We start from the raw sequence: 57671 nt of genomic DNA, 5'->3' as shown, positions 1-57671 counted from the left end.
ACCCCCGACCGCAGACCGCCTTCGACAAGGGAAGCCGAGAGCCTCACCCATGACCGAACAGTCCTCCGTCGCCCGCGCGTTCGTCGACCGTCCGACCCCGATCACCGCCGCCACCGTGCAGCAGAAGCCCTCGGGGATGCCGTTCCAGCGGTACGTACCCTTCGGCACCGTCGACCTGCCGGACCGCACCTGGCCGAGCAAGGTCATCACGCAGGCCCCCCGCTGGCTGTCCACCGACCTGCGGGACGGCAACCAGGCGCTGATCGACCCGATGTCGCCGGCCCGCAAGCGCAAGATGTTCGACCTGCTGGTGGGGATGGGCTACAAGGAGATCGAGGTCGGCTTCCCCTCCTCCGGTGCCACCGACTTCAACTTCGTCCGCTCGCTGATCGACGAGGGCGCGATCCCGGAGGACGTCACCATCTCGGTGCTGACCCAGGCCCGCGAGGACCTGATCGAGCGCACCGTGGAGTCGCTGAAGGGCGCGCCGCGGGCCACCGTGCACCTGTACAACGCGACTTCGCCGCTGTTCCGCCGGGTGGTGTTCCGGGCGAGCAAGGAGGAGATCAAGGCCATCGCGGTGGACGGCACCCGGCTGGTGATGGAGTACGCCGAGAAGATCCTGGGCGACGGGACGGTCTTCGGCTACGAGTACTCGCCGGAGATCTTCATCGACACCGAGCTGGACTACGCGCTGGAGGTCTGCGAGGCGGTGATGGACGTCTGGCAGCCGGGCGAGGGCCGCGAGATCATCCTGAACCTGCCGACCACCGTCGAGCGCTCCACCCCGAACGTCTACGCCGACAAGATCGAGTGGATGTCGCGGAACCTGTCGCGCCGCGAGTTCGTCTGCCTGTCCACCCACCCGCACAACGACCGCGGCACCGGCGTGGCCTCGGCCGAACTGGCCGTGATGGCCGGCGCCGACCGGGTCGAGGGCTGCCTGTTCGGGCAGGGCGAGCGCACCGGCAACCTGGACCTGGTCAACGTCGGGATGAACCTGTTCTCGCAGGGCGTCGACCCGATGATCGACTTTTCCGACATCGACGAGATCCGCCGCACCGCCGAGTACTGCAACCAGATGCCGGTCGCCGAGCGCCACCCCTACGCGGGCGACCTGGTCTTCACCTCCTTCTCCGGCTCGCACCAGGACGCGATCAAGAAGGGCTTCGACGCCCTGGAGGCCGACGCGGCCGCCGCCGGCGTTCCGGTCTCCGAGTACACCTGGGGCGTGCCCTACCTGCCGATCGACCCGAAGGACGTCGGCCGCAGCTACGAGGCGGTCATCCGGGTCAACTCGCAGTCCGGCAAGGGCGGCATCGCCTACGTGCTGAAGAACGACCACAAGCTGGACCTGCCGCGCCGGATGCAGATCGAGTTCTCCCGGATCATCCAGGCCAAGACCGACGCCGAGGGCGGCGAGGTCACCCCCGCCGACATCTGGGCGGTCTTCCAGGACGAGTACCTGCCGACCCCGGCCAACCCGTGGGGCCGGATCTCGCTGAGCGGCTCCCGCAGCCTGACCACCGAGGACGGCCGCGACGCGCTGAGCACCGAGGCGGTCGTCGACGGCACCCCCGTCACCCTGACCGGCACCGGCAACGGCCCGGTCTCCGCGTTCGTCAACGCGCTGGCCTCGATCGGCGTGGACGTCCGCGTGCTGGACTACGCCGAGCACGCGCTGAGCGAGGGCGGCGACGCACAGGCCGCCGCGTACGTCGAGTGCGCCGTCGGCGACAAGGTGCTGTGGGGCGTCGGCATCGACTCCAACACCGTGCTGGCCTCGCTGAAGGCCCTGGTCAGCGCCGTCAACCGGTCGGCCCAGCGGGACTGACCCCGCCCCGGCACCCGCACCGCTCCGAGGGGACCCGCCACCGGCGGGTCCCCTCCGCGGCTTCCCGACGGATCTCCCTTCCCACCGGCGCGAATTGACGGGGCGTCAGGAGGGGGCCGGCCCGGCGGGCGAACGTCCGGGCGGCGCCGTCGATCACGTGTGGCCCCGGTCACAAATTTTCCCCTCGGCACCCGTTCAGGGTGCTGACACGAGCCGGTAACCGTGGCAACATCGACGAACCGGAACCGGGGTCGGTGGGACGACTCCGGCGTCCGGTCGCGTGACCTGCCCATTGATGTGCAGGCCGCCTGCCATGTCTGGGGAGTGGCGCCGTGACAGGGTTGTGGGGTGTTCGCCCTCGGTGGCGGACGGATGTCCTCGGTGAATTCTTCTGCCCGGGCTGTGGTGGAGACCGCAACTACCGCCGGCAGCACGGCCGGCGGTGGCTGCGGTTGCTCGGGACGCCGGTGCTGCCGCTCGGCGGCGTGGCCCGCAGCGTCCAGTGCACCTCCTGCCGCGGCCGCTACGGGACCGACGCCCTGGACCAGTTGACCTCGGTCCGGCTCGGCGGGATGCTCCGCGACGCCCAGTACACCATCGCCCTGGCCGCGCTCGCCGCCGGCGGCACCACCGGGCGCGGCGGGCGGGAGGCCGCCTGCGCGGTGATCAAGGAAGCCGGGTTCGAGGACTGCGGCGAGGCCCAGGTGCTGGCCGCGCTGGCCGCGCTCTCCGGACACGGCGGCGGCGAACCGCTCGACGTGGACGTCGAGGGCGGCGGACTCACCGTCGAACTGCACGCCGCGCTCGAACCGCTCGCCCCGCACCTCGCCGTCCAGGGCCGCGAACGCCTGCTCACCCTCGGCGCCATGGTCGCCCTCGCCGACGGCCGCTACCTCCCGCAGGAGCGGGCCGCGCTTGCCGTGATCGGTCGCTGCCTGCGCCTCACCGCCCCGCAGGTGGACCGGCTGCTGGAAGCGGCCACCCGCGCCCCGCACTGACCGCCCGGCGCTGACCGCCCGCACTGACCGTTCGTCCTCCGCACCACCCACGACTCGTCCTCCGCACCACCCACGAGCCGGGCCCGAACTCCCCCCTCCCGGGCCCGCCGTGTCCCGCACCGCACGGGTGAAAGCCCCACAACCCCGGTGCGGGTTCACGGCTGCGCGCCGCACTGCCGGGGCCCTCGGCCGGCCGGGCTGTCGGCGGGGTGCGGGACAATGGGTTCCACCATGAGTCTCTTCCGCGACGACGGCATCGTGCTGCGCACCCAGAAGCTCGGCGAGGCCGACCGGATCATCACCTTCCTCACCCGCCAGCACGGCCAGGTCCGGGCGGTGGCCCGGGGGGTGCGCCGGACCAAGTCGAAGTTCGGCGCCCGCCTCGAACCGTTCTCGCACGTCGACATCCAGTTCTTCAGCCGCGGCAGCGAACTGGTCGGCCGCACCCTGCCGCTGTGCACCCAGGTGGAGACGATCGCCCCCTACGGCGCCCGGATCGTCGACGACTACACCCGCTACACCGCCGGCACCGCGATGCTGGAGACCGCCGAGCGCTTCGCCGAGAACGAGGGCCAGCCCGCCGTCCAGCAGTACCTGCTGCTGGTCGGCGCCCTGCGCACGCTGGCCGCCGGCACCCACCAGGCGCACCTGGTGCTGGACGCCTTCCTGCTGCGTTCGCTCGCCGTCAACGGCTACGGCGCGAGCTTCACCGACTGCGCCCGCTGCGGACTGCCCGGCCCCAACCGGTTCTTCTCGCTCCAGGCCGGCGGCGTGCTGTGCGGCGACTGCCGGGTGCCGGGAAGTGCCGTACCCTCCCCTGAGACACTGGTACTGCTCGGCGCGCTGCTCTCCGGAGACTGGCAGACCGCCGACGGCTGCGAGCCGCGGTACTGGCGCGAGGGCAGCGGGCTGGTGGCCGCCTACCTGCAGTGGCACCTGGAGCGGGGTATCCGCTCGATGAGATACGTGGAGAAGTGAGCATGGTCGCGCGACGGCTGTTCGGTAGCAAGCGGACGTACGAGTCCCCGGCCCCGCACCCGAGCGGTGCCAAGCCGCCGAAGATCCCGTCCGAACTGGTCCCCAACCACGTCGCCTGCGTCATGGACGGCAACGGCCGCTGGGCCAAGGAGCGCGGCCTGCCCCGCACCGAGGGCCACAAGGTCGGCGAGGCCGTCGTCCTCGACGTGCTGCGCGGCTGCCTGGAGATCGGCGTCAAGAACCTCTCGCTGTACGCGTTCTCCACCGAGAACTGGAAGCGCTCCCCGGAAGAGGTGAAGTTCCTGATGAACTTCAACCGGGACGTGATCCGCCGCCGCCGCGACGAGATGGACGCCCTGGGCATCCGGATCCGCTGGGTCGGCCGGATGCCGCGGATGTGGAAGAGCGTGGTCCAGGAGCTCCAGGTCGCCCAGGAGCAGACCAAGAACAACGACGCCATGACGCTGTACTTCTGCGTCAACTACGGCGGCCGGGCCGAGATCGCCGACGCCGCGCTGGCCATCGCCCGCGACGTCGCCGCCGGGAAGCTCAACCCGGAGAAGGTCAACGAGAAGCTGTTCGCCAAGTACCTGTACTACCCCGACATGCCGGACGTCGACCTGTTCCTGCGCCCCAGCGGCGAGCAGCGCACCTCCAACTTCCTCGCCTGGCAGTCCGCCTACGCCGAACTCGTCTTCCAGGACGTGCTCTGGCCGGACTTCGACCGCCGCGACCTGTGGCGCGCCTGCGAGCAGTACGCCCGCCGCGACCGCCGCTTCGGCGGTGCGCTCCCCAACGAGGTCGGCGTCGAGGTCGGCGCCGAGGTCCCGCCGCAGCGCTGACCGGCCGGGCGGGTCTGCGGTGCCGGTCGGGCGCGGGTGCGTGTGCGGGTGGGCGCGGACGAGCCAGGCACGCGGGCCGGGCGCGCAGGCCGGGCGCGCGGGCGGGTGGGCGCGCGGGCTGGCTTGGCTGCGGAGAGTACGGGCGAGGGCCCGGATCGGACTGCTCCGATCCGGGCCCTCGCTGCCGTCCGGGCCGGGTGGCGGTGCTCGCCGCCCGGCCGGGGCGGTGCCTACTCCTGCTGCTGCTTGGCGGCGCATTCTCCGCAGGTGCCGAAGATCTCCAGGGTGTGCGCGATGTCGCTGAACCCGTGTTCGGCGGCGACCGCGTTGGCCCAGCGTTCCACCGCCGGGCCCTCGACCTCGACGGTCGCCCCGCAGTGCCGGCACACCAGGTGGTGGTGGTGCCCGCTGCTGCACCGCCGGTAGACCGCCTCGCCCTCGGCGGTGCGCAGCACGTCCACCTCGCCGGCCTCGGCGAGGGACTGCAGCGTGCGGTAGACGGTGGTCAGACCCACCGAGTCGCCCCGGTGCTTGAGCATGTCGTGCAGTTCCTGCGCGCTGCGGAAATCCTCAATCTCGTCCAGGACCGCCGAGACGGCGGTGCGCTGCCGAGTCGATCGCGCGCGCGGCGACGGGCCTGCGGTGGTCACCGTGGGTCCTCCTGCTGATCGGGTGGTTTCGCACATCATTGTGCCAGCCCCCGACTTGACAGCGACTCCCCCGACAGCGGTGCATCGATCGTCGCCCCTGCCGGTGCCCGGACCGGCCCCGTCCCCTCCAGGACTGCGGCCGGGCCTCCCGCGGTTCCCGGACCGCCGGAGGAATCCTCAGCGGTGGCGGTGGCGGTGGCGGTGGCGGTGGCGGTGGCGGTGGCGGTGGCGGTGCCGGCATGGGCGGGGCCGGGCAGGACCACGTCGCAGACCGCCGGGCCGTGCTCGGTGGAGGCCCGGTGCCGTCGCCGGGCCAGTGGTGCGGCGATCGCGCTGAACAGCGCGAAGGTGAGGATGGCCAGGAACACGATGGTCGGGCCGGACGGCAGGTCGACCTGGTAGGAGGTGCCGACACCGAGCAGCGCCGTCACCACGCCGACGCCGATCGCGGTGGCCTGGGTGGCCGCGAAGGAACGGGTCAGCTGCTGGGCGGCCGCCACCGGGACCACCATCAGCGCGCTCACCAGCAGCAGGCCGACCACCCGCATGGCGACGGTCACGGTGACCGCGGCCATCACCGCGAGCAGCAGGTTCAGCACCCGGACCGGCAGGCCCGTCACCCGGGCGAACTCCTCGTCCTGGCACACCGCGAACAGCTGGCGGCGCAGGCCCACGGTGACCGCGATGACCACGGCCGCGAGCAGGCCGATCACCACCAGGTCACCGGGGGAGACGAACAGGATGGAGCCCCACAGGTAGCTCTCCAGGCTGCCCGCGCCGGACTGGCTGCTCATCGAGACCAGCAGTTTGCCGCCGGCCATGCCGCCGTAGAAGAGCATCGCCAGGGCGATGTCGCCGCGCTGGTTGCCGCGGGCCCGGACCAGCTCCATCACGACGGCGCCGAGCACGCAGACCAGCACCGCCGTCCACATCGGGTTGGCCTGGAACAGGAAGCCCAGGCCGACGCCGGTCAGCGCGACGTGCCCGATGCCGTCGCCCATCAGCGCCTGTCGGCGCTGCACCAGGTAGATGCCGATCGAGGGCGCGGTGACGCCGACCAGCACGGCGGCGAGGAACGCCCGCTGCATGAAGTCGGGTTGGAACATCTCGATCATGCCAGTAGCCCCTGGGTGGTGCGGTGGTGGTCGTCGGCGTGCGGGTGGACGTGGTCGTGGCCGGGCAGCGCGTGCTGGCCGACGCTCCGGGGCGGCGGTCCGTCGTGCGCCACGCAGCCGTCGCGGAGCACCACGGCGCGGTCGATCAGCGGCTCCAGCGGCCCGAGTTCGTGCAGCACCAGCAGTACCGCGCAGCCGCGCTCCACCTCGTTGCGGAGGATGTCGGCGAGCACCTGCTGGCTGTCGACGTCGACGCCGGCCATCGGCTCGTCCATGATCAGCAGGTCGGGCACGCCGACCAGCGCGCGGGCGATCAGCACCCGCTGGTGCTGGCCGCCGGACAGGTGGGCCACCCCGTCACCGGCCCGGTCCAGCATGCCGACGGCGGTCAGCGCCCGGTCCACCGCGGCCCGGTCCTTGCGGCGGAACGGCAGCAGCCCGTGCTGCGGCAGCCGCCCGGTGGAGACCACCTCGCGGACCGTGGCGGGCACCCCGCCCGCCGCGGTGGTGCGCTGCGGCACGTACCCGATCCGGTGCCAGTCGCGGAACTTGCGGTACGGCCGGCCGAACAGCTCCAGGCTGCCCCCGTCCAGTGGCACCGAACCGATCACGCTCTTCACGGTGGTGGACTTGCCGGACCCGTTGGCGCCCAGCAGGGCGACCACCTCGCCCGGCCGGACGGTGAGGTCGACGCCGCGCAGCACCGGCCGCCCCCCGACGCTGGCGACCGCTCCCCGCAGCCCGACGACCGCCGCCCCGGTGTCGCTCCCGGTGCGTCCGCCGGAGATCCTGCGGGTCTTCTCGTCGGTGTGTTCGCCGGTGCTCTGGTCGGTGTTCTCGTCGGTGTCCCGGCCGGTGTTCCGGTCGGCGCCCCCGGCGGCGGCCGGGTACGGCCGGTCGGAGTCTGTCGTGGGAATGACAGCGCTCATGGTGGTTCCTCGCTCTGCTCTCGCCGCTCGCCCAGGTCCGCTCAGCTGGCGCCGAGCGCGGCCCGCAGGTTGGTCAGGTTCTGCCGCATGACGGAGAAGTAGTCGTTGCGGTCCGGCTCCTTGATCCCCTCCAGGGGGTCGAGCACGGCGGTCTTGAGGCCCAGGTCGGCGGCCACGGTCTCGGCCAGCTTGGGGCTGACCAGGGCTTCGAAGAAGACGGTGGTCGCGCCGTTGTCCTTGGCGGCGCGCTGGATCGCGGCCATCCGGGACGGGGTGGGCTCGGCCTCCGGGTCGACCCCGTTGATGGCGACCTGCTCCAGCCCGTAGTGGTCGGCGAGGTAGCCGAAGGCGGCGTGGCTGGTGACGAAGGTGTGGGTGGTGGTGTTCGCCAGGCCGTCCTTGAACTCCTGGTCCAGGGAGTTCAGCCGGGTCACCAGGTCGTCGGTGTTGCGCCGGTAGTCGTCGGCGTTGGCAGGGTCGATCTCCGCGAACTCGGCGCCCACGCTGCGGGCCACCGCCGCGTACCGGGCCGGGTCCAGCCAGATGTGCGGGTCGCCGGTCACGCCGCTGTGCTCGTGCCCGCTCTCGCCGCCGGGCGTCTCGGTTTCGCCCTCCCCGCCCTCGTCGAGGTGGTGGTCCACCAGGGGGGAGGCGGCGGTCGCGTCCACCACGTGCTTGAGGTGGGACTGCGCGACGGCCTTGTCCACGGTCGGCTGCAGGCCCTTCAGGTACACCACCGCGTCGGCCCGCTGGACGGCCGCGACCTGCTTGGCCGTCAGTTCCAGGTCGTGCGGCTCCACGCCCGGGGCCGTCAGGTCGGTGATCTTGACGTGCTCCCCGCCTATCTGCCGGGCCAGGAACTCCATCGGGTAGAAGGAGGCCACCACGTCCAGCTTTCCACCGTCCTTGCCCGCCGCGCTGCTGACACCGCCGCAGCCGGAGAGCAGCAGTGATCCGGCGAGGGCGGTGGCGGCGAGGGCTATCGAAGGGGACGGGCGACGAATCTTCATGACAACCATTCTCATCTTATCTGGAAATGATTGTCAACTTGCATTGGGTGGACCCGTCCCGTACCGCGTACCGCGGGCGCCCTCGTCGCCTCCCGTGTCGACCGGGCGCCGCGCCTTCACCGCGCGACCTCCAACACGCCGGAGAACGCACGGCTGTTCACTCCCGGTACAGCCACCCGGCGGCCCGTCCGTGCCACTATCGAGTTGAACCCCGCCCCCGCATCCCCGGTACCCTGAGTTATTCGGGCGCGCGCAACCAGCCGCGCCCTGACCGTGCCGTCGTACTGAAGAGAGCACTGTGGCCGCCGACAAGATCGACACGATCGTCAGCCTGAGCAAGCGCCGTGGCTTCGTCTACCCCTGCAGCGAGATCTACGGCGGTACGCGTGCCGCCTGGGACTACGGTCCGCTGGGAGTCGAGCTCAAGGAGAACATCAAGCGCCAGTGGTGGCGCGCGATGGTCACCGCTCGGGAGGACGTCGTCGGTATCGACTCCTCGGTGATCCTCGCCCGCGAGGTCTGGGAGGCCTCCGGCCACGTTGCGACCTTCAACGACCCGCTGACCGAGTGCCTCTCCTGTCACAAGCGCTTCCGCGCCGACCACCTGGAAGAGGCCTACGAGGCCAAGCACGGCAAGCTCCCGGCCAACGGCCTGGCCGACCTCAACTGCCCGAACTGCGGCAACAAGGGCGCCTTCACGGAGCCCAAGGAGTTCTCGGGCATGCTGAAGACGCACCTCGGCGTCACCGAGGACGCGGCCGGCCTGGCCTACCTCCGCCCGGAGACCGCGCAGGGCATCTTCACCAACTTCCGCGCCGTCCAGACCACCGCGCGCAAGAAGCCGCCGTTCGGCATCGCCCAGGTCGGCAAGAGCTTCCGCAACGAGATCACCCCCGGCAACTTCATCTTCCGCACCCGCGAGTTCGAGCAGATGGAGATGGAGTTCTTCGTCAAGCCGGGCGAGGACGAGACCTGGCACGAGTACTGGCTCGAGCAGCGCTGGAACTGGTACGTCGACCTCGGCCTGCGGACCGAGAACATGCGCTTCTTCGAGCACCCCAAGGAGAAGCTGTCCCACTACGCCAAGCGCACGGTGGACATCGAGTACCGCTTCAACTTCGGCGGCAGCGAGTTCTCCGAGCTGGAGGGCGTGGCCAACCGCACCGACTACGACCTGACGGTGCACAGCGAGCACTCCGGCCAGGACCTCAAGTACTTCGACCAGGACGCGAACGAGCGGTACTTCCCGTACGTCATCGAGCCCGCGGCCGGCCTCAACCGCGCCATGCTGGCCTTCCTGCTCGACGCCTACTTCGAGGACGAGGCGCCGAACGCCAAGGGCGTCATGGAGAAGCGCGTCGGCATGCGGCTCGACCCGCGGCTGGCCCCGGTCAAGGTCGCGGTGCTCCCGCTGTCCCGCAACGCCGATCTCTCGCCGAAGGCCCGCGGCCTCGCCGCCGACCTGCGCTCCGCCTGGAACGTCGAGTTCGACGACGCCGGGGCGATCGGCAAGCGCTACCGCCGCCAGGACGAGATCGGTACCCCGTTCTGCGTCACCGTCGACTTCGACACCCTCGAGGACAACGCGGTGACCGTCCGCGAGCGTGACACCATGGCGCAGGAGCGCGTGTCGCTCGACCAGGTGAAGTCCTACCTGGGCGCCCGCCTGATCGGCTGCTGACACCGAGCGCCGCAAGCGGGAACGCAGTTCTTCGTCCGGCCGGTGGGCCGCCCCTTTCCGGGGGCGTCCCGCCGGCCGTTCGGCGTTCCGTGCCTGTACGGGCAACTACCTTGCGAGGCATGCCTGTTCGTGAGGTGGGGATGGGAACGCGGGGTCTTGCGAAGGCCCGCTCAGCGGCGCTGGCGGGACTTCGACCGCGGCCGGGGCGCCGGCTCGGTCGGCAGACCCGCGGTACGCAGGGCGGCGAACGCGCTGCGGGCCCGGCTCTCCTCCAGGTCGTCGGCGGCGAACAGCAGCGCGTCGTACAGCTCCGCCGAACCCTGGATCGCGGCCGCGAACTGTCCGACGTCACTCGCCGAACGCAGTCGCACCAACTCGCCGATCAGCGCGGTCGCCGACTCCTCGTCCAGCGTGGTGGCGATCGCCGCGACCTCCTTGAGCGGTCGTCCCGCCGCCTGGCGCAGGAGGTGGCGGGCGTCGTCGGAGCGCCCGGATGCCCGCAAGTGCCCGGTCAGTTCGGCGAGTTCACCGGCAGGGGCGGAGGCCCGCTCCCACAGCAGGGTCTGCCCGTCGGCCGACTGCCCCGACTGCTCCAGGGCCGCGAGCAGCGCCGGAAGGGCCTGGGCGCTCACCGACCACAGGGTGTGGAACAGGTCCGCGGCCTCGTCCACCAGCCCTTCCTGGCGCAGTTCCGCCAGGGCGGCCGCTGCGTGTTCCGGGGAGCCGGAGGCCACCGACCGGGCCAGGTAGGTGGAGGAACCGGCCGGTCCTTGGGCTCGCAGCAGCGTGGCCAGCCCGGCCAGGTCGGACGGCGTGATCATCAGTGCCACCTGCGCCACGATGGCGGCGGACTCGTGCACTGCTCCCTGCCGATGCAGGTCGGTGATCCGTTGGGCGAGGGCAACCAGCTCGGCGCCCGTCCGGGCGCGCGGCCCGTTCTCTGATGCGGTCGCCTTTGGGCCGGTCTCTGAGCCCTGGACCGCGGTGCTGTTGCTGCCGGGTGCGGTGCCCGCTCCGCTGTTCCCGGTCGTGTTGCGCCCTGCGCGCGGGCGGACTGCGCTGTCGGCCGGGGCATCGTCAAGTCCCTTGCCCGGCGCGCTTGCTCTGGCCCATGAGGTGCCGGTGGGTTCTTCCGCTCGGACGCTAGGCCCGCCATTGCGGGTGGCGGTGTCGTGTTCGCCGGCGCCAGGGCGGTGCTGGGCGGCGTTGGTGTGCTCCTCGCTCCTCCGGGCTGCGCGCAGAGGACGACCGACCCGGAAGCGGGCGCCGCGCAGCGGCGGGGTGTCGGTGGCCGGAATAGTGGGCGGAGCGGTGGTGGCGGTCGGGTCGGTCGGTTCATGGGCGGGGCCCGACCCGGGGCCTCCGCCGAAGCGGGCCCCGGTCGGGAACGAGCGCTGCGGAGGCACCAGGGGAGAGGCTGGTCCGGCAGGGCCCGGTGCCCAGAAGTCCTGGGCGGAGGTTTCCGGGCTGCGGCCCGGTGCGGGGGAGGGGGCGGAGCGGCCGGCCAGCCGCCCGGCCAACTGTCGGTCCTCGGCTGCCAGGAGGCGGTCGCTCAGTTCGAGGCAGCGGGCGCCGAGTCCTTCGCGGAGGGTCTGTGCCTGGGCGAGCTGTCGCACCAGTTCGGGATCGGGCTGCTGGGGCGGTCGGCCGTACGCGGGCGCGTGATCGGGTTCATGGCCGGCCCGGACGGCCTCGGCGAGTCTGCGCTCGCGCTGCGCGGCGAACTGCCGCGCTCTCAGGAGTTCGTCCAGCTCTGCTCTGAGCATCTGGACATCGACCGAATCCGGCCCCGAATTGCGTACGGTCATCGCGCCCCGCCCGACCTCTCCATGGAGGCCACCCGACTGGCCTCCGAACACAACGACTGGTGGCCATCCTGGCGCTGCCATACGGCGGCCACGTTACGGGAGCAAGTCTTAACCTTTTCGGGCTGGAGATGCGAGTGGCCGGTGTGGCGCGGGAGGCCGGTGCAACTCGTGAATTTCGGCCAACTTCGGTTCGAATCAACCAACTTGCCGGGAGAATGCGCAACTCCCTCACTAACTTCCATAGTTGATGGGTCGTCAGCTCGCCAGGCGTGACCGTGCCTCCATCAGCGCGAAACCGAGCAGGTTCAACCCCCGCCACCGGTCGGGGGACCCGGCCCGTTCGTCGTCCGCCGCGAGCCCGATGCCCCAGATCCGGTCGAGCGGGCTGGCCTCCACCAGGACACGGCCGCCGGTGCGGAGCAGGTACGTGCGGAGCTGTTCGTCCTGTTCGAACTTCGCGGTGCTGCCAGTCACCACCAGTTCGAAACGGTGCGCCACCCACCGGTCCTCATCGAACCCCTTGACCAGGCGTCCCAAATTCTTCGCCTCCGCGGGCGTCCGTGCCCGGAGGATCTTCGGGACGACCTCCTCGTCCTCGAACAGCCGGGCCTTCCCGGCCATCATCCAGTGTTCGGCGGTGCGGTACTGGACCCCGTCGACGGTGAACGGGGAGGGCCACCACTGGCTGAGCGCGCCGGACCCGATCTGCCCGTCCCGCTGCGGCTGGTGGCCCCAGAAGTGCAGGTACTTCGGGCGCGCCCCGGACGAGACCGCGGCCGTCAACTGCTCGAGGGTGCGCACCTCGCTCGGAGAGCTGGTCGGGTTCGTCGTCATGCCCTCATCCTCGCACCGGCCCAGCCCGCCGGACCTGCCATTTTTCCTGCGGCCACCTGCTGCGATACCCGCCCGCCACCGAAAGCGCAGCCGCCGTTCCGGCCCTCCTTCGCCCGCCCCATGCTGTGCCTGCGTTCCCAGACACGGGGCGGAGTGCCTGCCGACCACACCCCGCACCGGCGGCCAGCGCGGCACCCGGGGCGGGAGCCGATAGCCGGAGCGGGGTCGATGGGCGGCAGGGCAAATCGCACTGTGAAGATGTCAAGGAACGGAAGATGCGGGTGGGAAGGGCGTGTTCACATCGACGGCAGCTCGGGCTGCGAGGTCATCGACAGGGCGGAGCGGCTCCTTTCAACCCGAGACCGGGTCGTCGTCCAGGCGTACCCGGGGCCCGGAGGGCTGCCGGATCCTCCTGGTGCTGGGACGTCCTGCTGCGGGAGTGTGCCAGTACGGCGCTCAACCTCCCGGCGTGGAGCGACGGGTCGAGCCGGCCGCGTTCTGGCGGAGCTTCCGGGAGCGCAACTCCCGGAAGCAGGTCGGGCGCGCTGTGGCGGGCTGCCGCAGCCCGGGATTGCGCCGTGAGGAGGCGGCCGCCGCTCTCGGGGCGGCGGATGCTGCCCGGCGCGCCCGGCCGGGGCAGGCCCGGGGCCGGGATCCGGCGTTCGGTACCCGGTCGTTCGACCGCGCCGGGTGGTCAGGGCGGCGGATCCCGGCGGCCGTCGCGGCCGGGAGCGTACTGATGGAACGCCCTGTCGCCGTGGCGGCCGGGCCACCGCCCGGCCCGCTTCCGGTCGCGGTCACCCGCAACCGGCTCGACATCCCGGTGTACATCCGGTCCGCCGGAGACGCGGAAACGATCCCCGTGGATCGCGCCGTCAGCTGGATGGTCTGCACTGACACTCCTTTCCTGAGGAACCCGGTGGGCGGGCCGCCCACCGGTACCGGGGCCACGGCACACGGCCGGAAGGCCCCGAGCATCCGAAACACCTGGAACCTGCGCCACTGCCCGGCCACCGGCACCGGGCCGCCGCCCACGCCGACTGGCCCGTCGCTGACGGACCCCGCGCAAACGGCCCCCGGTCGGGCCGCCGCCGACCAGCACGCGGCGGCCAGCGGTAGCTCCGCGCACCCCGCCATCAGCAGGGCGACCAGCAATTCGGAGCCGTCGGCAGCCGTCGCCAGGTCGCACCCGGCGTCGGTGACCAGCAGGGCGCCCGCCAACCCGGCCGGCCAGAACGGGCTCCGGCCCTGCCGCAGGCACGCGGCGGCAGCCGACAGGGCCGCCGACTCGACCAGGTCGAGCACCGCCCACGGGCGGCCGCCGGGCAGCACGGCCAGCAGCGCCGACCAGGGCAGCAGGACCAGCCCGCAGCCCAGGAACAGCACCTCCGCCCGCAGCCACCCGGCCCGTCGGACCGCACGGGCGGACCGCCCCGCGACGACGATGCCACCGCCGGCCCGGGAGAGCCCGGGAGCGAGCGCGCTCATGCGACCCTCCCCGACTCCTGGTGCTCCACGCCGCAGCACGCCGCCGACAACTGCGCCCAGCGGAATCCCCCGGTGGCGGAGGCGAACCAGAACCGGCCCACCACCCGTACGGTCGCGGCATCGGTGGCCCGCCGCCGCAGCCCGCCGGTGAGGAAACGCACTGGTGGGGGAGCCCCGCAGGGTGGCAGCCGGCCCCAGGCGCACACGACAGGTCCTTCCCCCGGGGCTCCGGCCCGGCCGAGCCGGGCTCCGCGCAATCCGGCGCCGCCGAGCGAGGACTCGACCACGACATCGAGCAGCTCGCCGTGCTCGTAGACCTCCATGGCCGGTCGGCGGCCCGCCCGCAGCCGCACCGACCACGGGCCGACCTCGGCGACCTTCCCCAACTCGTCTTCCGTGCAGGGCAGTTCGTGATCGACATCGGAGAACTGGGGGACCGCCGCCCGGGCGGGAGCGAGCGGGCCACGGACACAACGCATCAGGTTCGTATTCGTCATGCCGTCAAGAATCCTTCGGCGGAAGGATCTTGTCGGTAGCGCGCGGTTCCGTCTTTGGGGTGTAGCCAGCTACACCCCAAAGACGGAGGCCCACGCCATGGAAGCCGAGATCGGACGGCCTCTACGCTGATCCGCATGTTCCAGTCGAAGATCGACACGCCCCCGCGCCGGGCGGCCGGAGCCACCACGGCCCGGGCCGTCGAGGCCCGGGCCACCACGGTTCGTGCCGCCGTGTCCGCGCGCACGCCGTGGTCCGCGGGCACGCGGCGGGATTCGCTCTTCCTGGCTGCCGGCCTTCCGTTCGGCCTGCCCTGCATGATCGTCCTCAACCTCCCGGGCGGTGCCCTGCTGCCGGGGCTGGCCCTGCTCGTGGTCCTCTTCGACCTGCTGACGGTCGCCCAGCGCAGCCGGGTCCGCGCCCTGCGCGGGCTGGAGATCCCGGGCCGGGTCCCGCCGGGCGCGCCGTGGCTGGTCCGGCTCCTCGCGGGGCTGACGTGGCGCCAGGCCACCCACCACCTGCTGGTGGCCCCGTTGCAGACCATGTGCGCCGCCCTGGTGCTCGGCCTCTGGGGAACGTCGGCCGTGCTGCTGGGATTCTTCGGCTGGGTGTGGCTGCTGCCGCCCGACAACCCGCTGCAGGCCGGGCCGGGCTGGGCCGTCACGGGCACCGCCGCGACCATCGGCGGCCTGTTCCTGCTCGCCGCCACGCCCTGGCTGGTCGCCCTGCTCGCCGCTGTCGACCTGTGGGCGGTCCGGGCCCTGCTCGGCCCCAACCGGGCGGAGGTGCTGGAGCGCCGCGTCGAGCACCTGGCCCGGAGCCGGGTCGACGTGGTGGACGCGGCCGACGCCGAACGGCGCCGCATCGAAAGGGACTTGCACGACGGCGCCCAGCAGCGCCTGGTCTCGCTGGCGATGAACCTGGGCCTGGCCCGGCGCACCCTCAAGCACCTCCCGCCCGAGGCCATGGAGGTGATCGTCGCCGCGCACGAGGAGGCCCAGGCCGCCATCAAGGAACTGCACGACCTGGTCCGCGGCCTGCACCCGGCGGTGCTGGAGGACCGAGGGCTCGACGCGGCGCTCTCCGGCATCGCCGCCCGCAGCCCCGTCCCCGTGCACCTCACGGTCGACCTGCCGGGCCGCATAGCGCCCACCGTGGAGGCGGTCGCCTACTTCACGGTCTCCGAGGCGCTGGCCAACGCCGCCAAGCACTCCCGGGCCTCCCGGGTCGACCTCGCCCTGCGCCGGGTGGCCGACCGGCTGCGCATCACCATCACCGACGACGGCATCGGCGGGGCGGACGCCGGCCGCGGCAGCGGCCTCGCCGGCCTGCGCAAACGCGCCGCCTCGGTCGACGGATCGTTCGCCATCACCAGCCCCCGCGGGGGCCCGACCACCATCACCATGGAGCTGCCATGCGAGCTGTGATCGCCGAGGACTCGGTCCTCCTGAGGATCGGCATCGTCAAGGTGCTGGAGAGCGAGGGCTACGAGGTCGCCGCCGCGGTGGGGGACGCCGAGACGCTGCTCGCCGCCGTCGAGGAGCACCGCCCGCAGATCGTCGTCGCGGACGTCCGGATGCCCCCGGGTTTCACGGACGAGGGCGTCCGGGCCGCGCTGATGATCCGCCAGCAGTGGCCCGACACCGCCGTCGTCCTGCTCTCCCAGTTCGTCGAGGAGCGTTACGCGGCGGACTTGCTGGCCAAGAACACCAGCGGCGTCGGCTACCTGCTCAAACAGCGGGTGGCGAACGTGGACGAGTTCGTGGAGGCACTGCAGCGGGTGGCCGGGGGCGGCACCGCCCTCGACCCCGAGGTGGTCGCCCAGCTGCTGCTGCGCCGCGACCGCGATCCGCTGCACCGGCTGACGCCCCGCGAGCGGGACGTGCTGGCGCTGATGGCCGAGGGCCGCTCGAACACCGCGATCGCCGAATCCCTGGTGGTCAGCGACAGCGCCGTCTCCAAGCACATCAACTCCATCCTCACCAAGCTCGACCTGCCACCCGCCGAGGACACCCACCGGCGGGTGCTCGCGGTGCTGCGCTTCCTGGAGGTCAGCCAATGACGCGACCCGCCCCGCCGGAGCCGCCGACGGTTCCCGAGCCGGGCCGACTCGCCCGTCGGCTGCCGGTCCCGGGGCCGCCGGGCCCGCCCGCCGAACCGAGCCCCGGCGAGCGCCGGGCCTGGCGGCTCATCGGCGTGCTCGCCCTGGCCTGCGTGCTCCTGGCAGGCGTCGCCGTCACGGGGGCGTCCCTCATCCAGCGGGACACCGCCCGGGAGCGGACGTACTTCGAGGCGATCGGCCAGCTCGACATCGACTCTGGCCCGGCCCACGTCACCGTCCGGGCCGGCGGCACCGATCGGGTGGTGCTGGTCGAACAGCTCGGCTGGGCCCTGCGCAGACCCGCGGTCAACGTACGGATCGCCGCGGGCCGGATGTCGATCTCCGTCGACTGCCCGGAGGCCCGGTTCACGGGCGGCTGCCCGGTCTCCCTGGCCGTCCAGGTCCCGCCGTCGACCGCGGTCCACGCCCGCAACGGCTCCGGGCAGACGGAGATCGAAGGCGTGGCGGGCAGCGTCTCGGCGGAGACCGGCAGCGGCCAGGTCCAGCTGACCAGGATCAGCGGGCCGATCTGGGCGAAGAGCGGATCCGGGCAGATCATCGGTACGGGGCTGAGCGCGCCCGAGGCCCAGCTGTCCGCCGCCTCCGGACAGGTCACCCTGCAGTACGACCGCCCACCGGACTTGGTCGCCACCCGCCTCGCCTCGGGAAACCTGCTCCTGCAACTGCCGGACGACCGCAGCCGGTACCGGATCGACCTCAGCAGCGACGGCGGCAGTCAGACGATCGACCGGTCCCTCCAGGACCTCGACTCGCCACGGCTGCTCGACGTCGTCTCCGCCTCCGGCACCGTCACCATCAACCGGGCCGGAAAGCCCTGACCACCCCAGGCCGAGCCACCCCGGGCCCGGCCACCCCGGGCCGGGCCGCCGCGGTCCTGGCCGCCCCGGCCGCCCCCGCCCGACGGCCGTCACAGCCGTGTCACCCGCTGCCCGGCCGCCCCGGCCCGGCGGGTTCCGCGGGTGGGAGAGAATGGAGAGTCCGGAAGCCCGCCGTTGGGGCCCTACCCGTATGAGGATCCGCCGCGCATGACCACCACGCCCGACACCGCCCAGGCCACCCCGGCAGCACCCGGCACCCCGGAGTTCGCCCCGTTGAACATCGGGCCGATGCAGGTCTGGCCCCCGGTGGTGCTGGCGCCGATGGCCGGCATCACCAACGCCCCCTTCCGCACCCTGTGCCGGGAGCAGAGCGGCGGCCGCGGCCTGTACGTCTCCGAGATGATCACCACCCGTGCCCTGGTCGAGCGCAACGCCAAGACCATGCAGCTGATCAGGTTCGACCCGAGCGAGAAGCCGCGCTCGATCCAGCTGTACGGGGTGGACCCGGAGACCGTCGGCAAGGCGGCCCGGATGATCTCCGCGGAGGGCCTCGCCGACCACATCGACCTCAACTTCGGCTGCCCCGTCCCCAAGGTGACCCGCAAGGGCGGCGGCTCTGCGCTGCCGTACAAGCGCAACCTGCTGCGCGACATCCTGCGCCAGGCGGTCTCCAACGCGGGCGGCCTGCCCGTCACCATGAAGATGCGCAAGGGCATCGACGACGGCCACCTGACCTATCTGGACGCCGGACGGATCGGGGCGGAGGAGGGCGTCTCCGCGATCGCCCTGCACGGCCGCACCGCGGCCCAGCACTACGGCGGCACGGCGGACTGGTCGGCCATCGCCCGGCTCCGCGAGTCCGTCCCGGCCGACGTCCCGGTACTCGGCAACGGAGACATCTGGTCCGCGGACGACGCGGTGCGGATGATGCGCGAGACCGGGTGCGACGGCGTGGTCGTCGGCCGCGGCTGCCTGGGCCGGCCCTGGCTGTTCAAGGACCTGGTGTCGATCTTCGAGGGCGACGTCGACTACGCCCGCCCCACCTTCGGGTACGTGGCCCGCGCGATGGTGCGGCACGCCCAGCTGCTGGGGGAGTGGCTCGGTGACGAGGCCCGCGGCGTCATCGACTTCCGCAAGCACGTCGCCTGGTACACCAAGGGCTTCTCGGTCGGCTCCGAGCTGCGGGTGAAGCTCGCCGGCTCCAGCTCGCTGGCCGAGCTGACCGAGACGCTCGCCCTGGTCGACCAGGAGCAGAGCTGGCCGATCGGCGCCGACGGTCCGCGCGGCCGGACCAGCGGCAACAACCGGGTGGTCCTGCCCGAAGGCTGGTTGGACGATCCGTACGAGTGCGCCCGGCTGAGCGAAGACGCCGAATCGGACACCTCTGGCGGATGATCTGTACTAACTGGTGAGGTCGGCCCCGGTTCGAGCCTGGCCGGGGCGTCCCAGCTCGATTGTCCAAGCTGGACAACAGGGCTCCTTGAAGGCGAAATCTAGCAACATGGAGTGACCAAAGCGTCAACGGAAAGCGACGCTCGGCGTAGGTTTCCTCGGCCCGTCAGCTGAGATGCGCTCGTGATGCTGGCCACATATCGTGGCGAGTGACAGTCAGTCAGTCGACTTCGCCAAGGTGTACAAGTCCGGATCGCTTCCCGAACGGGCCCTCCGGTGGATCGCCGCCGCTGGCTGCAGGAAATCAAGCCGGGGAAACGTGGCGGACCGAATGCCGTCACCGTGTGTCCGGTTCGTGTGAGCTGGACGTGGCCTTGTGTTCAATTCTTGAACAATGGCTAGCGTCATCCGGACGATTTCAGCAACGCAGGCAAACGCCCGCCCGGGCATTAGATCTGCTGGCCAATCGCCTGCTCCGCGACTCGGACGGGCTCTTCACGCCCCTAGACGGCCTTCGAAATGGGTATGTTCTCCGGCGTCAGGGCAACCGTGTGCGAGGAGAGCGACCCGTGACGGCGCAGCAGAAGTTTGTTTACTCCTTCACCGAAGGAAACAAGGACCTCAAGGATCTTCTCGGCGGAAAGGGTGCGAACCTCGCCGAGATGACCAACCTGGGTCTCCCCGTCCCTCCAGGGTTCACCATCACCACCGACGCCTGCAAGGTCTTCCTGGAGACCGGCACCGAACCGGGCTCGCTGAACGAGGAGATCACCGGCCACCTGGCCGCCCTCGAGCAGCAGATGGGCAAGCAGCTCGGCCAGGCCGACAACCCCTTGCTGGTCTCGGTGCGTTCCGGCGCCAAGTTCTCGATGCCCGGAATGATGGACACCGTCCTGAACATCGGCCTCTCCGACGTCTCGGTGACCGGGCTCGCCGCCCAGTCCGGCAACGAGCGCTTCGCCTGGGACTCGTACCGCCGCCTGGTGCAGATGTTCGGCAAGACCGTGCTGGGCGTCGACGGCGAGCTCTTCGAGGAGGCGCTGGACGAGGCCAAGCACGCCAAGGGCACCGCCAACGACCTCGACCTCACCGCCGAGGACCTGCGGACGCTGGTCGCCACCTTCAAGGCGATCGTGCTGCGGGAGACCGGCCGGGAGTTCCCGCAGGACCCGCGCGAGCAGCTGGACCTGGCGATCCACGCGGTCTTCCACTCCTGGAACGGCGACCGGGCCCGCCTGTACCGCCGGCAGGAGCGCATCCCGAACGACCTGGGCACCGCGGTCAACGTCTGCACCATGGTGTTCGGCAACCTCGGCGAGGACTCGGGCACCGGTGTCGCCTTCACCCGCGACCCCTCCACCGGCACCCAGGGCGTCTACGGCGACTACCTGCAGAACGCCCAGGGCGAGGACGTGGTGGCGGGCATCCGCAACACCCTCCAGCTGGCCGACCTGGAGCAACTCGACAAGAAGTCGTACGACGAGCTGATGTCCATCATGCAGACCCTGGAGAACCACTACCGGGACCTGTGCGACATCGAGTTCACCATCGAGCGCGGCAAGCTCTGGATGCTGCAGACCCGGGTCGGCAAGCGCACCGCCGCCGCCGCGTTCCGGATCGCCGTCCAGCTGGTCGACCAGGGCCTGATCGACCTGGACGAGGCGCTGCACCGGGTCACCGGCGGCCAGCTCGCCCAGCTGATGTTCCCGCGCTTCGCACCCACCTCCGAGACCAAGCCGGTCGCGTACGGCATCGCGGCCTCGCCCGGCGCGGCGGTCGGCAAGGTGGTCTTCGACTCGTACACCGCGGTGAAGTGGTCGCGCTCCGGCGAGCAGGTCATCCTGGTCCGCCGCGAGACCAACCCGGACGACCTCGAAGGCATGATCGCCGCCGAGGGCATCCTCACCTCGCGCGGCGGCAAGACCTCGCACGCGGCCGTGGTGGCCCGCGGCATGGGCAAGACCTGCGTCTGCGGCGCCGAGGAGCTCGAGGTCGACACCAAGAACCGCAAGTTCACCACCGCCGACGGCCAGGTCGTCCACGAGGGCGACGTGGTCTCCATCGACGGCGCCAACGGCAAGGTGTACCTGGGCGAGGTCCCGGTGCTGCCGTCCCCGGTGGTCGAGTACTTCGAGGGCACCATCCACGCTGGCGCCGACGTCCAGGGCGGGCTGGTCCAGGCCGTGCACCGGCTGATGGCGCACGCCGACGGCCGCCGCCGCCTCGCGGTGCGCGCCAACGCCGACAACGCCGAGGACGCGAACCGCGCCCGCCGGTACGGCGCCCAGGGCATCGGCCTGTGCCGCACCGAGCACATGTTCCTCGGCGAGGAGCGCCGCAAGGAGGTCGAGCACCTGATCCTGGCGGACAACGACAAGGACCGCGAGGCCGCGCTCTCCAGCCTGCTGCCGCTGCAGAAGGGCGACTTCCTGGAGCTGTTCCAGTCGATGGACGGGCTCCCGGTGACGGTCCGGCTGCTCGACCCGCCGCTGCACGAGTTCCTGCCCGACATCACCGAACTGTCGGTGCGCGTCGCCCTCGCCGAGGCCCGCAAGGACCCGAACGAGAACGACCTGCGGCTGCTCCAGGCCGTCCACCGGCTGCACGAGGCCAACCCGATGCTCGGCCTGCGCGGCGTGCGCCTCGGCCTGGTCATCCCCGGCCTGTTCGGCATGCAGGTCCGGGCGATCGCCGAGGCCGCGGCCGAGCGCAAGCTGGCCGGCGGAGACCCGCGCCCCGAGGTGATGATCCCGCTGGTCGGCACCGTGCAGGAGCTGGAGCTGGTCCGCGACGAGTGCGAGCGGGTGCTCGCCGAGGTCGCCGCCTCCACCGGCGTCAGCCTGGACATCAAGCTCGGCACCATGATCGAGCTGCCGCGCGCCGCCGTGACGGCCGGTCAGATCGCCGAGGCCGCCGACTTCTTCTCCTTCGGCACCAACGACCTGACCCAGACCGTGTGGGGCTTCTCCCGCGACGACGTCGAGGCGTCCTTCTTCACCTCCTACCTGGAGAAGGGCATCTTCGGGGTCAGCCCGTTCGAGACCATCGACCGCGACGGCGTCGGCGCCCTGGTCAAGAACGCCGCCCAGGCCGGCCGGGCCACCCGCCCCGACCTCAAGCTCGGCGTCTGCGGCGAGCACGGCGGCGACCCGGAGTCGGTGCACTTCTTCCACGAGGTGGGGCTGGACTACGTATCCTGCTCTCCCTTCCGGATTCCGGTGGCGCGCCTGGAGGCAGGCCGCGCCGCCATCGAGACGGCGGGAAGCGACTCGCGCTGACACGAAGCAGCGCGGTTCACTGACCGCACCCCTCCGAAGGGGAGGGGCGTACGGCGGAGCTCGGCGCAGGAGAGCCGCCGTACGGAGCAGCCGGGGCGGGAACGGACAACGGCGTCCGTCCCCGCCCTGGCGGCGTTTCCCGGCACGACCGCCGATTGCCGACGCCGATCGCCGGCCGTCCCTCGCCCGCCACCGTCCGCCCGCCGGGTGCGTGCCGTACCGCCGTCCGGGTGAGCCGGTGCGGCAGGCTGAGGGCATGAACAGCCGAAACCGCCTGATCAGCCTCGTCGCCGTGGTCCTCCTCGGCATCGCCGCCGGCGTCGCCGTCCTGCTGAACGGCGGGAACCACCCGGGCGGCGCGAGCAGCGCGCCGTCCCCGTCCGGCGCGTCCGCCACTGCCGGCCGCGGCGCCGCGAGCGCGCCCAAGCCCTCGGCCCCGGCCAAGTCGCCCTCGGCCCAGGGCAGCTGGGTGCCCACCAGCTCGGCGCTGGCCGACGTCTGCCGCAGCAAGCTGCCCGCGCAGGCCCTCGACACGCTCGGCCTGATTGCCCGCGGCGGCCCCTACCCGTACCGCTCCGACGGCATCGTCTTCGAGAACCGGGAGAGTCGGCTGCCCCGCCAGGGCAGCGGCTACTACCACGAGTTCACCGTGGTCACGCCGGGGTCGGACGACCGCGGGACCAGGCGGATCGTCACCGGCGGCGTCGGCGAGCAGTACTGGACGGCCGACCACTACGCGACCTTCCAGGAGATCGATCCGCGCTGCTGAGCACCCCGCTGACGGTCCGTCGGGAAATTACTTTCCCACCTGGAAAGTATGTGCCAGAGTGGTAGCACTTGATCCGGCAGCGGGCCGGATCCGACGGCATGTCCGCTCGGGGGATCCGATGGTTGACGACAAGCAGCACGCGCACGAGCAGTCCGAGGGGCTCACGCCCGCGGAGGCACTGGCGCTCGCCGAGCGCGCGCAGGCCGCCGCCCGGCGCCCGGCGCCGATGCCCTGGTGGTACGGCCCCGGGGTGGGCGCGGCCCTCGCGGTCTACTGCGCGGCGATCGGGCAGAGCTTCCAGCGGCAGGCGCAGTGGCTGATACCGCTGTGCGCGGCCGGCCTGGTGGCGGTGCTGGCGGCGATAGTGCGGGTGGCCATGCGTTCCAGCGGCGTCGCCGCGCGGCTGGAGAAGGTCAAGGTCCCGCCGAACGTCCTGCGGGCGCTCGGCCTGACGATCCTGGCCGCGGTGCTGGCCTGGCTCGTCACCTGGCTGGCCACCGACGACCAGGGGTGGGCCATGGCCGCTGCCGGCGTGGTCGCGGGCCTGGCCGTCTGGGGTGTCATCACGATGGCCAATCGAGAGGTCAAGGAGCAGAGCATGAGCAGCGAGCGGTGAACGGGCTCGACCCGATACTCCACCAGCCCACCAGGCTCACCGTCCTGGCCTTCCTCAGCGGATGCCAGGAAGCCGAGTTCTCCGTCGTCCGCGACTACTGCCAGGTCTCGGACTCGGTGCTCAGCAAGACCGCGGCGGGTCTGGAGACGGCCGGCTACCTGCGGGCCCGCAAGGGCTACGTCGGCAAGCGGCCCCGTACCTGGATCTCCGCGACGGCGCAGGGCCGTGCCGTGCTGGCCGCGCACCTCGGGGCGCTCCAGCAGATGGCCGCCGCCGCGGAGGCGGCCGGCTCCGCGTCCGCACCGGATGGGAGCACGGACGGGGACGGGGCCGGGGCCGGAGGCTGAGCCGGGGCGGAGGGTGGAGCGGGCCGACGCAGTGTCAGCAGGATCACACCCAGGAGCGGAGGTGGGCCGAACCCCCGTGCTGTCCGCGCTCCTTGACAACTCGACAGAGTGCCGAGAAACCCCGGAGGAGAACCGGCCCGGGGCGGGTGCGCGATATCGCCGACGTCGCGCACCCGCCCCGGGCCGGGACGAGCAAGACCGGAACGGACCGGTCGGCCGGCTCAGGCGGCCGGCATCAGGGAGTCACCGGTCATCGGATCGGCGACCAGGGGGCTGCCGTGTCTAAGGCACTCCTGGTTGAGCGGCGCCGGGTCCGGCGCGCTGGGCGAGGTCGCGGCGGCGATCCGCAGCTCGATGATGTCCCGGACGGCGGGCCACTCCTCGTCCAGGATCGAGTAGAACGCGGTGGACCGGACCACCCCGTCCAGACCGCGCGAGTGCGCCCGGCGGACGCCCTCGGAGGTGGCGCCCAGCCGCTCGATGGCGACCCGGGAGCGGGTGTTGCGGGCGTCGGCCCGCAGCGAGATCCGCTGCACCCGCCACACCTCGAAGGCGTGCCGCAGCATCAGCAGCTTCGCCTCCGTGTTGATGCCGGTGCCCTGCGCCCGCGGGGACAGCCAGGTGTTCCCGATCTCCGCGGCGTCCGGCACCGCCTCCAGCGGGTCGCCGTGCGGGACGCCCGGCGCGGGCGGCCAGACCAGCGGGCCCTGCCAGTAGTCGAGTTCCAGGAACCGGGTCGAGCCCACCACCCGGTTGTCGGCGGTGCTCACCGTGGCGAACGGCATCGACCGGCCCGCCGCCCGATCGGCGAGGGCACGCGCGATGTACTCCCGGGCGGCTTCCAGGCCGTGCGGAACGGGGGTGAAGGCGTAGGTCGTACGGTCCTCGGAGCCGGCCACGGCCAGGGCCGCGGCGTGGTGCTCGGCGAGGGGCTCCAGCCGCACGGTGCGGCCGTAGAGGGTGACGGGTACGGGCACGGATCCTTCGGTCCTTCGGCGGTCGTCGGGGCCCGCGCACCGGGTTCGCGGTGAACGGGCAGTGGTCGTATCGCCCCGGCCCCGGGGGAACGGCCGCCCGGGGGCGCTACGCCAGAGGCTCGGGCGTGCGGAGGGACGGCAGCCCGGAGGCGGGCAGCGCGGTGCCGGTACGGACACGGGTCGACGGACCGATCCGGCGGGATGAGCGACGGGACAGTGTGCGTCCGCGAGATGGCCGAGAGAGAAACGAGATCACGAAGCGAAGCAGGCGGCCAGGTGAAGGCAAGGTGCGCGTTGGATGGCTGGCATCGCAACGGACCGGGGCGTGGCCCACGACGTGACAGACGGCGTGGCGCGACGACGCGACGATGCGAGGCAGCGAGAGGACGATACCCGCCCGGAGGCGGTGCGTCACTTCGCGGCGCGCCAGCGGGGGCGTACGGCTCCCCCCGGCACGCCGGGGCGCTCCGCCGCCCGGCCGGCCGAGCCGGGCGCCACGCCCGCGACCAGGGGCTTTGCCAGGAGGTGAGAGGATTCCAGAGACGGCGTGAAGACTCGTGCGGGGGCGGGAATGTCGACGGGCCCCCGCACGCTGGACAGATCAGATCCGAAAGCATTCCGAGACGACGAGACGGAACGGGGATGGGTGCGCCGTGCGTGATCCCAAGGAGCTGTACGAGCTGGAGCCCCAGGGCGTGACCGCCCTGGCGGCGGCGCGGGCCGCCGCCGAGGCCGGTACCGGCCTGGTGCTGCTGTACCACCTCGAGGGCTTCATGGACGCCGGCGAGGCGGGCGGCCAGGTCGTGGCACACCTGCTCGAGCAGGGGTCCCCGCAGGTGGTGGCCAGGTTCGACCACGACCGGCTGGTCGACTACCGGGCCCGCCGCCCCGCGATGACCTTCGACCGCGAGAGCTGGACGGACTACGACCCGCCGGAGATCCTGCTCCAGCTGGTGCGCGACTCGGTGGGGGCGCCCTTCCTGGTGCTCTCCGGCCCCGAGCCGGACACCGAGTGGGAGCTGTTCGCGGCCGCCGTCGGCGACCTGGTGGAGCGGTTCGAGGTCCGGCTCGCGCTCTCCTTCCACGGCATCCCGATGGGCGTCCCGCACACCCGCCCGGTCGGCCTCACCCCGCACGGCAACCGGGTCGACCTGGCGGCCGGCCACCCCAAGTGGTTCGACCAGGCCCAGGTGCCCGGCAGCGCCCAGGCCCTGGTCGAGTACCGGCTCACCGAGGCCGGGCAGGACGTGCTGGGCTTCGCCGCCCACGTGCCGCACTACATCGCCCGCTCGACCTACCCGGCCGCCGCGGTGACGATCCTGGAGGCCGTCCAGTCCGCGACCGGCCTGGTCCTGCCCGGCAGCGAACTGCGCGCCCGGGTGAACGAGGTCTACGCCGAGATCGAGGACCAGCTCTCCCAGGGCGACGGCGAGTTGCGCTCGGCGATCCAGGGCATGGAGGGCCAGTACGACGCGGTCTCCGGCGCCGTCGACCGGGAGAGCCTGCTCGCCGAGTCCAGCGACCTCCCCTCGGCCGACGAACTCGGCCGGAGGTTCGAGGAGTTCCTGGCCGAGCACGAGCGCGGCGCCGAGTAGGTGCGCCACCGGAGGAGGGCCGCGGCGGCGGCCCTGATCGGGGCCGCCCTGATCGGCACCGCCGGGTGCGGCGCGGGGAAGACATCCCCGGCCCCGCAGCCCGACCGGGCCTCGCCGACGCCCTCCGCCACCCCGGTCACCGGCCCGTACGTCGCACTGGGCGACTCCTACACCGCCGGCCTGCGGATCCCGCCCCAGGGCGGAGCCCCGCAGGGCTGCGGCCGCTCGGGCGCCAACTACCCGTCCCTGGTGGCCCGGCAGCTCGACCTCAAGGACTTCACCGACGTCAGCTGCAGCGGCGCGCGCACCGGAGACCTGACGGCCGCCCAGCGCACCGACGACGGCACCAACCCGCCGCAGCTGGCCGCGCTCGGTGCGGCCACCCGGCTGGTGACGCTCGGGATCGGCGGCAACGACGCCGGCTTCCTCGACGTCCTGGGCCGCTGCGCGGTCGAGAACGTCCGGCACAGCCTGACCGGCCACGGCGACGCCGCGCCCTGCCGGGCGTACTACACGACGGGCGCCGGGCAGGGCGAGGTCCAGCGGCGGATGACGGACACCGGCGAGCGGCTCACCGCGGCCCTCGACGAGGTCAGACGGCGGGCCCCGCAGGCCAGGGTGCTGCTCGTCGGGTACCCGGCCCTGCTGCCGCAGGACCCGACCCTCTGCGCCGAGACCCTGGGCGACGGGATCTCGGGCGCCGACATCGGCTTCGTCGTCGAACAGGAGCGGCAGTTGAACGGCATGCTCCGGCAGCGGGCCGAGGCCGCCGGGGTGGCCTTCGTCGACACCTACGCCCCGTCCACCGGGCACGACATGTGCGAGGCCGCCGGCACCCGCTGGATAGAGCCCCTCGCCGCCGGGCAGGGGCTGGCCCCGATCCACCCGAACGCCCAGGGGCAGCAGGGCATGGCCGCCGCCGTCCTGGCCGCGCTCGGACAGCAGCACTGACCTCGTCCCCGTCGGCGGGACGACGGGGACGAGGTCAGGGACGAGACCTGGGACGGGGTCAGTCGGGCAGCACGCCGGACCGGGCAGTCCGCCGGATCAGGCGGCGCGGACCGTGTGGACGGCGATCCGGACGTCCTCGTCGTCCAGGCACTCCCCGGTCACCAGGTCGAAGCGCTGCTTGAGCAGCGGCGAGGCCACGTAGATCCGGCCGTCCGCGGTGGAGCCCAGCAGGCCCCGGGAGAGGACGTACGCGCCGGTGAACGGGTCGCGGTTGTCGGCGGCGTAGAGGCGGTCGTTGCCGTCGCGGAACACGGCCACCTGGCGGCCGTCCGGCAGCAGGACGGCGATGCCGCGGCCGGGCACCAGCAGGTCCCAGTCGCAGACCGGGGACCAGCCGGAGGCGGAGAGGAGTTCGATCCGGGTGGCAGAGGCGGTGGCGGTCATCGGGCTTCCTCCAGGATGCGGGCGGCCGGGAACGGGGAACGGTCGGAGTCGAGGGCGGCGAGCAACTGCTCCGCGCTGGCCAGCAGCACCAGGTCGGGCTTGACCTGGTCGCGCTCGGGGACGAACCGGATGCTCGGGTCGGGCACTCCGGGGGCGTTGACGAAGGAGACGAACCGGCGCATCCGGTCGGGGTCGGCCAGGGTCGCCGCCCACTCGTCTTGGTAGTCGCCGATGTGGCGAGCCATCAGCGACTCCAGCTCGTCGGCGATGCCCAGCGAGTCCTCGACCACCACCTCGCGGACGTGTGCCAGACCGCCCTCGATCCGCTCCAGCCAGGCGGAGGTGCGCTCCAGCCGGTCGGCGGTGCGGATGTAGAACATCAGGAACCGGTCGATCAGGCGGACCAGCTGCTCGTCGTCCAGGTCCTGGGCGAGCAGGTCGGCGTGCCGGGGCGTGGCACCGCCGTTGCCGCCGACGTACAGGTTCCAGCCGTTGGAGGTGGCGATGACGCCGAAGTCCTTGCCGCGGGCCTCGGCGCACTCGCGGGCGCAGCCGGAGACCGCCGACTTGAGCTTGTGCGGCGAGCGCAGACCCCGGTAGCGCAGCTCCAGCTGGATCGCCATGGCGACCGAGTCCTGCACGCCGTAGCGGCACCAGGTGGAGCCGACGCAGGACTTCACGGTGCGCAGGGACTTCCCGTACGCGTGGCCGGACTCGAAGCCGGCCGCGACCAGCCGGCTCCAGATCATCGGCAGCTGGTCCACGCTGGCGCCGAACAGGTCGATCCGCTGACCGCCGGTGATCTTGGTGTAGAGGCCGAACTCCCGGGCCACCTCGCCGATCACGATCAGCTTGTCGGGGGTGATCTCGCCGCCGGGGATGCGCGGCACCACCGAGTAGGAGCCGTTCTTCTGCAGGTTCGCCAGGAAGTGGTCGTTGGTGTCCTGGAGGCTGCTCTGCTCGCCGTCCAGGATGTGCCCGGAGGCCTCCAGCTCGGGCGCCAGCGAGGCGATGATCGAGGCGACCGTCGGCTTGCAGACCTCGCAGCCCTCGGCGCCCTCCGGCACCCGGCCGTGCTCGGCGAGCAGCTGGCGGTGGGTGGCGACCCGCTTGACCCGGACGATCTCGTAGAGCTCGGCGCGGGTGTGGGCGAAGCACGGGCACAGACCGCGGTCTACCTCGACGCCGCCGGCCTCCAGCTCGTCCGTGACGATCGTGCCGAGCAGCTTCACGCAGGAGCCGCAGTTGGTGCCCGCCCGGGTGCACTTCTTCACCTCGGGGACGGTGGTGCACTCGTGATCGGTGACCGCCGCCCGGATCGCGCCCTTGGTGACGTTGTTGCAGCTGCAGATCACCGCGTCGTCGGGCAGCGCGGAACTGCCGAGCGAGACGGCGGTGTCCGCGCCGGCCGGCAGCACCAGCGACTCGGCGGGGACGGGCAGCGGCCGCCCGGTGCCCGCCAGCGGGCGGAGCGTGGCGTAGGCCGAGGCGTCGCCGACCAGGATGCCGCCGAGCAGCGCCCCCTCGCCGGTCACCACCAGCTTCTTGTAGACGCCGGAACGGGAGTCGGAGTAGACCACGTCGAGCGAGCCGGGCGTCCGGCCGAAGGCGTCGCCGAAGCTGGCCACGTCGACGCCGAGCAGCTTGAGCTTGGTGGAGAGGTCCGCGCCGGTGAACGGCTGCGCGGCCTGCTCGGCGAGCTGCCGCGCCACCGAGACGGCCATCTCGTAGCCGGGGGCGACCAGGCCGTACACCCGGCCGTCCACCGCGAGGGCGCACTCGCCGATGGCGAAGACGTGCGGGTCGGAGGTCCGGCAGTGCTCGTCGACCGCGATGCCGCCGCGCTCACCGACCGTCAGACCGGCCTCGCGGGCCAGCTGGTCGCGGGGGCGGACCCCGGCGGAGAACACCACCAGGTCGGTCGCCAGCTCGGAGTCGTCGGTGAAGGACATGCCGACCGCGCGCCCCTCGGCGACGGTGATCGCCTTGGTGCCGATGCCCGTGTGTACGACCACGCCCATCGACTCGATGGTCCGCCGCAGTGCGGTGCCGCCCGCGTCGTCGACCTGGACGGGCATCAGGCGCGGCGCGAACTCCACCACGTGGGTCTCCAGGCCGAGGCCCTTCAGCGCACCCGCGGCCTCCAGCCCGAGCAGGCCGCCGCCGACCACCGCACCGACCCGGGCCCCGGCCGCGTAGGACTCGATCGCCTGCAGGTCCTCGATGGTGCGGTAGACGAAGCACCCCTCGGCGTCCCGGCCGTCCACCGGGGGAACGAAGGGGTAGGAGCCGGTGGCCAGCACCAGGGTGTCGTAGGAGAGGGTGCGCCCGGCGGCCGTGGTGACGGTCCGGGCCGCCGGGTCGAGCGAGACGGCGGGGGAGGAGAGGTGCACCTCGAACCCGTGCCGATCGGTGAATCCCTCCTCGGCGAGCAGCAGGTCGTCCGCGCTCCGGCCGGAGAAGTAGGAGGTCAGGCCGACCCGGTCGTAGGCGGGCCGGGGCTCCTCGGCGAGGACGACGACCCGGTAGCGGGCGGCCGCCCCGGTGTCGGCCAGGGCTTCCAGGAAGCGGTGGCCGACCATGCCGTAGCCGACCAGGAGCAGTGTGGGCTTGGTGGTGGTCATCGGGAAGTCCCTCCGAGATCGCGCTCCGGACGGTGGCAGTCGGAGCTGGCGGGCCGACCTGGCGCCGGCGAGCCGCGGTCGGCCCGCGGTGCGGCGCACCTCCGGTCCCGCCGGAGGCCCGACCGGGCGGGCCTCCGATGGCCCGTGACCCGGTCGCTGTCGTGGCACCGAGCATGCGCGGGGGGTGTTTCCCGACCGGTGCCGCGCTGTTTCACCGCCGGAACTTCGGCCTCAGCGACACCGGGCACCGGCTGTGAGAGCGGCCGCTCCCCGGCCCGGCCCGGGCCTCCCCGGCCGGGTCCCCTTAGCAGGTGCCGGCCCCGCGCGGGGCGGGACCGCCGATCCGGGACGCGATTCGCGGAGAACTCGGTACGAGGGGGTACGGGAGTGCGTACCCTGCACGCAGGGGAGCGGATTCGAAGATCCGGTCCGAGTCCGGCCGGGAGCTGGCATGACAACAGACGTGCAGATGAGAGGCCGGGCGGCCCACTCCGCGGTGCTGCGCGAACTCCTGCTGCTCTGGGCCGAGGCCCGCCGGGCCGGCGGCCGGACGATCACCCAGAAACGGTTGGCCCGGATCGGCGGCATCGGCCCGTCCACCCTGCACGGCTGGCTGTCCGGACGCTCGGTGCCCCGCGAGGCGGACCGACTCGCCCTGGTCGCCGGGGAGTTGGCCCGCGCCGCGGGCCGACCGGTGCGGCCCGCCCGCTACTGGGCCGCCCTGCTGGAGGCCGACCGCCTCCGGGCCCAGCTCACCCAGTCGCAGACCGACCGCCCGTCGCACGAGCCGACCGGCGGCACGCCCTGCCAGTCCGTACGGCGCTCGGTGACCGTCCGGGGTGCCGACGGTGCGGGCCACCGGGTCCGGTCGACGGCGGCCGTCGGCACCGGCGGCGTCCGCCGGAGCGCAGGCGCAGGCACCGCAGGCGGTCCGGGCCCGGCCGGGACACGGCTGGTGAACCGCTACCGCTCGGCGCCACCTGCCGCCCGCGCCGTCGTCGACGCGGCGCTGGACGCGGTCCGCCTCGGCCACCGCCCGGTCCTGCCGGCGGCGCTGCTGGCCGCGTCCGCCCCGCACTACCTGACGTCCCGCGAGCGCAACGCCCTCCGCCCCGGCTGGGTGGCCGACGGGCTGGCCTACCTGCGCAAGGCGGTCCCCGGAACGGGCGCGCTCCTGACGACCGGCGACACCACCGGCAACCGGACCACCGACGGCCGGCCCGCCGCCGACCGGGCACCGTACGGCGTCGCGGCGACCCGCGGGGCGGAGACGGCCCGGGCCGCGACGGCGGGCGGGCCCGAGGTGCGGATCGCCGAAGCCCTGGTGCGCCAACTGCGGCCGGAGCGGGAGGGACGCACCGTCCCGGCCGGGCTGTGGGAGTGCCTGGCCCGGTACGCCCACCCCGCCGACCGGTCCGCCCTCGCGCGGTCGGCGGCCACCAGGGGGCTCACCCGGATCGCGGTCGGCCTCTGCGCCTCGGCCGCCGAAGCGGGCGACCCCACCGCGCTGTCGGCCGGCGCCGACCTGCTCGCCGAAGCGGGCCGCACCGCCGAGGCCGCCGACTGGTACGGCGCGGCAGCCGACCGGGGCGTGCCGGAGGCGGCCGTCCGGGCGGCGGAACTGCTGGAACGGGACGGCCGGTTCGCCCAGGCCGTCGACTGGTACGACCGGGCCGCCCAGCACGGGGATGCCGACGCCCACTGCCGCGGCGCCGAACTGCTCGGCCGGCACGGCGAGATCGCACCGGCGCTGCACCGGTTCGAGGAGGCGGCCCGGTCCGGCCACCCCACCGCCCGCCACCGGGCCGGCCGCCTGCTCGTCGAACTCGGCCGCCCCGACCAGGCGTTGGAGTGGTTCGAACGGGCCGCCGCCGACGGGCACCCCGAGGCCGCCGCCGACTGCGCCCGGCTCTGTGCCGCGGCCGGCCGGATCGACCGGGCGGTCGCCTGGTGGGAGCGGGCCTGGGCGATGGGAACGGCGGCCGGCGTGCACGAGGCGGCCCGGACGTTGGAGGCCGCCGGCCGGATAGACGAGGCCGCCGCCTGGTACGAGCGCGCGGCGGGGTCCGGCGACGAGAGCGCCTGGCACGAGGCCGCGGCCCTGCTCGCCCGGCACGGCCAGTACGGCAACCTGCCCTGGTACGCGCACATCGGCGACCCGCAGGCCCTGCGCGAACGCGCCGAGCAGTGCGAGCGGGACGGCGACCCGGACGGCGCGCTGGAGTGGTACCGGAAGGCGGCCGAAGCCGGCTGCGAGGCCGCCTTCTTCCAGGCCGCCGACCTGCTGGAGCGGCACGGCGACCGCACCCGCGCCGTCCGCTGGTACGAACGCGCCGCCGCTCGCGGCGACGTCTACGCGATGCGCGAACTCGGCCGCCTGCTCGGCGAACTGGGCCGCGCCCGGGAGTCCGCCGGCTGGTACCGGCGTGCCCTCGCGGCCGGCGGCCGTCCCGCCGTGCCCGCCCCGGCCGCCACCGCTCCGCTCGCCCCGGGCCTCGGCCGGTTCGCACCGCAGCCGCCCGCACCCACCGACCCGGCGCCGCACCTGGTACCGGCCACCCGCGGTCAGGCCGACCCTGGTCGTCCCGGCGCCGGCCCGGGCACACCGGTGCCCGCCCCCGCCGCCGACCGGCCCGGGCCGGTGCGGCTGGACGAGGCGGTGGAACTGCTCAAGGAGGCCGGCCGGTTCTTCGAGGCGACCCTGCTGCTGCGCTCCACCGACCGCCCGGAGCCGGAGCGGCTGCGCGAGGCGTCCCGGATGCTGTCCGGCGCGACCTGCGACGACCGGGCCGTCGCCTGGGTGCAGCGGTTCGCCGACAGCGGCGACCGACCGGCCGTCCGGGAGGCCGCCGAGATGCTGGAGAGCCGGGGCCGGATCGACGACGCGCTCACCTGGTACGGGAGGGCGGCGGACGAGGGCGACCGCGACGCCCTGCTCGCGGCGGCCCGGATGCTCGCCGAGCGCCGCCGGCCGCAGCACGCCGTGGAGTGGTACCGCCGGGCCGCCGAGGCGGGCGACCCGCTGGCCCACCGGGAGGCGCTGATGCTGCTCGACGAGCAGGGGGAGCAGCCGACCCGCTCCGCCACCGGGACGGACACGCCCACCACGGCGGCCACGCTGCGCGGCAACGGCTGGGAACCGGACGCCGTCCCCGCCGCACCGTGGTCGGCCGCCGTCCCCACCGCCCTCCCCCTCCCCGCCACGTCCACCGCACCCACCGGGGACGGCCGACCCCGCACCGCACCGCCGCTCCCCGTGCGCGTCCCCCGGCAGCCCGGAGCGGCCAGGACGCCAGAAGCACCGGCCCGAGCAGAACGCTGCCCGTGAACCACCGGCCGTGAACCACCGGCCGTGAGTCGCGGATCGCGCCCCGCAGACCGCAGGCCGTACGGGCGCGTCACCAGCATCGAGACCGGGTGGCGGGCCGCGCTCACCCCCGCGGGCCCTCCGGATGAGGGCGGGGAAACCGACCGTGACCGGCGGGCAACCGGGCCGAAACAGGGGTCCGGCAAGGTGGCGGTATGACCACCACACAGCTTCCCGGCCGTCTCGCCCCGCTGCGGGTGCTGCACGCGGCCCGCCGCCCGGCCCTGGTGCTGGTGGCGCACGGTTCGCACGACCCGGCCGCGTCCGCCGAACTCGGCCGGCTGCACGCCCGGCTGCGGCGGGCCCGCCCGGAGCTGGACATCCGGCTCGGACACCTCGGCCTGAACGACCCGCTGCTGCCCGAGGTGCTGGACGAGCTGAGCGGCCGGGTGGTCCTGGTGCCGCTGCTGCTCAGCCGCGGCTACCACAGCAAGACGGACATCCCCCGGACGCTGTCCGCCGCACCGCACCTGGCGGGGGAGTGCGCCCCGCCGCTCGGACCGGACCCGTTGCTCACCGAGGCCCTGGCCGACCGCCTCGAAGCGGCCGGCTGGCGGGGGGAGCCCGTGGTCCTGGCCGCCTCCGGCTCCCGCGACCAGGACGCCGCCCGGGACACCGGTACGCAGGCCGAACTGCTCGCGGCCCGCCTGGGCGTCACCGTCCGGCCGGGATACGTGGCGGCGGGCGGCCCCAGCGTGGCCGCCCGGGTCGCCGAACTCACCGCCGAGGGCCACCCGCGGGTCGCCGTCGCCTCCTACTTCACCGCACCGGGGGACTTCGCCCGCCTGGCCGCCGCAGCCGGCGGAGCCCTGACCTCCGCCCCGCTCGGCGACCACCCCGCCCTGGCCCGGCTGGTCCTGGAGCGCTACCAGTCCTGCGTCAGCCGCCCCGTCCGGCTGGCCGGCTGACCCCCACCGCCACACCCTCACCGGGCACCACCAACCGGCCACCACCGGGCTGCCTCCGGCCCGTTCCGCCCCCTCAGCCCGCGTCGAGCGCGCACACCCCGCCACCGGCCGCAGCGCCCTTCCCGGCAACCCGGCCCTTCCCGGAAACCCGGCCCTTGCCGACTGCCCCGCCCTTGTCGGCTGCTGCCCCGTCCTTCCCGGGCGCTCCGCCCTTCCCGACCGCCCCGCCCGTCGCGGCCCGCATCGCCACCGGCGGCAGCGCCGCGCTGCCGCCGACCGGTGCCCGGCGCTCGGTGGGCAGGTCGCGGACGCGGCGCATCGGCGAGCACCAGAGGATCAGCGCCGCCAGCGGCACGCCGACGGTCATCAGCCACATCGCGGGCCGCACCCCGAGCTGGGTGCCGAGGACGCCGGCCAGCAGCGCGCCGAGCGGGATGGAACCGAAGTTGAGCACCGCGCTGCTGGCGGAGAGCCGGCCGAGCAGTTCCGGCGGGCAGTAGCGCTGCTGGAAGGTCGCCTTGATGACGTTCCCGGCGACCACCCCGCAGGAGGCGCCAAACCCGCCGACCAGGTACCAGGCCAGCCCGGCGCCGCGGCCGGTCAGCGGGATCAGGACGGTCAGCGCGGGCAGGGCGAACTCCAGCACCAGCATGGCCCGCGAGGTGCCGAGCCGGGCGGCGATCCGGCGGGCGACGGCCGCGCCGACGATGCCGCCGGTGGAGGCCGCCGCGACCAGCAGGCCGACGGTGCCCTCGCTCACGCCGACCTCGCGGATCAGGAAGACCACCAGCAGCGACTGGTAGCCCGTCAGGACCAGGTTGGAGGCGGCGCCGAACAGCGCGAAGGTGCGGAACCAGACGTCGGAGGCCAGCAGGCGCAGGCCCTCGCCGATCTCCTGCCGCAGCGCCCGGCGGGGCCGCTCGCTCCGGACGGGCTCGCGGTGGCCGATCCGGACGGTGCACCAGAGCGAGAGCAGGAACGTCGCGGTGTTGGCCAGCAGCCCGTTGACCGGTCCGGCCAGCTGGGCGATCAGGCCGCCGCTGCCCAGCCCGGCGATGCCCGCGGCCGAGGCGCTGCCGTGCAGCTTGGCGTTGCCCTCGGACTGGTCGGCGGGGTCGAGCAGTTGCGGCAGGTACGCGGTGTACGCGGTCTGGAAGAACACGCCGGCGGCCCCGGCGAGCAGCGCGACGGCCAGCAGGTGCCAGAGCGTCAGCGCCCCGGCGAGCGCGGCCAGCGGGACGGTGGCGTACAGCAGCAGCGAGGCGGCGGTCGAGACCAGCATGATCGGGCGGCAGCGCAGCCGGTCCACCCACACCCCGGCGGGCAGGCCGATCAGCAGCCAGGGCAGCCAGCCGGCGGCGCCGAGCAGAGCGACCTGGAGGGTGCTCGCGTGCAGGGTGCTGACCGCGATCAGCGGCAGGGCCAGCCCGGTGACCGCGGAGCCGTACTTGTTGGCGGTCTCGCCGACCCACAGCATCCGGAAGTCGCGGTGCCGCCGCAGCAGCCCGGCGGGCGCGGCACCGGCGTCGGTCACGGAGCGGTCGGCGGGCCCACCGGCGGGGCGGTCGTCAGGGCGGTCGGCGGAGGCGGGTGCGGTCATGGCCGGTCGGATTCCTTTCGGGGCAGCGCCTGGATCTGGACGATCATCGGTCGCGCCGCCGGGTCGGGGGCGGCGTCCGGGTCGGGGGTGTGGCGGGCGACCACGGCGGCCAGGTCGTCGATGAGGGCCTGGAGTTGGGCGGGCGTCAGGCGGAGGTTGCTCCAGTCGGAGACGCTGCCGGTGCCCCGCCACTCGCCCTCCCACTCGGCGGCCATCGAGTCGGCGACCCGCTGGAACTGCCGGCGCAGGTTCTCGGCCTGGTAGACCGAGAGCGCGGCCCGCGAGGTCGGGTCCTGGTCGAAGTCGGTGGCGGCCAGCACGATGGCGCCGGGCACGGCGCGCCACCAGCGCTCCCGCTTGGTGCCGCGGCCGGGTTCCTCCTCGATGAAGCCGTGCTCGGCGAGGTGCCGCAGGTGCCAGCTGATGGTGCCGGTGGACTCGCCGGTGCGCTCGGACAGCCGGGCGGAGGTGGCGGGCCCGTTCAACCGCAGCTCGTCCAGCAGCCGCATCCGCAGCGGGTGGGCGAGCCCGCGCAGCGAACCCGCGTCGAGCTTGCGGCGCGGCGCCCCGGCGGGGACGGGTGCGACGGTGGACGGGTCTTCGGGGCGGTGCTCGTTCATGGGTCCAGCGTAGGTTGCAGAGAACTCTCTGCATAGACCTCTTTGCAGAGAATCCTCTGCAATCTTCGAACGGCCGCTCCCACCACCCGCTCCCACCACCCGCGCCACCACCGCCCACCCGCGCCACCGCCGCCCACCCGCCACTTCCCGTTCGCGCTCCCGTTCGCGCGGCGCAGGACCGAATGTCCGTCATCCGGCGTACGGTGACTGGCATATGAAGAACACCGCTCCGTACGATCCGCAGTCCGAGGCGCGCTGGGTGCCCGAGCCCGACAAGCGGCCCGGCCGCACCGCCTTCCAGCGCGACCGCGCCCGGGTGCTGCACTCCGCCGCGCTGCGCCGGCTGGCCGGGACGACCCAGGTGGTCGCCCCGATGCGCAGCGACTTCCCGCGCACCCGGCTGACGCACTCGCTGGAGTGCGCGCAGGTCGGCCGCGAGCTGGGCGCGGCGCTCGGCTGCGACCCGGACCTGGTGGAGACCGCCTGCCTGGCCCACGACATCGGCCACCCGCCGTTCGGCCACACCGGCGAGGAGGCGCTCGACCAGGCGGCCCGGGCGTGCGGCGGCTTCGAGGGCAACGCGCAGTCGCTGCGCATCCTGACCAGGCTGGAGCCCAAGCGCTTCGCCCCGCTGGACGAGCCCGAGGTCCGGCTCGCCCCGTGGCCCGGCCGCAGCGTCGGCCTGAACCTGACCCGCGCCGCGCTGGACGCCGCGACCAAGTACCCGTGGCCGCGCGGGCAGCACCCCGCCGACCCCGGCTCCACCAAGTACGGCGTGTACGGGGACGACCTGCCGGTGTTCCGCTGGCTGCGCACCGGCGCGCCCGACGGCCGCAAGTGCTTCGAGGCCACCGTGATGGACTGGTCCGACGACGTCGCCTACTCCACCCACGACGTGGAGGACGGCCTGCAGGCCGGCCACGTCGACCCGGCCGCGCTGCGCTCCCCGCAGGAGCGCGCCGAGCTGTTCCGGGCCGCCGAGCGGTTCGTCCCCGGGGCCGGGCCGGAGGAGTTCGGCGAGGCCCTCGACCGTCTGCAGGCCCAGGACTGGTGGCCGGCCGGCTACGACGGCACCGCCCGCGCCCGGGCCGGCCTGAAGGACCTCACCAGCCAGCTGATCGGCCGCTTCTGCCTGGCCGCCGAGCAGGCCACCCGGGCCCGCTACGGCCCCGGCCCGCTCACCCGGTACGCGGCCGAGCTGGTCGTCCCGCGCAGCGTCCGGCTGGAGTGCGCGGTGCTCAAGGCGGTCGCCGTCCGGTACGTGATGCAGCGCGACGAGCAGGCCCAACTCCGCTCCCGCCAGCGGGTGGTGATCGCCGAGTTGGCCGACGCCCTGATGGCCGACGCCCCGCACCAGCTGGACCCGGTGTTCGCCGCCCAGTACGCGGAGGCCGAGGACGACCGGGCCGCGCTGCGCACCGTGATCGACCAGATCGCCACCCTCACCGACGCCTCCGCCCTCGCCCTGCACGCGAAGCTGGTCGGCTAGCGTCCGATCCGGCGGGCCCGCACCGGCCGCCCCCGAACCGGCGGGCCCGGACTGTCACACCCGCTCCCGTAGACTTTCCCGGTGGCCGGTCGGATCAGGGACGAGGATGTGCAGGCGGTGCGTGCCGCCCTGCCGATCGACGCCGTGGTCGGCGACTACGTGCAGCTGGCGGCCGGCGGCGGCGCGCAGCTGAAGGGCGTCTGCCCGTTCCACGACGAGAAGTCGGCGTCCTTCTACGTGCACCCGGGCAAGGGCGTCTTCCACTGCTTCGGCTGCGGCGAGTCCGGCGACACGATCACCTTCCTGATGAAGATCGAGCACTGCTCGTTCGCGGAGGCGGTCGAGCGGATGGCCGCCCAGGCGGGCATCACCCTGCGCTACGAGGAGGGCGGCTACAGTCCGCGCCACCAGCAGGGCGAGCGGACCAGGCTGGTCGAGGCGCACAAGGTGGCGGCCGCCTGGTTCCAGGAGCAACTGGCCACGCCGGAGGCGGAGATCGGCCGCCGCTTCCTGGCCGAGCGGGGCTTCGACGAGGCCGCCGCCAAGCACTTCGGGGTGGGCTACGCCCCGGTCGGCTGGGAGCACCTGGTCCGCTTCCTGCGCGGCCGCGGCTTCACGGACAAGGAGATCTCGGTCGGCGGCCTGGCCTCGCAGGGCCAGCGCGGCGGCCTGATCGACCGCTTCCGGGGCCGCCTGGTCTGGCCGATCCGGGACAGCTCGGGCGACGTGGTGGGCTTCGGCGCCCGCCGCCTGCGCGAGGACGACAACGGCCCGAAGTACCTGAACACCCCCGAGACGCCGCTCTACAAGAAGTCGAACGTCCTCTACGGCATCGACCTCGCCCGCAAGGAGATCGCCAAGTCCGGCCGGGCGGTGGTGGTCGAGGGCTACACCGACGTGATGGCCTGCCACCTGGCGGGCGTCACCACGGCGGTCGCCACCTGCGGCACCGCCTTCGGCGAGGACCACATCAAGATCATCCGCCGGCTGCTGATGGACACCTCCACCTACCGCGGCGAGACGGTCTTCACCTTCGACGGCGACGCCGCGGGCCAGAAGGCCGCCCTGCGCGCCTTCGAGGACGACCAGAAGTTCGCCGCCCGCACCTCCATCGCCATCACCCCGGGCGGCATGGACCCGTGCGAACTGCGCCTGGCCCAGGGCGACGAGGCGGTCCGCACCCTGGTGGACAACCCCGTCCCGCTGTTCGAGTTCGCGCTCCGCTCGGCCGTCGCCCGGCACCGGGTGGACACCGCGGAGGGCCGCGCCGCCGCCCTCGAAGAGGCCGCCGGGATCATCGTCAAGATCAAGGACCGCTCGATCCAGCACGAGTACGCGGTCCAACTGGCCGGCATGGTCGGCATCCTGGACGAGCGCTTCGTGGTCAACCGGATCGCCCAACTGGCCCGCTGGCAGCGCGAGAACCAGCAGAACGGCCAGCAGCGCACCCTGCGCCGCCCCGACGCCGCCCAGCCGCCCGCCCGCCCCGAGCGGCCGGTGTTCCGACTCAACCCGCGCGACCCGGCCCAGTTCGTCGAGCGCGAGCTGCTCAAACTCGCCCTCCAGCACCCCGAACTGGTCAGCCCGGCCTTCGACCAGTACGGCGAGGACGAGTTCCCCACCCCGCCCTACCGAGCCGTCCGCCGCGCCATCGGCCAGGTCGGCGGCACCGCGTACGGCGCGGGCCTGCCCGACTTCACCGCCGCCGTCCGCGAGGCCAGCCCGGACGACCAGGTGCGCGGCCTGGTCACCGAACTGACCGTCGAGCCGATCCGCTCCCGACGCAAGGCCGACCAGCTGTACGCGGGGGAGTTCCTGGTCAAGCTCCGGCTGCAGGCCGTGGACCGCCGGATCGACGAGGTCCGCGCCCACCTGCGCCGGCTCGGCGACCGGGCCACCGCCGAGCAGCAGCACCCGGTGCAGAGCGAGCTGTGGGCCCTGCAGCAGTACGGCCAGCAGCTCCGCTCCCGCGGCGCCGCCGCGCTCTGACCCGGCGTCAACTCCCGGCACCCGCCAGCCCGCCGGGTGCCACCCGGCCACCTCACCGCCGCTCGCAGGTGCCCGGGCCCGCCGCGCTGGGTATCCCCTCGGGTGTGGCGCGGCAACCCCCAGGCCGCGCGCGGCCCCTGGAGGGATGCCCGTGGAGCTTTCCGTTGCCCGCCAGCCCCGGACCGGTCCCGCCCGGGACACCGCCATCCCGCCCCAGCCCGGCCCGCCCGACCCCGAGCACACCACCGGCCCCACCCCCCAGGGCCCCGTCGCAGTAGAACCCACCGCGCCAGACCCCGCCCCCGAAGAACCCACCGCCGAAGAGCCCACCGCCGAGGAGCTCGCCGACGAGCCGCCGGAACCCGCCCTGGACGAGGGCACCGGCCCGGCCGCCGACCTGCTGCGCCAGTACCTGCGCGAGATCGGCCGGATCCGGCTGCTCACCGCCGTCGAGGAGGTGGAGCTGGCCCGCACCATCGAGGCCGGCCTGTTCGCGGAGGAGGCGCTGGACCGCGTCCCGGGCGCCGACGAGCGCCTGCTCGGCGACCTGGACCGGCTGGTCGTGCTGGGCCGGATCGCCAAGCGCCGCCTGATCGAGGCCAACCTGCGCCTGGTGGTCTCGGTCGCCAAGCGCTACGTCGGCCGCGGCCTGACCCTGCTCGACCTGGTGCAGGAGGGCAACCTGGGCCTGATCCGGGCGGTGGAGAAGTTCGACTACGCGCGCGGCTACAAGTTCTCCACCTACGCCACCTGGTGGATACGCCAGGCGATGAGCCGCGCCCTCGCCGACCAGGCCCGCACCATCCGGGTGCCGGTGCACGTGGTGGAGCTGATCAACCGGGTGCTGCGGGTGCAGCGCTCGCTGCTGCAGGAGCGCGGCGTCGAGCCGACCGCCGCCGAGGTCGGCGAGGCGCTGCAGCTCTCGCCGGAGCGGGTCCGGGAGGTCCTCAAGCTGGCCCAGGAGCCGGTCTCCCTGCACACCCCGGTCGGCGAGGAGGACGACGTCGCCCTCGGCGACCTGATCGAGGACGCCGACGCCGCCTCCCCGGCGGAGAGCGCCGCCTTCCTGCTGCTGCGCGAGCACCTGGAGGCGGTGCTGGCCACCCTCGGCGAGCGCGAGCGCCAGGTGGTCCAGCTCCGCTACGGCCTCGACGACGGGCGGCCCCGCACCCTGGAGGAGATCGGCCACCTGTTCGGCGTGACCAGGGAGCGGATCCGCCAGATCGAGGCGAAGACGCTCGGCAAGCTCCGCGACCACGCCTTCGCCGACCAGCTCCGCGGCTACCTCGACTGACCCACCCCGCCCCGCCACAGTCCGACCCGCCCAGGCCCACCCCGCCCGCCACAACCCGGACCGACCAACCCCGCCCGACCGGCCCGTCAGCAGCCGCAGCGGCTCAGTGGTGGAAGCCGCTGCGCCGGGGCATCCCCAGCTCGCCGAGCGGCGCGGGCTGGCGCTCCAGCTCGGGCAGCAGCCGCCGCAGGTCGGCCAGCAGCAGGTCCGCCAGGTCCCGGGTGAACCCGTTGCGGCAGACCACCCGCAGCACCGCCAGGTCGGTCCGCCCCTCCGGGAAGGTGTACGCGGGCACCTGCCAGCCGCGCTCGCGCAGCCGCCGCGAGACGTCGAACACGTCGAACGGGCAGCCGTCGGTGGTGGTGAACGCGAACACCGGCAGCTGGTCGCCCTTGGTGATCATCCGGAACGGCCCGAGCCCGGCGATCTCCTTGACCAGGTACCCGGCGACGTCCCGGCAGGCCTGCTGGACCGCGCGGTACCCGGTGAACCCGAGCCGCAGGAAGGCGTAGTACTGGGCGACCACCTCCGCCCCCGGCCGGGAGAAGTTCAGCGCGAAGGTCGGCATCTCGCCGCCCAGGTAGTTGACCTTGAACACCAGCTCCTCGGGCAGCGCCGCCCCGTCCCGCCACAGCGCCCAGCCGACCCCGGGGTAGACCAGTCCGTACTTGTGGCCGGAACAGTTGATCGAGGCCACCCGGGGCAGCCGGAAGTCCCACACCAGCTCCGGGTCCAGGAACGGCGCGACCATGCCGCCGGACGCCCCGTCCACGTGCACCGGCACGTCCAGCCCGGTGCGCTCCTGGAAGGCGTCCAGGGCGGCGCAGATCTCGGCGATCGGCTCGTACGAGCCGTCGAAGGTGGAGCCGAGGATGCCGACCACGCCGATGGTGTTCTCGTCGCAGTGCGCCACCGCCTCCTCGGCGCTCAGGTGGAAGCGCTCGCCCTCCATCGGGACCAGCCGCGCCTCGACCTCCCAGAAGTTGCAGAACTTCTCCCAGCAGACCTGCACGTTGACGCCCATCACCAGGTTCGGCCGGGCCCCGGCGGCGTACCGGTCGGCGTTGCGGGCCGTCCAGCGGCGCTTGAGCGCCATCCCGGCGAGCATGCACGCCTCGCTGGAGCCGGTGGTCGAGCAGCCCACCGCGGCCGCCGGGTCGGGCGCGTGCCACAGGTCGGCGAGGATCGCCACGCAGCGCCGCTCCAGTTCGGCGGTCTGCGGGTACTCGTCCTTGTCGATCATGTTCTTGTCGCGGCACTCGGACATCAGCCGGTCCGCGTGCTCGTCCATCTGGGTGGTGACGAAGGTCGCCAGGTTGAGCCTGGCGTTGCCGTCCAGCATCAGCTCGTCGTGGATCAGCTGGTAGGCGACGTCCGGCGGGACCGGCACCTGGGGCAGCCGGTGCAGCGCCGGGGCGAGCTGCATCGCGCCCAGCGGATCGGTCAGCACGTGCAGCGGGCTGAACGGCAGCCTGCGCTCCTCCTCGCCCTGTCCCTTGTGCAACGCCATGGCGAACCGTCCCTCCACTCGTGGAACCTCCACGGTGGCACCGGCCCACCGCCCCCGCACCCGCGGCAGCCGGGGCCGGACCGGGGTCGGACGGGGCCGGGCGGCGGCGGTCAGGACGCGGCGGTCTCCGGGTGGTGCTGCTCGCGGAGGGACGCGAACTGCTGGCGCACCGCGCCGCCGACCGCCAGGTCGTGCTCCTGGTCGGGGGCGAGCACGGTCAGGTCGGGCAGCTCCCAGTGCGGGGGCTCGGGCGTCCCGGCGAGCGCCCAGGCGGCCTGCCGGGCCGCGCCGCGCGCCGCGTGGTCGCCGCCCGGCGGGGGCACCACCACGGGCAGCCCGAACAGCTGCGGCGCGATCTGCTGCACGGCGGGCAGCCGTCCGGCCGTCCCCAGCAGGAACACCCGGTTCACCGCCACCCCGTGCCCGCGCAGCACGTCCAGCGCCTCGGCCAGGTTGCACAGCATGCCCTCGACGGCGGCCCGCGCCACGTGCTGCGGCGCCATCGACTCGGCCCGCAGCCCGGTCAGGGTGCCCGCCGCGTGCGGCAGCTTCGGGGTCCGCTCGCCGTCCAGGTACGGCAGGAAGACCATCCCGTACGCGCCGGGCGAGGACTGCAGGGCCAGCTCGGACAGGCCCTCCAGGTCGGTGCCGAGCATCGCGGCGGTGGAGCGCAGCACCTGCGCGGCGTTCAGGGTGGCCACCATCGGCAGGTGCCGGCCGGTGGCGTCCGCGAACGAGGAGACCAGGCCGGACGGGTCGACCACCGCCCGGTCGTGCACCGCGAAGATCGTGCCGTTGCCGCCCAGCGAGACCACCGCGTCGCCGAGCCCCAGGCCGAGGCCGAGCGAGGCGGCCATGTTCTCCCCGGTGCCGGCCGAGATCAGCAGCCCCTCGGGGGTGTGCCCGGCGGGCTCGGCCGGGCCGAGCACGTCCGGGACGGCCAGCTCGTGGCCGAGCGCCAGCTTGATCAGGTCCTGCCGGTACTCGCCGGTGACCGGCGACCAGTAGCCGGTGCCGGAGGCGTCGCCGCGGTCCGTGGTGCGCCGCTTCGGGCCGCCCAGCAGCTGGGAGACCAGCCAGTCGTGCGGCAGCAGCACCTCGGCGATCCGCTGCGCCGACACCGGTTCGAACTCGGCCAGCCAGCGCAGCTTGGCGATGGTGTACGTGGGGCCCGGCACCGCGCCGATCGCCTCCACCCAGGGCTGCGGGCCGCCCAGCGCGTCCAGCAGGGCGGCCGCCGCACCCGCCGAGCGGGGGTCGTTCCACAGCAGGGCGGGCCGCACCAGCACGCCGCCGGCGTCCAGCCCGATCAGGCCGTGCTGCTGGCCGGAGACCCCGATCGCCCGGACGCCCTCCAGCAGGCCCCCGGCGGCCGCGTCGCCCAGCGAGTGCAGCCAGCTCTGCGGGTCGACCTCGGTGCTCCGGGCGTCCTCGCCCTCGGGCAGCGGGTGCGGGGCCCGCCCCTTCCGGAGGACGGCGCCGGTGTCGGCGTCGCACGCGACGATCCGGGTGCGAGTGGTGGAGCTGTCGATGCCCGCGACGATGGCCATGCCGAGATCATGCCGCAGTCGGCGCCCGGGGCGGGCCCGACTGCCGCAAGTGTTGCCCAGTCGGTACCGGAACCACCCCGTCCGACGACCGCCCGCCCCCGCCCGACCGCGTCCGCCGGCTCAGGGGCGGACGGTGCCCCAGTCGTCGTCCCCGCCGTGCTGCTTGGCGAAGTACGGGACGCGGTCGGTCAGCGCGTTCGGGAGCTTCTCGCCGACCTTGTCGGCGACCGCCCCGGCGGCCTTCCCGGCCACCGCGCCCGCCTGCTGCTTGGCCTTCCCGGCCGCGTCCTGCACCCGGGGGTTGTCCCGCACCTGCCGGGCCGCGCCGGCCAGCTGCTCGTAGCGTTCGCGCCCGGCCCGGGTACCGAGGACGTACCCGATTCCGAGGCCCACGATCAACGACACCTTCCACATGCCTGGGTTCCACCCTTCGTCGCCGCGCGATTGTGTGCCGCGTCTACCCGTCCGGCCGGGCCGTGAACCGCCCTGCCGGTGGCGGGTCCGGGCCAGCCGGAGCCGCCGTGCACCAGCATCCCCGTCCGCACCGCGGGGCGCGCGCGGGGCACGCCGGTCCGGCCCGCCGCGGGGGCGGGCCCGGGGTGGGGGAGCGGGCCGGGCAAAGCGATTGGCGGAACACCCCCCTGAGTGCGCTAATGTATGTCCCGCAGCGAGCACCGTGGGCCCCGGAGCGATCCGGAGACCGGGGTGGGCGAGGCGGAAGCACGATCCTCCATAGCTCAATTGGCAGAGCAGCCGACTGTTAATCGGCAGGTTATTGGTTCGAGTCCAATTGGAGGAGCACGGTCCCCCATAGCTCAATTGGCAGAGCAGCCGACTGTTAATCGGCAGGTTATTGGTTCGAGTCCAATTGGGGGAGCTTCACCGGAAGTCGCGGTGATCGGTACAGAGCGAGGGCCCTTCGGCGAGACCGAGGGGCCTTCGTGTTTTCCCGAGCCGACCGGCCCGACCGGCCCGACCGGTCCGGCCCCGGCCGGGCCCCGCTCAGCCGGAGGCCCGCCGGTACAGGTCGGCGACGTGCGCGTCGAAGGCCACGCTGTACGAGGTGTCCGGGCTGAGGCCGCCCTCCTGGTGGCCCCCTATCACCCCGACCAGCCGGCCCGCGTCGGTGATCCACGGACTGCCGCTGGTGCCGTTGGTGAACCCGCCGCAGTCGAAGCGCTGCTGGGTGGCGCTGTACGAGGAGGTGCGGGCCCGGCAGGTGATCGGGGCGTCCTGCTCGTTGGGGTAGCCGGTGACGGTGACGTCCAGCCCGGAGCCGAGGCCGGTGCCGAGCGTGTCGGCGCCCACCGCGTCCTCGAGCTGCCGGCCGTCGACGGGGGCGACGGTGAGGAAGGCGACGTCGTGGTCCTCGTCCTGTTCGTCCTGCCACTCGGGGTCGAGGGTCGTCCTGGTGACCGGCCACGTCCCGTGCGGGGCCCGGCCGTCCCGGTAGCCGGGGACGAACACCAGGCCGTCCACCGGGACGCCGCCGGGGGCCGCGCAGTGCGCGGCCGTCACGATCAGGTTCCGGCCGGGGCTGTGCACCACGCCGGCGGTGCAGTCGCGGGCGCCTTCGGGGCCGTCGACGAACAGTGCGCCGATCCGGTCGGCGGTCGGGCCGGCGGTGGCGGGGCGGGCGGACGGCAGCGGTCCGGAGCCGGCCCGGGCGGCGGTGCCGCAGCCGGTCGCGGCCAGCAGCAGGGCCAGCGCGCCGGCGGCGGCCGGGAGGGGGCCGGATCGGGGGGAGGTGCGGGGCACCGTCACTCGCTTCTGCTCGGCGGCCCGCCCGGGGTGCCGGGCGGCGGTCGCAGCAAGGTCTACCAGGGCCCCCGCGGGCCGGGCAACCGGCGGCCGGCGGCCGCCCCCGGAGTCCGGGGCCGCCGCCCGGCGCGGTGTCACGAGCCGCCGGACGCCTGCTGGTAGAGCGCCCGCACCTGGCTGCCGAAGTAGCTGCTGTAGGAGGTGTCGGCGGTGTCGCCGCCCTCCTGGTAGCCGCCGATCACGCCGACCACGGTGCCGGTGCGGGTCGTCGGGTCGAGCCGGGTGACCCAGGGGCTGCCGCTGGTGCCGCCGGTGTAGCCGGGGCAGTCGATCCGCAGCTGGGTGGGGCTCTGCTCGGTGGTGGTGTTGCTGCAGGTGATCGGCTGGTCGGCGCTGCTCGGGTACCCGGTGACCTTCACGGTCAGGGCGTAGCCCGGGTCGGTGCCGAGCCGGTTGGCGCCCAGCACCTCCTGCACCTGCTGCCCGTTCTGCGGCTGCACGGTGGCGAAGGCCACGTCCAGGTCCTGGTTGCCGCTGCTGCGCCAGGACGGGTCGACGGTCACCGCGTCGACCGGCCAGACGCCGGACGGGGTGTCGCCGTCCCGGTAGCCGGGGACGAACACCAGGTCGGTGCGGGTCCGGCCGGTGCGCGGTTCGACCAGGCAGTGCGCGGCGGTCAGGACCAGGTTCCGGCCGGGGCTGTCCACCACGCTGGCGGTGCAGAAGTGGTCGCCGTCCGGGCCGTGCGCGAACACCGCGCCGACCCGGCTGTTCAACGGCGTCGGCGCGGCGGTGCGGGTCGTCCCGCGGCGCTTGTCGACCGCCCCGCGCAGCCGCTGCCGGCTCCAGCCGTGCGCGGCCGGGGCACCGGAGGAGAGCGTGGCCGGGGCCGACGGCGAGGGGCCGTCCGCCGGGCGGCCGGCGGAACCGCACCCGGCCACCGCCGCGACCAGGACCGCCGCCCACGCCGCCGCACCCGCGGACCGCTTCATCCCGGCCACCCGCTCCCGCTCGCGCCAACCCGACGACCAAGCGTCACCCGCCCGTGGAGGGCCCGCCACTGACGCGCCGCCACCACCCGCGGAGGCCCCGCCGACCGGGGCCGCGACGGCCCGCGACCGGGCCGACGCGCCGTGCGGAGGGGCGGCGGGGCCGGGCCTACCCGGATGCGCCCCCGGCGCGCAGCACGGGTGATCGACCGGCTATGCTGCCGAGGGCGGCCCTGAGGGGCCGTCTGCTGCTGCCAGGACCGCTTCGTCGGCCCCGGCGGGTCGAGTCGGGGGGCGGTAGCTCAGCCGGTTAGAGCAGGGGACTCATAATCCCTTGGTCGTGGGTTCGAGTCCCACCCGCCCTACCTCGGCCGCTGACGGAGAGTCAGCCGACCGCGCCCCCTGCGACGAGCGAGACGCCCGGTCGCTCGAGCTCCGAGCGTAGGATACGCCCCTTTTCCGGCCCGCGGTCGCCGCGACACGGCCGGATCCCCCGAACGGTCCGCGGGCGCGGGTCGGCGCCCCGTCGCGGGAGGCCGCTGCGGACCGGCGGGAACGGTGGGGCATCCCGCTCGACGCGGCGCCCGTCCGTATGCCAATCTGTGCGGCGACATTCGATGTCGGGGGGATGGGAAGACCTGTGGCCGCGCCAGCGCGTCGCGGCGTCCGCGGTGCTGCCGGAACGGCTCCTGCGGGCGGTGGGCGGTGCTGCGGGCGGTCGGGGGTCGGCGCGGATCGTGCGGGCGGGGGCGTCGGGGGCGGCCGGTGTCCGGGCGTCGTGGGCGAGTCCGCCGCCGTCGGGTCCTGATCGTCCGGACATCGCCGGAGACTTCACCGAATCGGCTCGACGGGACGTCAGTTCGAGTGCCAAGCTGTGCCGGTTCTCATCCACGGAGAGTTCAGCCATCGTGCGTCTGCGCCAGTCCGCCGCGCTCACCGCGGCCGCCGTCACCGCCCTGATCGCCGTACCGCCCGCCGCCGTCGCGGCGGACGACCCGGCGGGCACGCTCCACGTCAACAACAGGTCCACCACCTGCACCGATGCCGGCAGCGGCACGGCCGACCAGCCGTTCTGCACGATCTCCGCCGCGGCCCGCGCGGCGCAGCCCGGCCAGACGGTGCAGGTCGTTCCCGGGTCGTACGCGGAGACGGTGCTGATCACCGGCTCCGGCACGCCGGACAAGCCGATCACCTTCGTCGGCACCGCCGGAACCGACCGGACCGCGGTGCACCCGGTGACCGGGGCGAAGAGCGCCGTGGTGCTCTCCGGTGTCCACGACGTGGTGGTGCGGGGCTTCTCGCTCTACAGCAACGACTCCGCCGGCAACACCGCCCCGCTGGTGTCGGCGGTGGACTCCTCGCGGGTGGTGCTGGACCGGATCCGGTACGCCGGCGGCGCCGGGTCGGGGGCCGTCCAACTCGCGGGCGCCGGCGACCACATCACGGTCAGCCGCAGCGTGTTCGCCGCCAGCGGGGGGCTGCGGGTCGGTGCCGGGGTGCACGACTCGCTGATCACCGCCAACGAGTTCAACGAGACCGCCTCGGCCGCGGTCTCCGCGGTGGACGCGCCGAACACCGCGGTCACCGGCAACAGCATCGCGTTCTCCTGCGAGGAGAGCGTGCGGATCGACGGCGCCTCGCCGGGCGCGGTGGTCGAGAACAACGTGATCACCGCCCAGTACCAGGGCGAGACCGGCTGGAACAGCGCGTGCGCCCGCACGCCCGACAGGCGCGGGGAGACCGAGGTCTCGGTCTCGGCCGGGTCGGTGGTCGGGTCGAAGGTGGACTACAACACGGTGCACCCGTGGTCGGACGCCTCGGCGTACACCTGGGGCGGCACCTCGTACCGCACCGCGGCCGGGTTCGCCGCGGCCCAGCCCGGCCAGGCCGCCCACGACACCGACTACGACGTCCCGTTCAGCCGGGACTACACGAAGCCGCTGGTGCTGCCGGAGTCGGCGACCGCCGCCATCGACTCGGCCGACCCGGACGCGCCCGGCGTGGACACCGACCTGTTCGGGGTCAGGCCCACCGACGACCCGGCGGTCGCCGGCACCGCGCCGAACGGCGGGGTGCGCGACCGCGGCGCGTACGAGCTGACCGGACAGACCTCGGTCGGCGTCCAGCTGAGCGCCGACGTGCCGACGCTGCAGGGGCCGGCGCCGTTCACCGTGCAGGTGACCGCCGAGCCGGTCAACACCTTCGGACTGGCGCAGGCCGACTACCTGTTCGACTTCGGCGACGGCACCGACCCGGTGCGCTCGACCCGCCCGGCTGTGACGCACACCTTCACCAAGCCCGGCAACTACTACGCGGTGAAGGTCACCGCGACCGACGTGCAGGGCGGCCAGGTGCAGGGCACCTCCAATGTCCCGCTGCTGGTCAAGGAACCCGGCGGCGTGACGGCGGCCCTGGACACCCCGATCGACGGGGCGCTCCGAATCCAGGTCACCACCCGGGCCGCCTCGCCGTACGCGATCAGCAAGGTCGACGTGGACTTCGGCGACGGCAGCCGCACCACCACCGCCCCGGGTGCCGTCGCGTACCACCAGTACGCCGCGCCCGGGAGCTACACCGTCACCGGGACCGTCACCGACGAGGGCGGGCGGACGGCGGTGGTGAAGAAGACCGTCACGGCCACCAGCGGCGGGTACACGCAGTCGCTGCAGCCGGGTTCGCGGGTGCAGGTGGTGGGCGTGCCGGCGAGCGGCCCCCTGTACAGCACGGGCGTGAACTACGGCAACGGCGGCTGGCAGCCGTGGCTGCCGGTGCCGCAGACGGGGGCGGGCTTCACGGCGGACCAGGTGTCGTCGTTGGCATCGGCGACGACCGCGGACCAGTACCTGCGGGTGTTCGCGCTGGTGGGCGGGAAGGTCTACGGGGCGGACCGGAACCTGGGCCCGGCCGCGGGCGGCCTGGGCCAGGGGCAGTGGACGCCGTGGAAGGAGGTCACCGGGACGGGGTCGCTGGCGGGCGTCACCCAGCTCTCGGCGGCGTCGATCGGCAACAGCACCCACCTGGTCGCCGTGGCCGGCGGCCGGGTGTACGAGGCGTCCGGCGACCGGGCGGCCGGGGTCTGGTCGAGGTGGGGCGACATCACGGCCGAGGTCGGCCTGCCGACCGGGGTGGCGGGCATCGCGGCGGGGACGACCGGCAACGTGCTGCACGTCGCGGTGCTGGGCGCGGACGGGCACCTCCGGGTCGCGGACGGGGACTACACCCGGGGCCGGTGGAGCGCCGGCGACGTGACCGCCGGCTACGGCGGCCCCGGCGGCATCGTGCAGGTGGCCGCGGCGTCGACGCCGGGGTCCCGCTTCCACGTGGTGGCGCTGACCGGCCAGGGCCGGGTGCACGAGATCACCGGCGACTACGCGGCGGGCTACTGGACCGGTTGGGGCGACATCTCCGGCGCCAGCGGTCTGGACCCCGTCCGGCAGGTGGCCGCGGCGTCGACCGGCAACACCGTCCGACTCTTCGCCGCCGCCCCCGGCTACATCGTCTACACCGTCACCGGCGACTACACCGCCGGGCGGTGGAGCTCCGCCTCCAACGTCTACGACACGGCCGGCAGCACCTCGGGGATCAACGTCCTCACCGCAGCGGGCCTCTGACCCACCACTCCGGGCGGGCGCGTGCCCGCCCGGAGCCCATGTCCGATCCCATCACCGGGGGAGTATCACCAGTGCGTATGCGCCTGCGTCAGTCGGCCGTGCTCGTGGCGGCGGCCGCGACCGGCATCGTCGTCGTTCCCGTCGTCCCGGCCGCGGCTGCGGCACCGGACCGGATCTACGTGGACGGGTGGGCCAGGACCTGCACCGACAGCGGGGCCGGCACCCTCGACCAGCCGTTCTGTAGCATCGGTGCCGCGGCGGCCGTCGTCCAGCCCGGACAGACCGTCAGGGTGTCGGGCGGTCAGACGACCTACCAGGAGGCCGTGCACCTCACCCGCTCCGGCACGCCGGACCACCCGATCGTCTTCGACGGCTCGCCCGGCGAGGTCGGCTACATACCGGCCGAGGTCTACCCGGAGGCGGGCACCGAGAGCGCCCTGACCCTGGACGGCGTGCACGACGTGGTGATCCGCGGCTTCGACACCGGCAGTCTGGCCGGCTACACCGGCACCCCGGCCGTCGTGGTGAAGAACAGCAGCCGGGTCACCCTGGACGACATCAGGTTCTCCGACGGCGGGGCCGCGGTCGGCGGCGGTGACGGAGTGACGGTCGGCCGCAGCAGCTTCGTGGGCTCCGGCGGCCTCGAGATCGGCGCGGGCACCCAGCACGCGCTGGTCACCGCCAACCTGTTCCACGGCACCCGGACCACCGCCGTCAAGGCAGCCGACGTGCCGGGCGTCGCGGTCACCAACAACACCGTCGCCGCCTCCTGCGGGGAGAGCGTGCGGATCGACGGCACCTCGCCGGGCGCCGTCGTCGAGAACAACGTGATCACCGCCGGGTACGCCGGCTCCGGAGTCTGGCCGACCTGCACCACGTCGGGGCCGGAGCGCGGCGAGACCGAGATCGCGGTGTCGGCGGCCTCCACCGACGGCACCAGGGTGGACTACAACTCGGTCCACCCGTGGTCCGACGCCAACGCCTACACCTGGGGCGGGACGTCCTACCCGACCCCCGCGGCGTTCCGGGCCACCGGCCAGGGCGCGCACGACATCGACACCGACGTCACCTGCGCCAACGGGAACTGCGACCCGTGGCTGTTCGCCCGCTCGGCGGTCAACTACCCGGCGCTGGCGGACTCCGCCGACCCGGCGGCACCCGGCATCGGCACCGACCTGGCCGGCCGCACCTACACCGACAACCCGAACGCGGCCGACACCCTCGGCGGCGTCCGCGACCGCGGCGCGTTCGAGGCCACCGGCCAGCGCGGCGTCAACCTGGCGGTCACCAGCACCCAGGAGCCCACGCTGCAGGGCTCCACCCCGCTGACGGTGACCGCCACCGCCGACGTGAAGAGCGACTGGCCGATCCAGCAGTCCGACTACCTGTTCGACTTCGGCGACGGCACCAAGGTGCACTCGACCACACCCACGGCCACCCACGTCTACGACAAGGCCGGGACCTTCGCCACCAGCCTCACCGTCACCGACACCCACCACGGCACGGCCAGGAACACCGGGCCTTCGGTCCGGACCGTCGTCGGGCAGCTCAGCGCCGACCCGACGGTGAGCGTCGACGGGTCGCTGTACGCGACCGTCCGGTCGAACGTCACGACCCCCTGGCGGCTGACCGGCGAGGAGATCGACTTCGGCGACGGCTCCCCCAAGGAGACCTCCGCGTACGGGAGCACCGCCTACCACCAGTACATGCGGGCCGGCGACTACCAGCTGACCGTCACCGACCGCGACGACAGCGGCAAGACGCTGGTCACCAAGCGCACCGTGCACGCGGTCAGCCCGCAGGACACCGCGACGCTGCAGCCCGGCAAGCGGGTCCAGCTGCTGACCCGCGACGGCAAGGCGTGGCTGAACGACGCCGGCGCGAACTACGACAAGGGCGTCTGGGGCCCGTTCCTGCCGGTGCCCGGTGCCGGGTTCGCCAGCAAGGACGTCGCCTCGATGGCCTCGGTGACCACCGCCGACCAGTACCTGCGGGCCTTCGCGCTGGCGGACGGCAAGGTGTACAGCGCCGACCGCCGGCTGGGCGCGGCGACCGGCGGCGTCGCACAGGGCCAGTGGCTGCCCTGGAGCGAGGTGACCGGCGCGAACGGCGCGGGCAACCTGAACGGCATCACGCAGATCTCGGCGGCCGCCAGCGGCAACTGGGTCCACGTGCTGGCCCTCGCCGGCGGCCGGGTGTACGAGGCGTCCGGCGACCGGGCGAGCGGCACCTGGTCGAAGTGGGGCGACATCACCGCCGCGCTCGGCTTCCCGGCCAACACCGTCGGCATCTCCGGCGCGTTCATCGGCAACGTGCTGCACGTCGGCATGACCGGTTCGGACGGGCACGTCCGGGTCGGCGACGGCGACTACGACCGCGGCCGGTGGAGCGGCGGCGACCTCACCGACGCGCTCGGCTACGCCTGGCCGAGCCAGTACACCAAGCCGTCCCAGATCGGCGTTGCCGCCACCGCGGACGGCAAGCTGCACCTGTTCGTGGTGGTGTGGGACCGGCTGATGGAGGCGGGCGGCGACTACACCGCAGGCCGCTGGACCAACTGGGCCGACGTGTACGGGGCCACCGGCCTGATGGGCGTCAACCGGGTCGGCGTGGCCGCCACCGGCAACACGCTGCGGGTGTTCACCGGGAGCAGCTCCGGCACCGGCGTCACGGAGACGGACGCCGACTACGCGGCCGGGCGCTGGTCGCGGCCGATGGTGGTGGGCGGCGGCAGCGCGGCCGACCTGTTCACGGCCACCGGGTTCTGACCGGCAGCCGCAGGTGACAGAGGGTCGGACGGATACGACCGGAATCCGGGAAAACGGGTAAACGGGCTCGACCGCAAGGGTGTTCGGGTGAGAAGCTGAGCCGCTTTTTGAACATCCTTTACCCTTTCTGGGAGCCCGTTCGTGCGCCTGCGCCAGTCCGCCGCCCTCACCGTCGCCGCGGCGACCTCCGTCCTCGCCTTCCCGGCGCTCCCGGCCTCGGCCGCGACCGCCGGGAACACCCTGTACGTCAACAGGGCCTCCGTCTCCTGCACGGACGCCGGCACCGGTACCGAGGCGAACCCGTACTGCACCATCTCGGCCGCGGCGGCGGTCGTCCGGCCCGGACAGACCGTCAAGGTCGCCGCCGGGTCCGGCACTTACCCCGAGACGGTGACGATCGACCGCTCCGGTACGCCGGAGCAGCCGATCACCTTCCTCGGCATGGTGCCCGGCGAGCAGGGCATCCCGCCGATCGTGTACCCCGGGGGGAGCGCCGAGGGCATCACGCTGGCGGGCGTGCACGACGTGGTGGTGCGCGGCTTCTCGGTCCGGCACCGGGACGCCGGGGCGGTACCGGTGGTCAGCGTCCGGGACTCCTCCCGGGTGACGCTCGACCAGAACCGGTTCTTCGCCGGGACCGGCGGGCCGAGCGTCCGGATCTCCGGTGACAGCGGCGACCTGACGGTCGCCCGCAACCGCTTCACCACCACCGGCGGCCTGCAGATCGGGGCCGGCGCCCACGACGTGCTGGTCAGCGCCAACCAGTTCGACCGGACCAGCACCGCGGCGGTCACCGCCGCGGACGCGCCGCGGACCGCGGTCACCAACAACACCATCGTGTCCCCCTGCGGGGAGGCCGTGCGGATCGACGGCGCCTCGCCGGGCGCGGTGATCGAGAACAACCTGGTCAAGGCCGACGGCGAAGGCGCGGTGGCCCCGGCCTGCGGCACCGGCCCGGACTCCCGCGGGGAGGCCGAGATCGCCGTCTCCGCCGGGTCGGTGAGCGGCTCCAAGGTCGACTACAACCTGCTCCACCCCTGGTCGGGCGGCTCCGCGTACGCCTGGGCCGGGACGAAGTACCCGACCGCCGCCGAGTTCACCGCCGCGCAGCCCGGGCAGGCCGGGCACGACGTCCACGCCGTCTTCTCGTTCACCAGCCCGGGCTCCGGCGAGCTGCGGCTGCCGGCGTCCGTGACCGCGGACGCGCTCGCCTGGATCGACTCGACCGATCCGGACGCGCCCGGCGTGGGCACCGACCTGCTCGGTGTGAAGCCGACCGACGACCCGGACGTCCCCAACACCGGGGGCGTCCGCGACCGGGGCGCCTACGAGCTGTCCGGCCAGGCCCCCGCCGGTCTCCTGCTGACCGCCCTGCCACCGATGCTGCAGGGCCCGGCCCCGTTCACGGTCACCGCGCAGGCCAGTGCGTGGAGCCGGTGGGGTTTCGCGCAGGCCAACTACCACTTCGTCTTCGGCGACGGCACCTCGGTGGACTCGGCCACGCCGACCGTCCAGCACACCTACACCACGCCCGGCTCCTACACGGCGTCGGTCACCGCGACCGACACCCAGGGCGCGGCGTCGACCTCGCAGCCCCAGCAGGTCGAGGTCAAGCCCGCGGGCGACCTGGCCGTCGACGTGGCGGCGACGCCGGACGACGTGCTCGGCGTCAGCGTCGTCACGAAGATCAGCTCGCCGTACCTCCTGGACGCGGGCTACCTGGTGAACTACGGCGACAACGAATCCGACTTCCCGATGCTCTCCCAGCAGGCGGTCTACCACCGGTACCAGGCTCCCGGCACCTACCAGATCACCGTCACCGCCGGCGACCAGGGCCAGCGGAACACCGTGGTCCGCAAGACGGTGAAGATCGCCAGCTCCGGGTACGACGCCTCGATCGCCGAGGGCGAGCGGGTGCAGCTGTTCGCCTTCGACAAGGACGGCTACCCGCCGGTCGGCAGCGGCGCCAACTACACCCTGGGCCGCTGGGCGCCGTTCACGCCGGTCCGGACCACCGGCCTGCCCACCCCGAGCGGCACCGTCTCCGCCGCGGTGATCGCCGAGGACCAGCACCTGCGGCTGTTCTCGCTGGCCCGGGACGGCCGGGTGCTCTACGCCGACCGGAACCTGGGGCCGGACGACGGCTACCTGAAGCGCGGCGCCTGGGATCAGTGGTACGAGGTGACGGCGGCGAACTCGGCGGGCCCGCTGCCCGGCATCACCCAGCTCTCGGCCACCGCCATCGGCAACACCATCCACCTGGTCGCCGTCGCCAAGGGCCGGGTCTACGAGACCTCGGTGGACCGCTCGTCCTGGAAGTGGTCCCCCTGGGGCGACATCACGGGGACGCTCGGCTACCCCGGCGACGTGACCAGTGCCGCCGCCGCCTCGATCGGCAACGTCATGCACGTGGCGATGCTCAGCTCGGACGGCCGGATCCGGGTCGGCGACGGCGACTACGGCCGCGGCCGGTGGAGCGGCGGCGAGCTGACGGCCGCGGTCGGCCGGCTCCCCGGCACCACCACCCAGGTGGCGGCGGCCGCCACCCCCGGCTCGAAGTTCCACGTCGTCGCGCTGGCGGACGGCAAGGTCTACGAAGCGGGCGGCGACTACGCGGCCGGTCGCTGGACCAACTGGGGCAACATCACGGCGGAGACCGGCCTGCCCGCCCTCACCCGGGTCGCCGCCGCCGGCACCGGCAACTCCCTGCGGGTGTTCGGCCTCACCGCCGGTAACCAGATCATGAACGCCGACGGCAACTACACCCTCGGCCGCTGGACTAGGGCGGACCGGGTCGACGGCCCCTACGCGGCCGGCCCGACGGACCCGAACAGCCGGAGCCTGGTCGTCGACCTCAGCGTGGCGGGCCGGTGACCGGCACCCTCCCCTGCTGCCCCTGACCCGAGAACCCCGCCCCCGCACGAGAACTCGCCGGTCCGCCGCGCCCCCCGCGTCGGCCGTCACGGTTCTGGTCACCGTCCCGGGCGCCACCACGCCGACGGCCGCCGACCTCCGACCGGACCGGCGGTACCCCGAAGGCCCCCGCGCAGTCGCGCGGGGGCCTTCGGGCTGCTCGGGACGGGGTTCCTCGAGGCGGTGGGTGCCATCGGCCGGCGGCGGGCCGGGGAACGGGCCTGGCTGCGGGAACGCGGCCGGGGGCGGTCGCGCATCGACCGATCGGATGATGCCGGGGTCCACCGGAACGCTCGCCAGGACTGGCCGGTTCGCCGACGAAGCACGGCCGGGGGCGGGGCCACCATGGAGGCAGGACACCGAACTTGCCCGCCGCACCGTCGCACCGCCGCCCCCGCCCGTCGCCCCGCAACTGTTGAGGCATTCCGTGCTGTACCTGCCGTCCCTCAGGAGGAGGACCGTGATGACCGCCAACGACCGACGCCTGCTCACCGCCGCGCACACCGGCGACCTCGACGCCGCCCGGGCCGCCCTGGCGGAGGGCGCCAACGTGGAGGCCCGCGATCCGGACGGGCGGACGGCGCTGCTGCTGGCCGCGCTCGCCGACCGGGTGCCCGTCGCCGAACTCCTGGTCGCCGCCGGGGCGGACCCGGACGCGCAGGACGCGCGGGAGGACAGCCCCTGGCTGGTCACCGGCGTCACCGGCA

41 protein-coding genes and 3 tRNA genes (1 of these 44 only partly in view) are annotated in these 57671 nt (G+C 73.6%); 27 read left to right on the top strand and 17 right to left on the bottom strand.

From position 1 onward, the window contains the following. Positions 1–49: 49 nt before the first annotated feature. The 4 genes from leuA (at position 50) to IH44_RS0107450 (ending at position 4652) form a co-directional block, all read left to right on the top strand. Positions 50–1834: a 2-isopropylmalate synthase gene (gene leuA, locus IH44_RS0107465; RefSeq protein ID WP_030458621.1), complete on the top strand. Its 1785-nt coding sequence runs from the start codon at positions 50–52 to the stop codon at positions 1832–1834. Between the two features lie 452 nt (positions 1835–2286). Next, positions 2287–2832 carry a TerB family tellurite resistance protein gene (locus IH44_RS0107460; protein WP_369794912.1) on the top strand — a complete coding sequence of 182 codons (546 nt, stop codon included), beginning with the start codon at positions 2287–2289 and terminating at the stop codon, positions 2830–2832. A gap of 231 nt (positions 2833–3063) precedes the next feature. Then, positions 3064–3810 (top strand): DNA repair protein RecO, encoded by a 747-nt coding sequence (gene recO, locus IH44_RS0107455; protein WP_030458619.1) that lies wholly within the window; start codon positions 3064–3066, stop codon positions 3808–3810. Positions 3811–3812: 2 nt separating this feature from the next. Continuing rightward, on the top strand, positions 3813–4652 hold the full coding sequence (locus tag IH44_RS0107450) for an isoprenyl transferase (RefSeq protein WP_030458618.1): 840 nt from the start codon (positions 3813–3815) through the stop codon (positions 4650–4652). A 230-nt stretch (positions 4653–4882) separates the two neighbouring features. Here IH44_RS0107450 and IH44_RS0107445 read toward each other — a convergent pair whose 3' ends face one another. The 4 genes from IH44_RS0107445 to IH44_RS0107430 are packed head-to-tail and all read right to left on the bottom strand — an operon-like array spanning position 4883 to position 8356. Continuing rightward, positions 4883–5302 carry a Fur family transcriptional regulator gene (locus IH44_RS0107445; RefSeq protein WP_030458617.1) on the bottom strand — a complete coding sequence of 140 codons (420 nt, stop codon included), beginning with the start codon at positions 5300–5302 and terminating at the stop codon, positions 4883–4885. 35 nt (positions 5303–5337) lie between these two features. Beyond that, positions 5338–6414, bottom strand: a complete 1077-nt coding sequence (locus IH44_RS0107440) for a metal ABC transporter permease (RefSeq protein ID WP_369794913.1) — start codon at positions 6412–6414, stop codon at positions 5338–5340. Beyond that, positions 6414–7346, bottom strand: coding sequence for a metal ABC transporter ATP-binding protein (locus tag IH44_RS0107435; protein WP_232794852.1), 933 nt, complete (start codon positions 7344–7346; stop codon positions 6414–6416). Before IH44_RS0107435 ends, IH44_RS0107440 begins: the two co-directional genes overlap by 1 nt. 41 nt (positions 7347–7387) lie before the next feature. Next, positions 7388–8356: a metal ABC transporter substrate-binding protein gene (locus tag IH44_RS0107430; protein WP_030458614.1), complete on the bottom strand. Its 969-nt coding sequence runs from the start codon at positions 8354–8356 to the stop codon at positions 7388–7390. Between the two features lie 298 nt (positions 8357–8654). On the opposite strand from IH44_RS0107430, the gene IH44_RS0107425 reads away from it, so the two are divergent. Then, positions 8655–10037, top strand: coding sequence for a glycine--tRNA ligase (locus tag IH44_RS0107425; RefSeq protein WP_030458613.1), 1383 nt, complete (start codon positions 8655–8657; stop codon positions 10035–10037). 170 nt (positions 10038–10207) lie between these two features. On the opposite strand, the gene IH44_RS42485 is transcribed toward IH44_RS0107425, so the two are convergent. The 3 genes from IH44_RS42485 to IH44_RS0107405 all read right to left on the bottom strand — a co-directional run bounded on the left by IH44_RS42485 (position 10208) and on the right by IH44_RS0107405 (position 14664). Beyond that, positions 10208–10897, bottom strand: a complete 690-nt coding sequence (locus IH44_RS42485) for a hypothetical protein (RefSeq protein ID WP_051816647.1) — start codon at positions 10895–10897, stop codon at positions 10208–10210. A gap of 1203 nt (positions 10898–12100) precedes the next feature. Further along, the gene (locus IH44_RS0107415; protein ID WP_030458611.1) at positions 12101–12679 is read right to left on the bottom strand and encodes an NADAR family protein; all 579 of its coding nucleotides are present in this window, start codon (positions 12677–12679) and stop codon (positions 12101–12103) included. A gap of 1484 nt (positions 12680–14163) precedes the next feature. Then, positions 14164–14664 carry a hypothetical protein gene (locus tag IH44_RS0107405; RefSeq protein ID WP_030458609.1) on the bottom strand — a complete coding sequence of 167 codons (501 nt, stop codon included), beginning with the start codon at positions 14662–14664 and terminating at the stop codon, positions 14164–14166. A gap of 135 nt (positions 14665–14799) precedes the next feature. Between IH44_RS0107405 and IH44_RS0107400 the strand changes: the two genes are divergently transcribed. The 8 genes from IH44_RS0107400 to IH44_RS0107360 all read left to right on the top strand — a co-directional run bounded on the left by IH44_RS0107400 (position 14800) and on the right by IH44_RS0107360 (position 24004). Further along, complete coding sequence (locus IH44_RS0107400; protein ID WP_030458608.1) at positions 14800–16089, top strand: sensor histidine kinase; 1290 nt, start codon at positions 14800–14802, stop codon at positions 16087–16089. Continuing rightward, complete coding sequence (locus IH44_RS0107395) at positions 16077–16724, top strand: response regulator transcription factor (protein WP_030458607.1); 648 nt, start codon at positions 16077–16079, stop codon at positions 16722–16724. Before IH44_RS0107400 ends, IH44_RS0107395 begins: the two co-directional genes overlap by 13 nt. Further along, complete coding sequence (locus tag IH44_RS0107390; protein WP_030458606.1) at positions 16721–17602, top strand: DUF4097 family beta strand repeat-containing protein; 882 nt, start codon at positions 16721–16723, stop codon at positions 17600–17602. Before IH44_RS0107395 ends, IH44_RS0107390 begins: the two co-directional genes overlap by 4 nt. Before the next feature lie 207 nt (positions 17603–17809). Beyond that, complete coding sequence (gene dusB / locus IH44_RS0107380) at positions 17810–18997, top strand: tRNA dihydrouridine synthase DusB (RefSeq protein WP_369794911.1); 1188 nt, start codon at positions 17810–17812, stop codon at positions 18995–18997. Between the two features lie 566 nt (positions 18998–19563). Further along, entirely contained in the window at positions 19564–22272 is a 2709-nt protein-coding gene (gene ppdK / locus IH44_RS0107375; RefSeq protein WP_030458604.1) for a pyruvate, phosphate dikinase, read from the top strand. Between the two features lie 256 nt (positions 22273–22528). Continuing rightward, positions 22529–23041: a ribonuclease gene (locus tag IH44_RS40700; protein WP_035954258.1), complete on the top strand. Its 513-nt coding sequence runs from the start codon at positions 22529–22531 to the stop codon at positions 23039–23041. 118 nt (positions 23042–23159) lie between these two features. Continuing rightward, a complete protein-coding gene (locus IH44_RS45220) occupies positions 23160–23657 on the top strand; it encodes a hypothetical protein (RefSeq protein ID WP_030458602.1) in 498 nt (165 codons plus the stop codon). Continuing rightward, a complete protein-coding gene (locus IH44_RS0107360) occupies positions 23654–24004 on the top strand; it encodes a transcriptional regulator (RefSeq protein WP_051816645.1) in 351 nt (116 codons plus the stop codon). Before IH44_RS45220 ends, IH44_RS0107360 begins: the two co-directional genes overlap by 4 nt. Before the next feature lie 221 nt (positions 24005–24225). Here the strand turns inward: IH44_RS0107360 and IH44_RS0107355 are convergent, their stop codons facing one another. Next, positions 24226–24981, bottom strand: a complete 756-nt coding sequence (locus IH44_RS0107355) for a GNAT family N-acetyltransferase (RefSeq protein WP_030458600.1) — start codon at positions 24979–24981, stop codon at positions 24226–24228. Positions 24982–25634: 653 nt separating this feature from the next. Here IH44_RS0107355 and IH44_RS0107345 point away from each other — a divergent pair. Continuing rightward, positions 25635–26576 (top strand): PAC2 family protein, encoded by a 942-nt coding sequence (locus tag IH44_RS0107345; protein ID WP_030458598.1) that lies wholly within the window; start codon positions 25635–25637, stop codon positions 26574–26576. After that, a complete protein-coding gene (locus IH44_RS0107340; protein ID WP_051816644.1) occupies positions 26577–27527 on the top strand; it encodes an SGNH/GDSL hydrolase family protein in 951 nt (316 codons plus the stop codon). Positions 27528–27623: 96 nt separating this feature from the next. On the opposite strand, the gene nirD is transcribed toward IH44_RS0107340, so the two are convergent. Together nirD and nirB are read right to left on the bottom strand one after the other, a co-directional pair. After that, positions 27624–27971 carry a nitrite reductase small subunit NirD gene (gene nirD, locus IH44_RS0107335; RefSeq protein ID WP_030458596.1) on the bottom strand — a complete coding sequence of 116 codons (348 nt, stop codon included), beginning with the start codon at positions 27969–27971 and terminating at the stop codon, positions 27624–27626. Next, positions 27968–30595 (bottom strand): nitrite reductase large subunit NirB, encoded by a 2628-nt coding sequence (nirB, locus tag IH44_RS0107330; protein ID WP_035954255.1) that lies wholly within the window; start codon positions 30593–30595, stop codon positions 27968–27970. The genes nirD and nirB overlap by 4 nt, the downstream gene beginning before the upstream one ends. A 451-nt stretch (positions 30596–31046) precedes the next feature. On the opposite strand from nirB, the gene IH44_RS0107325 reads away from it, so the two are divergent. Next, positions 31047–33923, top strand: coding sequence for a tetratricopeptide repeat protein (locus tag IH44_RS0107325; RefSeq protein WP_157852179.1), 2877 nt, complete (start codon positions 31047–31049; stop codon positions 33921–33923). Between the two features lie 194 nt (positions 33924–34117). Next, positions 34118–34870 (top strand): sirohydrochlorin chelatase, encoded by a 753-nt coding sequence (locus tag IH44_RS0107320; protein WP_030458593.1) that lies wholly within the window; start codon positions 34118–34120, stop codon positions 34868–34870. Positions 34871–34943: 73 nt separating this feature from the next. Here IH44_RS0107320 and IH44_RS0107315 read toward each other — a convergent pair whose 3' ends face one another. Next, positions 34944–36347 carry an MFS transporter gene (locus tag IH44_RS0107315; protein WP_232794854.1) on the bottom strand — a complete coding sequence of 468 codons (1404 nt, stop codon included), beginning with the start codon at positions 36345–36347 and terminating at the stop codon, positions 34944–34946. Positions 36348–36466: 119 nt separating this feature from the next. Further along, on the bottom strand, positions 36467–37090 hold the full coding sequence (locus IH44_RS0107310; protein WP_030458591.1) for a transcriptional regulator: 624 nt from the start codon (positions 37088–37090) through the stop codon (positions 36467–36469). 214 nt (positions 37091–37304) lie between these two features. Here IH44_RS0107310 and IH44_RS0107305 point away from each other — a divergent pair, with 214 nt between their 5' ends. From IH44_RS0107305 to IH44_RS0107295, 3 genes are all read left to right on the top strand, one after another. Then, positions 37305–38579, top strand: a complete 1275-nt coding sequence (locus IH44_RS0107305) for a deoxyguanosinetriphosphate triphosphohydrolase (RefSeq protein ID WP_030458590.1) — start codon at positions 37305–37307, stop codon at positions 38577–38579. Positions 38580–38660: 81 nt separating this feature from the next. Then, the gene (gene dnaG / locus IH44_RS0107300) at positions 38661–40568 is read left to right on the top strand and encodes a DNA primase (RefSeq protein ID WP_030458589.1); all 1908 of its coding nucleotides are present in this window, start codon (positions 38661–38663) and stop codon (positions 40566–40568) included. 145 nt (positions 40569–40713) lie between these two features. Then, positions 40714–41862 carry an RNA polymerase sigma factor gene (locus IH44_RS0107295; protein WP_030458588.1) on the top strand — a complete coding sequence of 383 codons (1149 nt, stop codon included), beginning with the start codon at positions 40714–40716 and terminating at the stop codon, positions 41860–41862. A gap of 103 nt (positions 41863–41965) precedes the next feature. Here the strand turns inward: IH44_RS0107295 and IH44_RS0107290 are convergent, their stop codons facing one another. The 3 genes from IH44_RS0107290 to IH44_RS0107280 form a co-directional block, all read right to left on the bottom strand. Then, positions 41966–43372: a glutamate decarboxylase gene (locus IH44_RS0107290; protein ID WP_030458587.1), complete on the bottom strand. Its 1407-nt coding sequence runs from the start codon at positions 43370–43372 to the stop codon at positions 41966–41968. A gap of 110 nt (positions 43373–43482) precedes the next feature. Next, positions 43483–44922 carry an FGGY family carbohydrate kinase gene (locus IH44_RS0107285; protein ID WP_030458586.1) on the bottom strand — a complete coding sequence of 480 codons (1440 nt, stop codon included), beginning with the start codon at positions 44920–44922 and terminating at the stop codon, positions 43483–43485. 120 nt (positions 44923–45042) lie between these two features. Then, complete coding sequence (locus IH44_RS0107280) at positions 45043–45315, bottom strand: hypothetical protein (RefSeq protein WP_123818482.1); 273 nt, start codon at positions 45313–45315, stop codon at positions 45043–45045. A 333-nt stretch (positions 45316–45648) separates the two neighbouring features. Between IH44_RS0107280 and IH44_RS0107275 the strand changes: the two genes are divergently transcribed. Further along, positions 45649–45721: transfer RNA gene (locus tag IH44_RS0107275), tRNA-Asn, on the top strand. 5 nt (positions 45722–45726) lie between these two features. Next, a tRNA-Asn gene (locus IH44_RS0107270) sits at positions 45727–45799 on the top strand. Positions 45800–45924: 125 nt separating this feature from the next. Here the strand turns inward: IH44_RS0107270 and IH44_RS0107265 are convergent. Next, positions 45925–46680, bottom strand: coding sequence for a serine protease (locus IH44_RS0107265; protein ID WP_030458584.1), 756 nt, complete (start codon positions 46678–46680; stop codon positions 45925–45927). 137 nt (positions 46681–46817) lie between these two features. Beyond that, positions 46818–47675 carry a serine protease gene (locus IH44_RS0107260; protein ID WP_030458583.1) on the bottom strand — a complete coding sequence of 286 codons (858 nt, stop codon included), beginning with the start codon at positions 47673–47675 and terminating at the stop codon, positions 46818–46820. 288 nt (positions 47676–47963) lie between these two features. On the opposite strand from IH44_RS0107260, the gene IH44_RS0107255 reads away from it, so the two are divergent. From IH44_RS0107255 to IH44_RS0107235, 5 genes are all read left to right on the top strand, one after another. Beyond that, positions 47964–48037 (top strand) — tRNA-Ile (locus IH44_RS0107255). Between the two features lie 543 nt (positions 48038–48580). Continuing rightward, positions 48581–51283, top strand: coding sequence for a PKD domain-containing protein (locus IH44_RS0107250; protein ID WP_030458582.1), 2703 nt, complete (start codon positions 48581–48583; stop codon positions 51281–51283). Positions 51284–51360: 77 nt separating this feature from the next. Further along, positions 51361–54051 (top strand): right-handed parallel beta-helix repeat-containing protein, encoded by a 2691-nt coding sequence (locus tag IH44_RS0107245; RefSeq protein ID WP_030458581.1) that lies wholly within the window; start codon positions 51361–51363, stop codon positions 54049–54051. A 141-nt stretch (positions 54052–54192) separates the two neighbouring features. After that, a complete protein-coding gene (locus IH44_RS0107240) occupies positions 54193–56925 on the top strand; it encodes a PKD domain-containing protein (protein ID WP_030458580.1) in 2733 nt (910 codons plus the stop codon). Positions 56926–57427: 502 nt separating this feature from the next. Continuing rightward, a protein-coding gene (locus tag IH44_RS0107235; RefSeq protein ID WP_030458579.1) for an ankyrin repeat domain-containing protein crosses the window boundary here: on the top strand, positions 57428–57671 show its beginning. 386 nt of this gene lie beyond the right edge of the window; only the first 244 of its 630 coding nucleotides appear in the window; its start codon is at positions 57428–57430; its stop codon lies beyond the right edge, outside the window.

This window comes from Kitasatospora sp. NRRL B-11411 (assembly GCF_000721345.1).
Classification (GTDB): domain Bacteria; phylum Actinomycetota; class Actinomycetes; order Streptomycetales; family Streptomycetaceae; genus Kitasatospora; species Kitasatospora cineracea.
The sequence above is the reverse complement of the archived record's forward strand: the minus strand, read 5'-3'. Positions and strand labels throughout refer to the sequence as shown.

Bases quoted from the DNA above. Each gene is read 5' to 3' on its own strand.
- dusB (WP_369794911.1), top strand. From the start codon at position 17,810: ATGACCACCACGCCCGACACCGCCCAGGCCACCCCGGCAGCACCCGGC.
- IH44_RS0107305 (WP_030458590.1), top strand. From the start codon at position 37,305: ATGAAGAACACCGCTCCGTACGATCCGCAGTCCGAGGCGCGCTGGGTG.
- IH44_RS0107295 (WP_030458588.1), top strand. From the start codon at position 40,714: ATGCCCGTGGAGCTTTCCGTTGCCCGCCAGCCCCGGACCGGTCCCGCC.
- IH44_RS0107285 (WP_030458586.1), bottom strand. From the start codon at position 44,922: ATGGCCATCGTCGCGGGCATCGACAGCTCCACCACTCGCACCCGGATC.
- IH44_RS0107390 (WP_030458606.1), top strand. From the start codon at position 16,721: ATGACGCGACCCGCCCCGCCGGAGCCGCCGACGGTTCCCGAGCCGGGC.
- IH44_RS0107310 (WP_030458591.1), bottom strand. From the start codon at position 37,090: ATGAACGAGCACCGCCCCGAAGACCCGTCCACCGTCGCACCCGTCCCC.
- IH44_RS40700 (WP_035954258.1), top strand. From the start codon at position 22,529: ATGAACAGCCGAAACCGCCTGATCAGCCTCGTCGCCGTGGTCCTCCTC.
- IH44_RS0107325 (WP_157852179.1), top strand. From the start codon at position 31,047: ATGACAACAGACGTGCAGATGAGAGGCCGGGCGGCCCACTCCGCGGTG.
- nirD (WP_030458596.1), bottom strand. From the start codon at position 27,971: ATGACCGCCACCGCCTCTGCCACCCGGATCGAACTCCTCTCCGCCTCC.
- IH44_RS0107415 (WP_030458611.1), bottom strand. From the start codon at position 12,679: ATGACGACGAACCCGACCAGCTCTCCGAGCGAGGTGCGCACCCTCGAG.
- IH44_RS45220 (WP_030458602.1), top strand. From the start codon at position 23,160: ATGGTTGACGACAAGCAGCACGCGCACGAGCAGTCCGAGGGGCTCACG.
- nirB (WP_035954255.1), bottom strand. From the start codon at position 30,595: ATGACCACCACCAAGCCCACACTGCTCCTGGTCGGCTACGGCATGGTC.
- IH44_RS0107315 (WP_232794854.1), bottom strand. From the start codon at position 36,347: ATGCTGTGGGTCGGCGAGACCGCCAACAAGTACGGCTCCGCGGTCACC.
- IH44_RS0107435 (WP_232794852.1), bottom strand. From the start codon at position 7,346: ATGAGCGCTGTCATTCCCACGACAGACTCCGACCGGCCGTACCCGGCC.
- IH44_RS0107395 (WP_030458607.1), top strand. From the start codon at position 16,077: ATGCGAGCTGTGATCGCCGAGGACTCGGTCCTCCTGAGGATCGGCATC.
- recO (WP_030458619.1), top strand. From the start codon at position 3,064: ATGAGTCTCTTCCGCGACGACGGCATCGTGCTGCGCACCCAGAAGCTC.
- IH44_RS0107245 (WP_030458581.1), top strand. From the start codon at position 51,361: ATGCGCCTGCGTCAGTCGGCCGTGCTCGTGGCGGCGGCCGCGACCGGC.
- IH44_RS0107400 (WP_030458608.1), top strand. From the start codon at position 14,800: ATGTTCCAGTCGAAGATCGACACGCCCCCGCGCCGGGCGGCCGGAGCC.
- IH44_RS0107260 (WP_030458583.1), bottom strand. From the start codon at position 47,675: ATGAAGCGGTCCGCGGGTGCGGCGGCGTGGGCGGCGGTCCTGGTCGCG.
- IH44_RS0107450 (WP_030458618.1), top strand. From the start codon at position 3,813: ATGGTCGCGCGACGGCTGTTCGGTAGCAAGCGGACGTACGAGTCCCCG.
- IH44_RS0107405 (WP_030458609.1), bottom strand. From the start codon at position 14,664: ATGACGAATACGAACCTGATGCGTTGTGTCCGTGGCCCGCTCGCTCCC.
- IH44_RS0107430 (WP_030458614.1), bottom strand. From the start codon at position 8,356: ATGAAGATTCGTCGCCCGTCCCCTTCGATAGCCCTCGCCGCCACCGCC.
- leuA (WP_030458621.1), top strand. From the start codon at position 50: ATGACCGAACAGTCCTCCGTCGCCCGCGCGTTCGTCGACCGTCCGACC.
- IH44_RS0107320 (WP_030458593.1), top strand. From the start codon at position 34,118: ATGACCACCACACAGCTTCCCGGCCGTCTCGCCCCGCTGCGGGTGCTG.
- IH44_RS0107290 (WP_030458587.1), bottom strand. From the start codon at position 43,372: ATGGCGTTGCACAAGGGACAGGGCGAGGAGGAGCGCAGGCTGCCGTTC.